General features: G+C 54.8%; 58 protein-coding genes and 2 tRNA genes (2 of these 60 running past the window's edge). 35 read left to right on the top strand and 25 right to left on the bottom strand.

Going from position 1 to position 56448, the window contains the following annotated elements; all coding sequences use genetic code 11:
* The 3 genes from ACXAF0_RS18485 to ACXAF0_RS18475 form a co-directional block, all read left to right on the top strand.
* Positions 1-492, top strand: partial view of an aminotransferase-like domain-containing protein gene (locus ACXAF0_RS18485; RefSeq protein WP_475347298.1) — the 3' end only. The gene continues 975 nt to the left of window position 1, outside the view; 492 of the gene's 1467 nt are visible here — the last part of the coding sequence; the start codon falls outside the window, past its left edge; its stop codon occupies positions 490-492.
* Positions 493-935: 443 nt separating this feature from the next.
* Positions 936-3320 (top strand): AAA family ATPase, encoded by a 2385-nt coding sequence (locus tag ACXAF0_RS18480; protein WP_475347297.1) that lies wholly within the window; start codon positions 936-938, stop codon positions 3318-3320.
* A gap of 2 nt (positions 3321-3322) precedes the next feature.
* A complete protein-coding gene (locus ACXAF0_RS18475; RefSeq protein WP_475347296.1) occupies positions 3323-4093 on the top strand; it encodes an SPOR domain-containing protein in 771 nt (256 codons plus the stop codon).
* An 8-nt stretch (positions 4094-4101) separates the two neighbouring features.
* On the opposite strand, the gene ACXAF0_RS18470 is transcribed toward ACXAF0_RS18475, so the two are convergent.
* Positions 4102-4410 carry a DUF5818 domain-containing protein gene (locus ACXAF0_RS18470; RefSeq protein WP_475347295.1) on the bottom strand — a complete coding sequence of 103 codons (309 nt, stop codon included), beginning with the start codon at positions 4408-4410 and terminating at the stop codon, positions 4102-4104.
* A 146-nt stretch (positions 4411-4556) separates the two neighbouring features.
* Between ACXAF0_RS18470 and ACXAF0_RS18465 the strand changes: the two genes are divergently transcribed.
* The 4 genes from ACXAF0_RS18465 (at position 4557) to ACXAF0_RS18450 (ending at position 10572) form a co-directional block, all read left to right on the top strand.
* Positions 4557-5261, top strand: coding sequence for a GGDEF domain-containing protein (locus tag ACXAF0_RS18465; RefSeq protein ID WP_475347294.1), 705 nt, complete (start codon positions 4557-4559; stop codon positions 5259-5261).
* A gap of 284 nt (positions 5262-5545) precedes the next feature.
* On the top strand, positions 5546-7423 hold the full coding sequence (locus ACXAF0_RS18460; protein WP_475347293.1) for an EAL domain-containing protein: 1878 nt from the start codon (positions 5546-5548) through the stop codon (positions 7421-7423).
* Complete coding sequence (locus ACXAF0_RS18455) at positions 7420-9156, top strand: bifunctional diguanylate cyclase/phosphodiesterase (protein ID WP_475347292.1); 1737 nt, start codon at positions 7420-7422, stop codon at positions 9154-9156. Before ACXAF0_RS18460 ends, ACXAF0_RS18455 begins: the two co-directional genes overlap by 4 nt.
* Positions 9157-9168: 12 nt before the next feature.
* Positions 9169-10572 carry a DUF2336 domain-containing protein gene (locus tag ACXAF0_RS18450; RefSeq protein WP_475347291.1) on the top strand — a complete coding sequence of 468 codons (1404 nt, stop codon included), beginning with the start codon at positions 9169-9171 and terminating at the stop codon, positions 10570-10572.
* Between the two features lie 27 nt (positions 10573-10599).
* Here ACXAF0_RS18450 and ACXAF0_RS18445 read toward each other — a convergent pair whose 3' ends face one another.
* Together ACXAF0_RS18445 and ACXAF0_RS18440 are read right to left on the bottom strand one after the other, a co-directional pair.
* The gene (locus ACXAF0_RS18445) at positions 10600-11085 is read right to left on the bottom strand and encodes a GNAT family N-acetyltransferase (RefSeq protein WP_475347290.1); all 486 of its coding nucleotides are present in this window, start codon (positions 11083-11085) and stop codon (positions 10600-10602) included.
* Positions 11086-11124: 39 nt separating this feature from the next.
* The gene (locus ACXAF0_RS18440; RefSeq protein WP_475347289.1) at positions 11125-11376 is read right to left on the bottom strand and encodes a sulfurtransferase TusA family protein; all 252 of its coding nucleotides are present in this window, start codon (positions 11374-11376) and stop codon (positions 11125-11127) included.
* A gap of 120 nt (positions 11377-11496) precedes the next feature.
* Here ACXAF0_RS18440 and ACXAF0_RS18435 point away from each other — a divergent pair, with 120 nt between their 5' ends.
* The 3 genes from ACXAF0_RS18435 to ACXAF0_RS18425 all read left to right on the top strand — a co-directional run bounded on the left by ACXAF0_RS18435 (position 11497) and on the right by ACXAF0_RS18425 (position 13920).
* Positions 11497-12420: a sulfite exporter TauE/SafE family protein gene (locus ACXAF0_RS18435; RefSeq protein WP_475347288.1), complete on the top strand. Its 924-nt coding sequence runs from the start codon at positions 11497-11499 to the stop codon at positions 12418-12420.
* The gene (locus ACXAF0_RS18430; protein ID WP_475347287.1) at positions 12420-13187 is read left to right on the top strand and encodes a TIGR02186 family protein; all 768 of its coding nucleotides are present in this window, start codon (positions 12420-12422) and stop codon (positions 13185-13187) included. The genes ACXAF0_RS18435 and ACXAF0_RS18430 overlap by 1 nt, the downstream gene beginning before the upstream one ends.
* Before the next feature lie 229 nt (positions 13188-13416).
* Positions 13417-13920: a universal stress protein gene (locus ACXAF0_RS18425; protein ID WP_475347286.1), complete on the top strand. Its 504-nt coding sequence runs from the start codon at positions 13417-13419 to the stop codon at positions 13918-13920.
* 12 nt (positions 13921-13932) lie between these two features.
* On the opposite strand, the gene ACXAF0_RS18420 is transcribed toward ACXAF0_RS18425, so the two are convergent.
* Positions 13933-16350, bottom strand: coding sequence for a tetratricopeptide repeat protein (locus ACXAF0_RS18420; protein ID WP_475347303.1), 2418 nt, complete (start codon positions 16348-16350; stop codon positions 13933-13935).
* 295 nt (positions 16351-16645) lie between these two features.
* Positions 16646-17728 (bottom strand): saccharopine dehydrogenase family protein, encoded by a 1083-nt coding sequence (locus tag ACXAF0_RS18415; RefSeq protein ID WP_475347285.1) that lies wholly within the window; start codon positions 17726-17728, stop codon positions 16646-16648.
* Between the two features lie 164 nt (positions 17729-17892).
* Between ACXAF0_RS18415 and ACXAF0_RS18410 the strand changes: the two genes are divergently transcribed.
* Positions 17893-18330: an Lrp/AsnC family transcriptional regulator gene (locus ACXAF0_RS18410; protein ID WP_475347284.1), complete on the top strand. Its 438-nt coding sequence runs from the start codon at positions 17893-17895 to the stop codon at positions 18328-18330.
* Between the two features lie 46 nt (positions 18331-18376).
* A complete protein-coding gene (locus ACXAF0_RS18405) occupies positions 18377-20221 on the top strand; it encodes an adenylate/guanylate cyclase domain-containing protein (protein ID WP_475347283.1) in 1845 nt (614 codons plus the stop codon).
* Positions 20222-20330: 109 nt separating this feature from the next.
* On the opposite strand, the gene ykgO is transcribed toward ACXAF0_RS18405, so the two are convergent.
* Positions 20331-20456, bottom strand: coding sequence for a type B 50S ribosomal protein L36 (ykgO, locus tag ACXAF0_RS18400; protein ID WP_007090004.1), 126 nt, complete (start codon positions 20454-20456; stop codon positions 20331-20333).
* A gap of 148 nt (positions 20457-20604) precedes the next feature.
* Entirely contained in the window at positions 20605-21618 is a 1014-nt protein-coding gene (locus tag ACXAF0_RS18395; RefSeq protein ID WP_475347282.1) for a methyltransferase domain-containing protein, read from the bottom strand.
* 227 nt (positions 21619-21845) lie between these two features.
* On the opposite strand from ACXAF0_RS18395, the gene ACXAF0_RS18390 reads away from it, so the two are divergent.
* Positions 21846-23216, top strand: a complete 1371-nt coding sequence (locus ACXAF0_RS18390) for a DnaJ domain-containing protein (RefSeq protein ID WP_475347281.1) — start codon at positions 21846-21848, stop codon at positions 23214-23216.
* Between the two features lie 48 nt (positions 23217-23264).
* Here ACXAF0_RS18390 and ACXAF0_RS18385 read toward each other — a convergent pair whose 3' ends face one another.
* The 3 genes from ACXAF0_RS18385 to ACXAF0_RS18375 all read right to left on the bottom strand — a co-directional run bounded on the left by ACXAF0_RS18385 (position 23265) and on the right by ACXAF0_RS18375 (position 27143).
* Positions 23265-24725, bottom strand: coding sequence for an aminoacyl-histidine dipeptidase (locus ACXAF0_RS18385; RefSeq protein ID WP_475347280.1), 1461 nt, complete (start codon positions 24723-24725; stop codon positions 23265-23267).
* A 188-nt stretch (positions 24726-24913) separates the two neighbouring features.
* Entirely contained in the window at positions 24914-25423 is a 510-nt protein-coding gene (locus tag ACXAF0_RS18380; protein ID WP_475347279.1) for an N-acetyltransferase family protein, read from the bottom strand.
* Positions 25424-25505: 82 nt separating this feature from the next.
* Positions 25506-27143 (bottom strand): sensor domain-containing diguanylate cyclase, encoded by a 1638-nt coding sequence (locus ACXAF0_RS18375; protein WP_475347278.1) that lies wholly within the window; start codon positions 27141-27143, stop codon positions 25506-25508.
* A 291-nt stretch (positions 27144-27434) separates the two neighbouring features.
* On the opposite strand from ACXAF0_RS18375, the gene ACXAF0_RS18370 reads away from it, so the two are divergent.
* Together ACXAF0_RS18370 and ACXAF0_RS18365 are read left to right on the top strand one after the other, a co-directional pair.
* Positions 27435-28046, top strand: a complete 612-nt coding sequence (locus tag ACXAF0_RS18370) for an NUDIX domain-containing protein (RefSeq protein ID WP_475347277.1) — start codon at positions 27435-27437, stop codon at positions 28044-28046.
* 138 nt (positions 28047-28184) lie between these two features.
* A complete protein-coding gene (locus ACXAF0_RS18365) occupies positions 28185-29183 on the top strand; it encodes a cysteine synthase A (protein WP_475347276.1) in 999 nt (332 codons plus the stop codon).
* A gap of 65 nt (positions 29184-29248) precedes the next feature.
* Here ACXAF0_RS18365 and ACXAF0_RS18360 read toward each other — a convergent pair whose 3' ends face one another.
* Positions 29249-30616, bottom strand: coding sequence for an MFS transporter (locus ACXAF0_RS18360; RefSeq protein ID WP_475347275.1), 1368 nt, complete (start codon positions 30614-30616; stop codon positions 29249-29251).
* A 111-nt stretch (positions 30617-30727) separates the two neighbouring features.
* On the opposite strand from ACXAF0_RS18360, the gene ACXAF0_RS18355 reads away from it, so the two are divergent.
* From ACXAF0_RS18355 to ACXAF0_RS18340, 4 genes are all read left to right on the top strand, one after another.
* Positions 30728-31618, top strand: coding sequence for a LysR family transcriptional regulator (locus ACXAF0_RS18355; RefSeq protein ID WP_475347274.1), 891 nt, complete (start codon positions 30728-30730; stop codon positions 31616-31618).
* A gap of 129 nt (positions 31619-31747) precedes the next feature.
* Positions 31748-32767 (top strand): LLM class flavin-dependent oxidoreductase, encoded by a 1020-nt coding sequence (locus ACXAF0_RS18350; protein ID WP_475347273.1) that lies wholly within the window; start codon positions 31748-31750, stop codon positions 32765-32767.
* A gap of 182 nt (positions 32768-32949) precedes the next feature.
* Positions 32950-34524 (top strand): L-lactate permease, encoded by a 1575-nt coding sequence (locus ACXAF0_RS18345; RefSeq protein WP_475347272.1) that lies wholly within the window; start codon positions 32950-32952, stop codon positions 34522-34524.
* Between the two features lies 1 nt (position 34525).
* Positions 34526-34684: a hypothetical protein gene (locus tag ACXAF0_RS18340; RefSeq protein ID WP_475347271.1), complete on the top strand. Its 159-nt coding sequence runs from the start codon at positions 34526-34528 to the stop codon at positions 34682-34684.
* A gap of 57 nt (positions 34685-34741) precedes the next feature.
* On the opposite strand, the gene ACXAF0_RS18335 is transcribed toward ACXAF0_RS18340, so the two are convergent.
* A complete protein-coding gene (locus ACXAF0_RS18335) occupies positions 34742-35374 on the bottom strand; it encodes a LysE family translocator (protein WP_475347270.1) in 633 nt (210 codons plus the stop codon).
* Between the two features lie 355 nt (positions 35375-35729).
* Here ACXAF0_RS18335 and ACXAF0_RS18330 point away from each other — a divergent pair, with 355 nt between their 5' ends.
* Together ACXAF0_RS18330 and ACXAF0_RS18325 are read left to right on the top strand one after the other, a co-directional pair.
* Positions 35730-37370 (top strand): inverse autotransporter beta domain-containing protein, encoded by a 1641-nt coding sequence (locus tag ACXAF0_RS18330; protein WP_475347269.1) that lies wholly within the window; start codon positions 35730-35732, stop codon positions 37368-37370.
* Positions 37371-37441: 71 nt separating this feature from the next.
* The gene (locus ACXAF0_RS18325) at positions 37442-38605 is read left to right on the top strand and encodes a PA0069 family radical SAM protein (protein WP_475347268.1); all 1164 of its coding nucleotides are present in this window, start codon (positions 37442-37444) and stop codon (positions 38603-38605) included.
* A gap of 48 nt (positions 38606-38653) precedes the next feature.
* Here the strand turns inward: ACXAF0_RS18325 and ACXAF0_RS18320 are convergent, their stop codons facing one another.
* From ACXAF0_RS18320 to ACXAF0_RS18310, 3 genes are all read right to left on the bottom strand, one after another.
* Positions 38654-38932, bottom strand: a complete 279-nt coding sequence (locus tag ACXAF0_RS18320; protein WP_475347267.1) for a tyrosyl-tRNA synthetase — start codon at positions 38930-38932, stop codon at positions 38654-38656.
* A gap of 298 nt (positions 38933-39230) precedes the next feature.
* The gene (locus ACXAF0_RS18315; protein WP_475347266.1) at positions 39231-39758 is read right to left on the bottom strand and encodes a hypothetical protein; all 528 of its coding nucleotides are present in this window, start codon (positions 39756-39758) and stop codon (positions 39231-39233) included.
* 86 nt (positions 39759-39844) lie between these two features.
* Positions 39845-40504: a hypothetical protein gene (locus tag ACXAF0_RS18310; protein ID WP_475347265.1), complete on the bottom strand. Its 660-nt coding sequence runs from the start codon at positions 40502-40504 to the stop codon at positions 39845-39847.
* 258 nt (positions 40505-40762) lie between these two features.
* Between ACXAF0_RS18310 and ACXAF0_RS18305 the strand changes: the two genes are divergently transcribed.
* From ACXAF0_RS18305 to rpmF, 6 genes are all read left to right on the top strand, one after another.
* A complete protein-coding gene (locus tag ACXAF0_RS18305) occupies positions 40763-41473 on the top strand; it encodes an alanyl-tRNA editing protein (protein ID WP_475347264.1) in 711 nt (236 codons plus the stop codon).
* Positions 41474-41488: 15 nt separating this feature from the next.
* Positions 41489-41827, top strand: coding sequence for a hypothetical protein (locus ACXAF0_RS18300; RefSeq protein WP_475347263.1), 339 nt, complete (start codon positions 41489-41491; stop codon positions 41825-41827).
* Positions 41828-41976: 149 nt separating this feature from the next.
* A complete protein-coding gene (gene sseA / locus ACXAF0_RS18295) occupies positions 41977-42834 on the top strand; it encodes a 3-mercaptopyruvate sulfurtransferase (protein WP_475347262.1) in 858 nt (285 codons plus the stop codon).
* A 41-nt stretch (positions 42835-42875) separates the two neighbouring features.
* Positions 42876-43394 carry a GNAT family N-acetyltransferase gene (locus ACXAF0_RS18290; protein ID WP_475347261.1) on the top strand — a complete coding sequence of 173 codons (519 nt, stop codon included), beginning with the start codon at positions 42876-42878 and terminating at the stop codon, positions 43392-43394.
* On the top strand, positions 43391-44077 hold the full coding sequence (locus ACXAF0_RS18285; protein ID WP_475347260.1) for a GNAT family N-acetyltransferase: 687 nt from the start codon (positions 43391-43393) through the stop codon (positions 44075-44077). The genes ACXAF0_RS18290 and ACXAF0_RS18285 overlap by 4 nt, the downstream gene beginning before the upstream one ends.
* A gap of 41 nt (positions 44078-44118) precedes the next feature.
* Positions 44119-44298: a 50S ribosomal protein L32 gene (gene rpmF / locus ACXAF0_RS18280; protein ID WP_062951864.1), complete on the top strand. Its 180-nt coding sequence runs from the start codon at positions 44119-44121 to the stop codon at positions 44296-44298.
* Between the two features lie 158 nt (positions 44299-44456).
* Here rpmF and ACXAF0_RS18275 read toward each other — a convergent pair whose 3' ends face one another.
* Entirely contained in the window at positions 44457-45413 is a 957-nt protein-coding gene (locus tag ACXAF0_RS18275; protein ID WP_475347259.1) for a threonine ammonia-lyase, read from the bottom strand.
* Positions 45414-45581: 168 nt separating this feature from the next.
* Here ACXAF0_RS18275 and metC point away from each other — a divergent pair, with 168 nt between their 5' ends.
* On the top strand, positions 45582-46766 hold the full coding sequence (gene metC, locus ACXAF0_RS18270; RefSeq protein ID WP_475347258.1) for a cystathionine beta-lyase: 1185 nt from the start codon (positions 45582-45584) through the stop codon (positions 46764-46766).
* Positions 46767-46845: 79 nt separating this feature from the next.
* Here the strand turns inward: metC and ACXAF0_RS18265 are convergent, their stop codons facing one another.
* The 4 genes from ACXAF0_RS18265 to ACXAF0_RS18250 all read right to left on the bottom strand — a co-directional run bounded on the left by ACXAF0_RS18265 (position 46846) and on the right by ACXAF0_RS18250 (position 49531).
* The gene (locus tag ACXAF0_RS18265) at positions 46846-47331 is read right to left on the bottom strand and encodes a DUF3429 domain-containing protein (protein ID WP_475347257.1); all 486 of its coding nucleotides are present in this window, start codon (positions 47329-47331) and stop codon (positions 46846-46848) included.
* Between the two features lie 109 nt (positions 47332-47440).
* Positions 47441-48250, bottom strand: a complete 810-nt coding sequence (locus ACXAF0_RS18260) for a metal ABC transporter permease (RefSeq protein WP_475347256.1) — start codon at positions 48248-48250, stop codon at positions 47441-47443.
* Positions 48250-49074, bottom strand: coding sequence for a zinc ABC transporter ATP-binding protein ZnuC (gene znuC, locus ACXAF0_RS18255; RefSeq protein ID WP_475347255.1), 825 nt, complete (start codon positions 49072-49074; stop codon positions 48250-48252). The genes ACXAF0_RS18260 and znuC overlap by 1 nt, the downstream gene beginning before the upstream one ends.
* Entirely contained in the window at positions 49055-49531 is a 477-nt protein-coding gene (locus ACXAF0_RS18250) for a Fur family transcriptional regulator (RefSeq protein WP_475347254.1), read from the bottom strand. The genes znuC and ACXAF0_RS18250 overlap by 20 nt, the downstream gene beginning before the upstream one ends.
* A gap of 151 nt (positions 49532-49682) precedes the next feature.
* On the opposite strand from ACXAF0_RS18250, the gene hisI reads away from it, so the two are divergent.
* From hisI to ACXAF0_RS18215, 7 genes are all read left to right on the top strand, one after another.
* A complete protein-coding gene (gene hisI / locus ACXAF0_RS18245; protein WP_475347253.1) occupies positions 49683-50081 on the top strand; it encodes a phosphoribosyl-AMP cyclohydrolase in 399 nt (132 codons plus the stop codon).
* A gap of 43 nt (positions 50082-50124) precedes the next feature.
* Positions 50125-51270, top strand: coding sequence for a CobW family GTP-binding protein (locus tag ACXAF0_RS18240; RefSeq protein WP_475347252.1), 1146 nt, complete (start codon positions 50125-50127; stop codon positions 51268-51270).
* Positions 51271-51607: 337 nt separating this feature from the next.
* Positions 51608-52438, top strand: coding sequence for an aldo/keto reductase (locus tag ACXAF0_RS18235; RefSeq protein ID WP_475347251.1), 831 nt, complete (start codon positions 51608-51610; stop codon positions 52436-52438).
* Between the two features lie 207 nt (positions 52439-52645).
* Complete coding sequence (locus tag ACXAF0_RS18230; protein WP_475347250.1) at positions 52646-53299, top strand: YitT family protein; 654 nt, start codon at positions 52646-52648, stop codon at positions 53297-53299.
* Positions 53300-53398: 99 nt separating this feature from the next.
* Entirely contained in the window at positions 53399-53677 is a 279-nt protein-coding gene (locus ACXAF0_RS18225) for a type II toxin-antitoxin system RelE/ParE family toxin (RefSeq protein ID WP_475347249.1), read from the top strand.
* On the top strand, positions 53677-54000 hold the full coding sequence (locus ACXAF0_RS18220; RefSeq protein ID WP_475347248.1) for a HigA family addiction module antitoxin: 324 nt from the start codon (positions 53677-53679) through the stop codon (positions 53998-54000). The genes ACXAF0_RS18225 and ACXAF0_RS18220 overlap by 1 nt, the downstream gene beginning before the upstream one ends.
* Positions 54001-54104: 104 nt before the next feature.
* Entirely contained in the window at positions 54105-54740 is a 636-nt protein-coding gene (locus ACXAF0_RS18215) for a hypothetical protein (protein ID WP_475347247.1), read from the top strand.
* 84 nt (positions 54741-54824) lie between these two features.
* Here the strand turns inward: ACXAF0_RS18215 and ACXAF0_RS18210 are convergent.
* From ACXAF0_RS18210 to ACXAF0_RS18190, 5 genes are all read right to left on the bottom strand, one after another.
* A tRNA-Arg gene (locus tag ACXAF0_RS18210) sits at positions 54825-54901 on the bottom strand.
* A 144-nt stretch (positions 54902-55045) separates the two neighbouring features.
* Positions 55046-55339, bottom strand: coding sequence for an ETC complex I subunit (locus tag ACXAF0_RS18205; RefSeq protein ID WP_475347246.1), 294 nt, complete (start codon positions 55337-55339; stop codon positions 55046-55048).
* A gap of 144 nt (positions 55340-55483) precedes the next feature.
* A tRNA-Pro gene (locus tag ACXAF0_RS18200) sits at positions 55484-55560 on the bottom strand.
* Between the two features lie 172 nt (positions 55561-55732).
* Positions 55733-56179: a DUF192 domain-containing protein gene (locus ACXAF0_RS18195; RefSeq protein WP_475347245.1), complete on the bottom strand. Its 447-nt coding sequence runs from the start codon at positions 56177-56179 to the stop codon at positions 55733-55735.
* Positions 56176-56448: the final stretch of an acetoin utilization protein AcuC gene (locus ACXAF0_RS18190; RefSeq protein WP_475347244.1), read on the bottom strand. Its footprint extends 984 nt past the window's final position; the window shows 273 of its 1257 coding nt (coding positions 985-1257); the start codon falls outside the window, past its right edge — the gene reads right to left on this strand; its stop codon occupies positions 56176-56178. Before ACXAF0_RS18190 ends, ACXAF0_RS18195 begins: the two co-directional genes overlap by 4 nt.

Here is a 56448-nt window from a genome sequence, read left to right as displayed (position 1 = left end):
GGTGTTTCCAAAAGCATCGGTGGCGGATTGCGCGTTGGCTATATCCATGCGCCGGGTGAAATGATTGGCAAACTGGCCAGCGCGATCCGGTCAACCTGCTGGATGGTCTCGACCATCAATCTCGAACTTGTCACCCGCATGATCATGGATGGCAGCCTTGCACAGTTCGAAAGCTGGCATCGTGAAGCAGCCGCCCAGCGCCTGGCCATCATTCTTGGCACGCTCAAGGGCTATGACATCCGCTTCCACCCGACCAACTACCATATCTGGCTGGAACTGCCCGAACATATCGATACTGGTGAATTGGTCATGAATGCCGCCAATCACGGCGTCCTTCTGACAGCAGCCCAGCAATTCTCGGTCGGGCCAGTGCCACGCGGCCTCAGGCTAGCCTTTGGTGCGGAACGATCCCCCGAACGGTTGCGCCGTGGCGTTCAAACGGTTGACCGGTTACTTCAAAGCAGTGATTTCGGCAACACCTCCGTAATCTAGCGCCCCCTTTTCGCGACCCTGAGACCACTTGAAAATTTCGGTCAAGATACGGTTCTTGCTGGCATTTCAATTATTTCCGCACGCAACGCTTGACCCCGTAAATGGGTTGCTTCCAAGATATGTAAGGGTCAGGGCCTACTAGTTTGATTTGAATGGCAGAGCTTATATTTGTGAAATCCGAGGAAAGTCCCGCAGGGCGGGTCGGCATCCCGCACAAGGGATTTGACGCGGGAGTTCGCAAATATAAGCTCTGTCCTTCGGATCGTTCAGATTTGCACGGGCTGCTTTGTCGCAAAACCTTGAAAGATATCTATCTTCCTGCAGTTTCGCTTCGCGCATCCGCACAAATCTGAAAGACCATTCGAACCAAATTAGTAGGCCCTGACCCTGAGGGGCCATTTTCCCGGCTTGATATCATATCTTGGGCAGCAGAAAGTCAGCAGATGCCAGTTTCCCGCCTTGACGCAGAAGATTGCGGTTTCCCGCATTTCCGTATTCGCAGCCCACACAAAGACCAACAGCCGAAAATTTTTGATTTTTCATCGCATTATCGCGCGGCAGAGGCTTTAAAATTCGGACTTTCGATGTCCGAACCCGGCTTCAACATCTTTGTTCTTGGCTTGGATCGTGCCGGTCGTATGACGGCGACACTCGATTACCTCAACAAGGCCATGGAAGAACGTGAAGCCCCGGATGACTGGGTCTATCTGAACAATTTCTCGCGGACCAATCGCCCACGTCCTTACGCCCTTCCCGCCGGTCAGGGACAAAAACTTCTGACCACGATGGAAACACTGATTTCGCATCTGCGAGAAGCTTTTTCCTCGGCCTTTAACGCACCGGCCCATCTGACCGAAACCCAGACACAAACCGAAGAAGCCCGTGCCCAGTTGCGTGAAAAGTTCGATGCGCTGCGCGAATATGCGCGCGAACGCGGGCTTGATGTTCAGGAAAACGAAAAAGGCGTGATGATCGTCGCCCTGAACGAGGACGGCGAACCGGTCTCGCTTGATGAAATCCCCAAGGATCGCCGTCACGAAGCCGAAGACGCCTTTGAAGATGTCGCCGAGGAAGCTCGCAAGACGCTGCTGTCGACGCGCGACCTTGAAGAACAGATCGCCGATACGCTCGATAGTCTTCGCCGCGGGGCGGCCAAGGTTGTTTTGAAACCGCGCATCAAGAAGCTTCGTGACAAATTCACAAGCCCTGGCCTCAAGGCCTGGTTTGAGGCGCTTGAGAAGGACATTCTCGATAATGTCGACGCGTTCGAAGAAGCCAGTGACCAACCCGCCATTGAAAGCGGCGATGGCAAGATCCCCGAAACCGTCGATGATCGCTATGCCGTCAATCTGCTGATTGACCATTCGCGCGATGACCATCCCGATGTCGTCCTTGAACCAAGCCCAAGCTACGACAACCTGTTTGGGCAAATTCAATACCGTCCGATTGGCGGCGGCATGCATCCGCATTTCAGCCTGATCAAACCGGGCGCGCTGCATCGTGCCAATGGCGGCGTTCTGGTATTGCGCGCAGAAAGCCTGCTGGAGCATGAAGAATGCTGGGGCTTTTTGAAAGCAGCGCTACGTGACCGCGAAATTCGCATCGAGGAAACCCACAAGGGCGGTGCGCCAACTGCGGGCGCCCCGGAACCACGCCCGATCCCGCTCGATCTTAAGGTCGTGATCGTTGGCGCCCCGAAATTCTATTACACCTTCTTCTCGCTGGATGTGGATTTCCGCAACCACTTCCGGGTTAAGGCCGATATCGATGCCGATATGCCGGCCGCCGGGCGCAATATTTCGATCTATACCGGGCTTCTGCGTGCTTCCGCCCTGTCACGCTCCGGCATTCCGGTCGACAATGGCGCAATCCGTCAGCTGCTTGGACAAGCCGCCCGTTGGGCTGGCGAACGTGACAAACTGACAGCCCAGATCGAACGGGTCGAAGATGTCGCGATTGAGGCTGGCGCCCTTAGCAAGGCCGAAGGCCGGGAAAACATCCGCGCGGCGGACGTCAGGCGCGCGATTGAAGAACGCCGCCACCGCAATTCACGCCTTGAAGACAAGTCGCATGAACGCGTCCAACGACGTGAAATCCTGATCGACAGCTTTGGCAGCATCGTTGGCCAGGTCAATGCGCTCACGGTTCTTGATTACGGCGACCACGCCTTTGGCCTTCCCGCCCGTGTATCGGCACGATCCTATGTCGGAAGTCTTGGGGTGCTTAACATCGAACGCATGGTCGATATGTCCGGCCCGTTGCAGCAAAAATCGGTGATGATCATTGAAGGCTTTCTGAAGTCACGCTTTGCGCAGGACTTCCCGCTATCCTTTGCCTGCAACGTCACGTTTGAGCAGAACTATGGCGGGATCGAAGGGGATTCGGCCTCTATGGCGGAACTTTGTGCCATTATTTCCGCAGTTTCAAACATCCCGATGCGTCAAAATGTGGGCGTAACAGGTTCCATGAACCAGTTCGGTCAGGCCCAACCGGTTGGTGGCATTTCGCACAAGATCGAAGGTTTTTATCGCATCTGTGCCGATCAGGGCTTTACCGGTGATCAGGGTGTGATCATCCCGTCTGCCAACGCGGAAAATGTCGTGCTCCGCGAAGAAGTTGTTCAGGCCATTCGTCAGGGCAAGTTCAACATCTGGACCGTGGAGCATATCAATGATGCGATTGAACTTCTGACCGGGATGGCGACCGGCGATCGATCAGATGGCCAATATGCGCCAGACACCGTCTATGGCAAAGCCATGGAACGTCTGCGCAGCAACGATCAGATATTGCGCGAACGTCACGCCTATGGCCCGCGCACGGAGATGTAGGAATGCAAAAGCCACCCCACAAATGCCTGAACGCTGTGACCCGCGTGTCACAGCAATTCGGTATTGGTAAAACGTGGGGTGGTCCGCATTTTGTGATCGCACTTGGCATGTCGGTATTGATCAGCAACGCCGTCATGCCGCCCGCAATCGCACAAACCACCGCGCAAGAAGCCGGGAAAACAGGTATTGAAATGATCCCGACGGATTTGCCTGCGCATGCCTCAAGCGTTCCGGAGGATAATGGACCTGTAAGCCTTCTTCCCGGAACAATCCCGGCCGAAGCAGTCATTGAACAAGATATCGAAATCCCGTCTTTGGCGGATCAGTATCAGCGGACAATCAATGGCAAGCCCCCTATCCGCCCGACCCGAAAACAAGTAGCACCACAAACGGTGGTTTCACAGAATCCTGTACCTGCATTATCCGAAAAAACACCTCAACCTGCGGAGACACCCAAGCGTCAGGAAGCCTCGCAACCTGTCAGCTCGAGACCGGTCGAAACTGCAGCACCAATCGGCAATGGCGGTCGGCACTTCATTCAGCTGGGTGCATTTCGTGACACGTTTACCGCGGAAACCTATTGGGCCAGCTTTAGCATTCGATATCCCGAATTGACCAAATCCCACGAAAAACAGATCGTTCCCGCCGACCTTGGCAGTCAGGGGATATATCACCGACTGCAACTTGTCGGCTTTGCAGACTCCGAGTCCGCACAAAAACAATGCCGCCAACTCAAAGCTGACGGCACCGATTGTTTTGCCACGCATCGTTAGTTTGTTGATTATCCGCCAGGCGCCAGCAGGACGATCTTGTCAACGATCAGAGTCGTTGCCTCTGTGCAGGTCGTCATCAGGGCCAGATGCCCGGTAACGCGCACCTTGTCCCCCGGACGGAAACGGCTTGCCTTGTTGGCCAGCGCATAAAGTGTTCCGTCCTCGGCACGGAACGTCACGCATTCCTCCCCGTGGTCAGTGATTTCGCCACCGACGGTAAAGTTTTCCTTTTGCAGGAACGAGCAACCTGCCAACGCCAGAGCCACGCCCGCGATTGCGATTTTCCGCGTTAATCCGGCCCCAAAAAGGTTTTTCATCCGTCGTGCTCCTTTGCGTGATCGACAGTATTTCGTCACAAATACGCTTCATGCGCGTTAAGGTTCTTGTAACGCCATGGAAGATAGAATGGTTCCATCCCTTTTAAGGGGTTCGTCGTTCATTGTCATTGACAACAAGACAGCCAATGGAAAAGTCGCAAATCGATTTATTGATGGAACTTGCTGCTGATGTTGAGCATCAGACAGCAATCAATACGCGTGCGACTGAAGAATCCGACGATAGCGAACAACGCAACGCGCTTTCTACCCTGGTTGATCTTGCCCGTGACATGCAAACCCGCCTTGATCAGCAACAAAACCGGATCAGACAGCTTGAACTCATGGTCGAAACCGATGAGTTGACCGGGCTGTATAACCGGCGCGGATTCATGCGCCGCATGCGCGAGGCAATCGCGCGCGCTGCCCGCACCTCTGAGACCGGGATTCTGGTCATTGCCGACCTTGATGGTTTCAAGGAAATCAATGACGTAAATGGCCATGCCGCCGGCGATGCCGTTCTGCGCCACTTTGGTCAGAACCTGCGCACCCATACGCGTTCCGATGACTTTGTTGCACGCTTTGGCGGTGACGAGTTTGCCATCCTGATGACTGGCAGCAATCCTGCCGCGGCGACAAAACGTATCGCACAGCTTCAAAAAGCAACAGCCCGCTTCCCACTGATCTGGCAAGGCAAGGCACTTGCGATCAAGGCAAGCTTTGGTCACGCATCCTATGACGCCAAATGCGATATTGCCGATTTGATCCGCGCAGCTGATGAAGCAATGTACGACCAAAAGCACAGCCGGCGCGACGCGGGCGAGCTTAAAAAAGCCGGCCATAACGCAGCCTGATTAACCAATCCTGCCACCGACTTCCCGTTCACGCTTTCTCGCTCAGTTTCACATCGCATTGAATAGTGCGCTGGCAGATGTACTTAAAACCCCGATTTTACTGTGCGTTTCAGCAACAAAAACGTTTGTATTTAAAGTCACGAACCTTCATTCCAAAGTCGGAATGTTTTTTTTGCCATATCAAGTGCAAATCCTTCATTTCCTTTGTAAGATCGCTATTTAGTAGAGACAGATATAGCTGCGGCATAAAAAATAATCAGGCGGCTTACCATGACGGTTCAGAAATGACAGACAATACCGGCTCCTCGGCGGAAACGAATGACCAAGACCTTCTGGCAGCGATGGCTTTCTGCTGGGCCGATATGCTTCTTGAGGTCGACGAGAATGGCTATATCCTGTTTGTCGCAGGTGCCACGGAAAGCCTTCTCGGCTGCACGCCCGATCGCCTGATCGGCGAGGCCTTTGAAAAAATTGTCGTCAAATCCGAACGCCCTTTATTGCGCGCCTACCTTCATGGTGGCAGCGGTCTGAAACGTCTCGAAGAACTCGATCTTGATTTTCAGCTTTGCGAATCTGACGGACAACCGGTTCAGGAAGCTGTTCCCCTGTCACTGAGCGGCTATATGATCGCCGACCCGTCAAGCCGCTATTATATCGCGGCCCGCCATCGCGCCATTCGCCCGCGCGCAAGATCGGGGATTGATCGCATCATTTTGCAGAACGCGGTCATCCGTCAGAACATGAACGCAGAAACAAGCCAGACCAGTGCAGCTGGCGATATTTCAACCATGAGCTATCATAGCGAGGCGCTGGTCGTGCTTGAAAATCTGGCCGCTTCACGCTCCCAGGCTGAAACAGCTGCCACCAACGAGCTCGCCCGATTGATTGGCATTGGCGCCAAACAGTTCAGTGCTTCCGTCATCAAGGATCAACAAACCGAAGAAAAACCAGCCATAATTCATCCAGTTGATGAACCGATGATCGAACTGGAACGGCGGATCGTGGCCTATGCCAGTGCACTGCGCGCCGATCTTGACGACATCGATGCCGGTAATGATACGGCGGCTGTTGAAAATATCGACGGACTGATATCACTCACCAATGGCCCTCATGGCAAAGGTCAAAGTGCCAAAAAACCCAAAGCCAATGACCTGTTTGGCAATGACTATGAAAGTGCGCGCAACATCCATCATTTCGACACCGAGAATGATGAAAATGACCGCGAAACCAACCTGACCCGCGCAGTTGCCTATGCGCTTAACCGCATGCAGCGCAAAGCGCAGAACGACGTTTCCGCCGCCCGCCTATCGGCAAGCCTGCCACACCTGATTAACGAAACACTGAAATCCGTAAGAGCCTTCCGCGAAATTGTTGAAAACGGCTCCTTTGCCGTTGCCCTGCAACCGATTGTCCATCTGGGCAGTCGGAAAATGCACCATTTCGAGGCGTTGGCGCGCTTTAACATCGGGGACAGTCCGCTTGCCGTTGACCAGATCATTCATTTCGCCGAGGGAACCGGTTTGATTACCGAGTTCGACCTCGCAATGTGCAGCAAGGTTCTCGATCATTTGCGCGACAATCCCGATAGCATTCCCTATCCGGTTGCCGTAAACCTGTCTGGTCATTCGCTTGAACAGGCTGGCTTTATGCCTGCCCTGATCGAATTGCTGGATGGCTATGACATCGCATCGAAACATGTCCTGTTTGAAGTCACGGAAACCTCGCGCATTCGCGGTCTGGCCGATGTGAATAACGGCCTGCAAATGCTGCGCGAACGCGGTCATGAAATCTGTCTGGATGACTTTGGCGCAGGTGCGGCCAACTTTGAATATCTGAGCGCCCTTGATGTCGACATTATCAAGTTTGACGGCGGGGCCATGTGCACCGCCCTTGCCAATCCAAAGGGCCGCGCGTTTCTTAAGGCAACCGCCCTGCTCTGCCGCGATCTTGGCATTTGCACCATTGCCGAGATGATCCATGATCAGGCCAGTTATGAACTCGTGCGTGATCTTGGTATTGATTATGGGCAAGGGTACCACCTGGGTCCGCCGATCACGATTGGCAGTGACGACGACTATCACAAAACCAACATCACAAGTCCGACCAGCAGTGCACAAACAGACGACCAGAGCGCGTCGACCACAACAGGAGGACGCGCATGACTTCCCGTCATCCGGTTGATCCCCGAAACCAGACCAATAACGCCACCGACGAACTGACAGATTACGACGCGGATGTCTTTACCCTTGACCCCAAGGTCATGGCCGAGGCCGAAGCCCCCGTCATCGTGATGGATGCACAGGGCGTGCCCCTGTTTGCCAACAAGAATGCGGTTGGTTTTGCCAATGGTATTCGTGACGGACTGTTCCCGGAAATCTATCAACTGATCCGCCGCACGCTGACGACACCGGGCGGCGTCGTTGAGATGATGACCTTTGAAGTGCAGCGCGGTACAGCAACGCTTGAACTGACCGCACTTCCGACCACGAAAAATCAGGTCATGATCCTGCCGCGCGATGTCAGCATGGATCGTAACTTGCGAGAAGCATTGATTGACTCACGCCAGCGCTATCGCGACATCGTCGAAGTATCCTCGGCCTTTGCGTGGGAGACCGACGAGAGCGGAAAGTTCATCTTTGTCTCTCCGCGCGGGGCGCTTGGCTATCGCGCCGATGACATCGTCGGTCGGTTCCCGGGGCACTTCCTGCTCGATACCGCCGATCAGGACAGTGAACACGTGTTCCGCAGCCAAAAGGCTGTGCGCGATGTCCCAATCTGGTTCCGTCGTTCAAACGGGCGTGACGCGTGCTTGTCGGTATCCTCGACACCGGTTTATTCCCGCGAGGGGATCTGGGTCGGCACACGTGGCCTCGCTCATGACATTACCGAGCAGCGCCGCCGCGAAAGCGAAGTCGCCACGGCCCGAAACCGTGACCGCCTGATGACCTATATCGTGCGCACCATGCGAGACGAAATTGATCCGCTTTTGGTTCTTAAAGGCGCGTCAGAGGCCAGCACGCGTGCTCTGGTCTGTTCGTACTCCATCATTTTCAAGCGCAATGACGAAACCGGTGAAATGGAATTGGCCGCCGGTGACGAAGACAAGGCTGCCAACGACATTGCGAATAAAGCGCTCAAACACCTGCAAAACGCCAACGAAACTTTTGACGCGCAGATCGGAAAATTCCGGATCGTTGCATTGAGCTGCCATTATCATCAGCGTAACAACGGGGCAGTGATCTTCATGTTTGATGCCGATCACCCGGAACCGACCGATGGTGAACGCGCCATCATGACCGAGGTCGCCGATCAGGTCGGTATCGCCATCGAACAGGCCATCCAGCATGAGCGCATCCTGACACTTTCGCGTACAGATGGCATGACCGGGCTTCTGAACCGTCGCGCGTTTTTTGAAGAACTCAAACGTCGTCACAGTCGCCTGCGCCGTGAAAATGCGCCAGCCGCCTTGATGTATGTCGATATGGACAACTTCAAACTGGTCAATGATATCCACGGCCATCAGGCTGGTGATGACGCCATCCTCGCCCTGACAAAAGTGCTGCTCGATAATGTGCGCCCGGCCGATCTTGTGGCCCGTCTTGGCGGTGATGAGTTCGTTTTGTGGTTGGAAGGTGCTGATATTGATGCCGCATCGGCGCGCGCCAAGACCCTGATGAAAGAAAGTGCTGTTCTTGGTAAGTATTCCGGTGACGCCGATCATCCATTGGGGATATCTGTTGGCATCGCCGTTCACGAAGCAGATTCACAAGAAACGCTTGAACAACTTGTGCAACGCGCAGATCAGACCATGTATCAGGTCAAGAAGCTCGGCAAAGGCCGTTTTGGTATCGCTGCCGCACCCGGATCAAAAGATTCGGCAAAAATCGAAGATTAGGAGGAATGCCCGATGAAGGGATTTTTGCAGCGGGTATTTACCAAGCGTAGCGAAACGCCAATCACCTATCACGAAGCCAAGGAAATGGCGGCAAGCCCGGATGCTGATGTGCGCGGAAAGCTGGCACAGCGCCATGATACGCGCCCCGAAATCCTTTATTTCCTGGCATCTGACCAAGACTCGTCTGTCCGCCGACATATTGCTGCGAACGAAGCAACGCCGGTTCAGGCCGACGTTCTTCTGACCGACGATAATGATGACAGCGTGCGTGGCAGCCTGGCCGAGAAAATTGCCCAACTATCTGCCGGTCTGAGCCCCAATGAAACCGACAAACTGCGTCGGATGACCTATGAGGCGCTTGATAAGCTTGCGCGCGACCAGGCCGTTCATGTCCGTCAGGTTATTTCCGAAACGCTTAAGGATATCGCAGACGCGCCGCAGCCAATCATTCAGCAACTGGCGCGCGATGCCGAAAGTGTCGTCTGTGGCCCTGTCCTGCAATATTCTCCGGTTCTGACCGAAGACGACCTTCTTGAGATCATTGAAGGCAGTTCTGGTCGTGGCGCGCTCAGCTTTGTCTCGCGCCGCAGAAACGTTGGCGAAAAACTTGCCGATGCCATTGCCGCAAGCAGTGACAAGGATGCAATTTCCCATCTGTTGGGGAACAAGTCCGCCCAGATCCGCGAAGAAACGCTTGATCAGTTGATCGACCGCGCCCCGGACTATCCGGAATGGCACGAACCCCTTGTTGAACGCCCAAGCCTGACACCGACTGCGGCCGGGAAGCTCGCACGCTTTGTTGCCGAAAACCTGATCAGTGTTCTGGAACGGCGCAAGGACCTTAAGAAAGATCAGCTCGAAGCTGTCCGTGAAGTGGTTCAGCGACGCATCGCGTCCGGTGAATTTGAAAAGCGCGATGAAGTCGCCACCGATGCGAAGAAAATCAAAGCTGACAAGGACAAGACCAAAGCAAAAGACAAAGCAGAACCCAAGTCCGACAAAACGTCGGACAAAAAAGGTGTCGTCGCCGATGACGACGAAGAGGAAGAAGAACCAGCCTTTGAAAAAGCGCTGGCCATGCATGCCAAGAAAAAGCTGACCGACAAGGAAGTCGCAAAGGCATTGGCGGCCAATGATATCAAATTCGCCCGTGCGTCACTTGCCGTTCTGGCAGGAATTTCACCCGAAGCGGTGACAAAGGTGCTGAACACCCACTCGGCCAAAGGCGTTGTATCGCTGGCCTGGAAAGCCGGCCTGCCCGCCGATCTTGCGGTTAAAATTCAGGTCAAGCTTGGCCATGTCCCGCCAAGTCAGACCCTTAATCCGCGGAGCGGCAATCAATATCCGCTGAGCGAAGATGACATGAACTGGCAGCTTGAGTTCTTTACCGGCATGGCGACCAGCGGCGTGCGTTAATCGCCGCTGGTGCTTGCTTGTGAAGCCCTAATCGGCCGGGCGTTCCATACTGATGTGGGGAATGCCGTCTTCTTCATATTCGTCGCCAAATTGCACGAATCCGAGGCTCTCGTAGAAATCACGAAGATATAACTGACCGTTCAGGTAAATCGGCTTCCCGGCGAAATCGCGTATACAAACATCAATCGCGCGCAGCATCACTTCGCGACCAATTCCCTGACCACGCAGTCGTTCGCTTGTCACCACACGCCCGATCGCCGGCCGATCACCTTGTTCTGCGTGATCGGGATCAATGCCCGGCGCAACAATGCGGGCCGCCGCCAAAACATCATCACCATCATACGCAACGACATGCCGACACTGTGGATCAAGGCCATCAATGTCGGGAAAGATGCAGGTCTGTTCGATGATGAAAATCTGCTGACGCAGCTTTAAAAGGCTGTGTACGTGACGCGAGGACAGATCATCAAAATCACAATCCAACCAGGTCAGATCAGATGCAGTGAGTGCCATTGGTGGTACTTTCATTGTGGGGCGGTAGGAGATTTGATCTCAGGCACCGGATTTTTCGATGTGATAGATAAACACATCCCCGTCCTGCTCGGACGAAATCAGACGGTTGCCCGTCATCTCACAAAAGGATTTCATATCCGCAACAGAGCCGGGATCAGTTGCCATTACCCTAAGAACCCCGCCGCTTTTAACATCGCGCAGCGCCTTTTTTGCCTTAAGAACCGGCATCGGACACATCAGACCGCGCGCGTCGAGAATTGCATCATGGGGACCACTTGAAGATGACGACATGAGAAACCTTATAAAAAATACGAAACCGGTCCGATATAGCGCCATTTGGCGATTGTTGCATTTGCACAATATGTTAGACTGAAGAACAACAATCAATCAAACGCTGTTAGCCTGCCCGCGATGCAAATCTATCTCCCGATTGCCGAGATATCGGTAAATATATTCCTCATCCTGGGACTGGGCGGCGGGGTCGGCTTTTTGTCTGGCCTTTTTGGCGTTGGTGGCGGGTTTCTGATTACCCCGCTCTTGATCTTTTATGGCATTCCACCGGCTGTTTCTGTGGCAACTGCTGCCAACCAGATTGTGGCATCGTCTGTATCAGGCGTGTTTGCCCACTGGAAACGCGGCAATGTTGACCTCAAAATGGGGCTTGTCCTGCTGGCCGGTGGTATTCTCGGTTCGACCGCAGGTGTCTGGGTCTTTGCCTGGTTACGGTCGCTCGGTCAGATCGACCTTGTCATTTCGCTTTGCTATGTGATTTTCCTTGGCATCATCGGCGGCATGATGCTGTTCGAGGCGACACGAGCGATTTTCCGCACCCGGCGCCGCGGCGGTCAGGTTCGCCGCTCCAAAAAGCACCAGCATAGCTTTATCCACGGCCTGCCCTTCAAGATGCGCTTTTATCGCTCGGGGCTTTATATCAGTGCGCTTCTGCCACTCGCCGTGGGATTCTTTGTGGGTATGCTGACCGCCCTGATGGGCGTTGGCGGCGGTTTCGTAATGGTCCCGGCGATGATTTATCTGCTGGGCATGCCGACCGGTGTAGTGATCGGCACATCGCTGTTTCAGATTATCTTTGTCACCGCCAACGTGACCTTCCTGCAATCGGTGCAAACCCAGACCGTGGATGTCGCACTTGCCATCCTGCTTTTGATTGGTGGCGTCATCGGTGCGCAGTTCGGCGCCCAGTTTGGCGCACGCCTTAAGGCAGAGCACCTTCGCGCCCTTCTTGGCCTTCTCGTTCTTTCAGTCTGTTTGAAACTGCTGTTTGATCTGGTGATCACGCCGGGGGATCTCTATTCCATCATGCCGGGGGATCTGTAATGACAGTTTCTTCGCGCTTGCTGGTGGCGATTATGGCGCTTGGCCTGCTGCCCGTTTTGACAATGGGCACTGCGGTCAAAAAGGCCTCTGCCGATCCGCTTGTTGTTGATCTTTCCAACCACCTTGTCGCCATCACGACCGGTTTTACCGGAACCAACGTGCTTTTATTTGGCGCAGTCGAGGACGAAGGCGATGTGATCGTCACCGTGCGCGGCCCGGATCAGGACATGGTGGTGCGCAAGAAAGAACGCAAAGTCGGCATATGGGTAAACAGTCAAAGTGCGCGCTATAAAAACGTGCCGGCCTACTATGCCAGCGCGTCAAACCGCCCGATGGACATCATCGCGCCGCCAGAGGTTTTGCTTGATTACCGTATCGGCCTGCAAAACCTGCGCTTTGTTCCCGAAAGCGAAATAAGCGATGAAAACAAGCCGATCTATCGCGAAGCCCTGGTTCGCAATATGCAGAATTCCGGTCTGTTTGGCGAACGTCCGGCAAAAATCAGCTTCCTGTCCAATCAGCTGTTTCGAACCGACATCCATTTTCCGGCCAACACCCCGACCGGAACCTACACCATCAATGTCTATCTGATGCGCGATGGCCGCGTTGCCAGCGTCAAGACAACACCGCTGGTTGTATCAAAAACCGGCGTCAGCGCCGAGGTCTATGAGTTTGCCCATCGCTACTCGGCACTCTATGGCATTATCGCCGTCATTATTGCGGTTGTCTCCGGCTGGATCGCCAGCGTCGCATTCCGCAAAAGCTAACAGCGCTCTGCCCCGCTCACGGTATGGCTGCGCTTTACCGACCCTTGTGATTTCGCAGATGCAGCATTACGTCCAACAAAGCTGCAACGCATAAATCTTTGTCGTATCAGCCAAAAATCACTTGGAAAGCGGCGATGACTTGCGGCACAATTTAACAGTCCGCTCGTAACAACAGTCCCACATCTGTTCAGTGTCGCAGCGGTTGAGTGCAACTGTTCAGAGAACCCATATGCCTTCATTTGATGCCGATCAGGAACTTCGTGCGACCTCAAACAGGACTTTTCTTGTTGTCGTGGATGACAGCGATGAAATGACCAAGGCATTGCGTTATGCCTGCCGTCGTGCGCAGCATACCGGCGGCCGCGTAGCCCTTCTTAGCGTTATTGAACCCGCCGAATTCCAGCACTGGATGGCGGTTGGCGACCTGATGAAGGAAGAAGCCCGGGACGAGGCGGAATCACGTGTCAACGAGCTTGCCGCCTATGTTCATGAACAAACCGGCAGCATGCCGCTTCTGTTCATCCGCGAAGGCCGGCTTAAGGACGAGTTGCTTAACCTTCTTGATGAAGAAGAACAGATTTCCATTCTCGTTCTGGCAGCCGGCACCACGAGTGACGGCCCCGGCCCACTGATTACAGCTCTGACCAAAAGCGACACGGTCGGTCAGCTGCGTCTGCCCCTGACCATTGTGCCAGCGGCCCTTTCCGAAGCTGACATCGACGTGCTCAGCTAACTTACGGTGAAATCAGACTTGTCCTTGAAGGGCCGCACCTTGTGGCACGGAAACGCAGCTATCAAGAAACTGCATATAGGCGTCAAAGGATGACTTCTGGCCAAACAGAATGTGCGAGCGGCTCTTGATGGCGTGTGACACGACAGAGCGACGGCGTTTATCCGTCGCCAAAGTCAAAGCCGTATCCACGAAATCGGCAGAATGATACGCCACACAGTCAAAGACCGATATCTGACGATAACAGGTATGGCTGCGTCGTGACCGGGCAGCATTGCCCGGCAATGTCACCAGCGGCACGCCAAGGCCCAGACAATCAAAGGCCAGCATCGCATCATTCCAGGCCGGGCTTTCAAGCACGACATCAACCGCACAAAGAAGCGACAGCAAATCGGCACGATTGCGCACATCGACAAACCGCATCCGCCCGGCAACATCAGCGTGATTGATGGCAAAGCGACGCCCCCACGCGGCGTCCCAGCTGTCACGTTCGGGTGCAATCAACAGAAGTTCTGCCGTTTCATCAAGACGCAGGATTTCCGCAATCAGCGGATCGAACTCGGCCGTCAGCACATCGAGCGGCTGAGGACACAAATAGGTATTACGGTCCTGTGCCAACCGCCAGCGCCGCTGCAAATCGGTTGTCGACATCTCAACCGGTTCTGGCGGACTGGCATTTACAAACAGGCCCGGAAGGCGCACCAGTTTTTCACTGAACCGCTTTTCCCCGCCGGCCGTTTCCCAGTCCTCAGCGATCAGATGATAATCGATGTTTGAAAGACCGCTCGTCGCAGCAATCCCGCCACCCGAAATCTGAAGCGGCGCCAGACGCCAGCTTGCCAACAACATGGTATAGGCGTCCGCCTGCGGGTCGACATAATGCAATACATCAAGCCCAAGACCCGATATCACCCGTGCCGAATGCAGGGGATCAAGCGGCAATGGCACAACAAGGTCGCCATGCTCATCAATACGCGCGGTAATATCATCTTCACCGGTTGGCGGGCGGATGATGGTGACATCGAACCGGTCACGGTCAATCGCCTCGGCCAGACCGGCAATCCAGCGCCCGATACCATTGTCCCACATATTGGCAGACACAATGCCAATGCGGATTTTGGTACCCGTGCGCGCAGGAGACGAACTGACTTCCGGCACGTCGTAGCCTGACACCAATCGTTCCCAATAATGTCCAACCGCCCGAAGTTGCTTATCGCCTTCCGGGCGCAAGGCCGCGCGCCAGACGGGCGGGAACCGCGTCAGGACAATGGGATCAATCCGGTCAGAGCCGACAAATTCAAGATCGGGCTCAAGCGCATCTTCATCAAGCGTATCATCAAGAAGATCACGCACAACTTCATCATTTTGCGCGGCAAGATCAGTCGGCACGGGTGCAAACAACAAACGGCGTGCTGTGCGGAACAAGGCGGTGTTTTCACCAGCTGCGATTTTGCGATCTATGCCGTTTTGCAAGACGGACTGGGCGGAACCGGTATCGCCTTCTTCGGCCAGTTCAACAGCCAGGCGGAATACGGCATCATCCCCACCACCTGCCCCGATGGCAGCGCCAAACCGTTCAACCGCCTCGCTATGACGGCCAACAAGGCTGAGTGCTTCACCCATCATCAGCAGCAATTGCGGATCTTCAGGATTATGGGCCAAAAGTGGTTCAAGCGCCCCGATTGCTTCTGTCCCCTGCCCGACACGCAGGTTAAGCAACGCAAGCGTTCTGCGTGCTTTGGCATCATCGGGATCAAGGGCAAGAACCTGACGCAGGCAATGCTGCGCCCCGGCAAACTGACCAAGCCGGAAAAGTGCATCGCCATAGGCGGTCAAGGCCCGCGGATTGCCGGGCTCCAGCGACAATGCACGGCGCAAGGGTTCGCTTGCTGAAACAGTGCGTCCCTGATCCAGCCGGATTTGACCAATCAGCACCAGCGCATTGACGATGTCATCGTGCATTTTGAGCGCGGTCAAGCAGGATTTTTCTGCCCCGTCCACATCGCCCATCGCATATTGGCAGGCAGCATAATTGGCATGAATTTCCGCAACATCCGGCGCCAGTTCGAGGGCGCGTTCATAATTCTCGCGTGCTGCATCAAGTTCATCAAGCTGGCGATAGGTGTTGGCGATATTGCAATAAAGGGCTGGCGCATCCGGGCACAAGCGAATGGCACGCTTGAACGCCCCAACGGCATCACGGAGCTTACCAATCGCCTTAAGGGCCTGTGCATGGTCATGCTGGATTTCCGCACTATTGGCATCGGCGATCGCGGCTCTGCCCATGCGTTCCGCGGCAAGCGTCTGGTTCCCGTGGCGCATGGCAACAAGGCCGGCCAAATGCATGGCCTCTGCGGCCTGCGGGAATGAACGGATCATTCGCTGACAGGACCCTTCTGCCTCTGCGTAGCGACCTGCCTCATACAGGTTCAATGCAGAACGGTAGATGTCGGCAAAATCAGACAAGGAATACCTATTACCCAAGAGAAACCGGATTTCGTTTCACCATAAGGTCGAAGCGTTAACAAACCACATCTTTGCCATAAATTTTCCAACTATTCCATGCTTGGAAAAATAGTGCAGATTTGCCGTTCTGGCCGCCGAACTTCACTCAATCGATCAGGTCAAATTTCGCCGCATAAAACACTGAAAATAAAAAGAACCCTCCAAAATCACTTCCGAAGGGTTCTTTGTCCCAAAAGGGTTATGGGCCCGCCGATCGACGTGTTTAGTTGGCGTGTCCGAAATATCGCCCGAACCGATTTGCCAGAAAATCTTCGAGTGTGACCTCTTCCTGGCGCACATAACCGGATGACGGCAATTTGCCGGTCAGAACCATATCCATCACAGCACACAATCCGGCCGATGTCGTAATCTGGATCGCCGACCAGTCCTTACCGCCCACATGCGTACCATGCACCTTGCGAATGAAGCTTTCTTCGCGCAGTTCGCCGCGCTGGGTTCCAACCGCATCGGCAAAGATCACGATCACGTCCTGCTTGGTAATTGGCAGGGCATTTTCAAAGATTTCCTTCATCATGTCGGGGCGTTCGCCCAGACGAAGGTCCTCGATCAGGATTTTCAGGATTTCCTGATGCCCCGGATACCGCACAGTCTTGTAATCAAGATTATCGACCTTGCCCTCAAGCATATCGCACAATGCGCCGACACCACCCGACGTATTGAAGGCCTCATACTCGGTGCCGTCGATGGTAAAGCGCTCATAGCCTTCAAGCGGCAGCACTTCGACACGTTTGCCGTTCAGGATCGCTTCACACGGGTTGAGATACTCGTTGATTAGGCCATCGGTTGACCAGGTCAGGTTATATTTCAAACGGTTGGTCGGGTTTTGCGGCAAAGCGCCAACCCGCAAACGAAGCTTGTCCACACGATCAAAGCGTTTGAACAGATCGTGGGCCGCAATTGAAATAAACCCGGGCGCCAAGCCACATTGCGGAACAAAGGCGCCTGCTGCCCCCTTGGAAATCTCGCGAATGGCGCGCGTGGTTTCGACGTCTTCGGTAACATCAAAATAAGATGCGCCGACCGACCGCGCGACGCGCGCAATCGCCACATTCAAAAAGAACGGACAGGTCGACAGGATTGCGTCATGTCCCTTGGCGACTTCGGTCAATGCCGCCTCGTCGGTGACGTCGACCTTTACCAGTGTTGCCGCATCATCCTGGCCGCATATTTCAAGCATATCACCACTGGCATCCGCCAGTGTTACCGCATAATCGCCACTTTCATTGAGCATTACCGCAGCGATACGACCGATTTTCCCGGCCCCGAGGATCAAAATCTTTTTCATGTTCTCTAACTCCCGAACGAACAGACATCATCACCGTTAATGCTGCGCCTGCCCTGATCATGTTTTGTTTTTGCCTAATCATGCTCGACCGCTAGACGAACGCTTTCAACCCGGCGATACTGTCAAAACAAAACAAAGACCCGTCATTTTAATGGGTAAAACCGATGAAACGTCATATCGATGAAGTTGATCGTCGCCTGATCGCCCGCCTGCAGGAAAATGCCCGCATTCCGACCGCGGCCCTCGCGCGTGACGTTGGCCTGTCGCGCAGCGCGGTTCAGGAACGCCTGGAACGGCTTGAAAAGGCCGAAATCATAAAGGGTTATACCGTTCAGCTTGGCGACCACGCAAAGCCCGTATTGCTTGCCGAAGTCATGATACAGCTTGAACAGAAACAGTCCGCGGGCGTGGTCGGCGCGCTTCAGAAAATCCCGCATTGCATTCGATGCCTGGCGGTTTCTGGCGAATATGACCTGATTGCCGAAGTCGCGGCCAACACGCCCGAAGAACTTGACGGGGTACTGGACCGGATCGGCGGGATGCCGGGAATAAAACGCACCTCAAGTTCGATCATCCTTTCAACCAAGTTCGATCGCCGCTAAGATCAGCACGGGTTTGGGGAAAACCTCTTTTCGGGAAGAAAACCGAGTGAAATCAAAACGCAGATATTCTGTCCTGTCTGTACTGCTTGCCGGTTTTATCGCCACCAGTGTCTTTGGCGTCGGACTATCCCTTTATGTCGGCCTTGGAACGGCCTATGAGAACACCCGCAATTTGTGGGTGATGCTGGCCGATATTGATCTGACATCGGTGCAACGCACCATGCATGAACGCATGAGCGAGGTTGATCAACGCTCCGACTGGGTCGCCGAACAGGTGGCCAGCGGCGCCCTTGATCCAAGCTTCCAATATGGCTGGACCAATGCCATGCGCGCCCTTGCGGCAGCCGACATGGGCGTCATGGCCTATGGACTGGTCACCGGTGAACGCCAATTTATCGGCTTTAACCCGGAAGATATGAGCGAAATCAGGCGCACCCTGCCCGAAGACGACATGCTGTTTTCCGAACTTGCCCATGTTCGCGGCCCCGTTACAAACCGGACGGGATATCCGCGTTGGGACCCGTTCTTTAAGCGCACTGTGCTGACAAGCTGGATCCCGCTATTCTATGACGGCCACTATCTGGGCACCTTCACCCAGTATCTGTCACTGTCGAACCTGTCGGACAGTCTGATCCGCGGGCGCGAAGATTTGCCCGGCACGCCCTTTATCCTGATTGGTGGCAATCGCGTCATGGCCCACCCGGAACTCAGAAACTGGGGTGAGAAAACCGCAAGCGTTGGGGATAACGGCGCGGAAATTGCGCGCAGCCCGATCCCCCTGCCCACCATCAATGATATCGGCGATCCGGTTCTGGCCAATCTTGGCAAGTCCGAAAATATCCCGCTTGATCCCGATGACGAACGCCACAACAGCGGCATCAGCCTGTCGGGGCTTGATCACAATGACCGGTATCATCTGATCGTCACGCGTCAGATCTTCACCGCCCCGATTTCACCGGTCGTCATCGGCATGTATTTCGACGAGGAACTGTTTGACGATGAATGGGACCGGCTGGTTCTGGCATCCATCCTTGGTGGCGGCGTCTTTGTCCTGTCGGTCATTGTTGCGATTATCCTGTCGCGGCACTTCACCAAACCGATCCGCCGGTTTGCCAGTGCGGCGCGCGCCTTTGAAGACGAAGACATCGCGTCTTCCGATATCCCCCAGCTCAAGGGCAGCCGCATTCGCGAATATGACGATGCCGCACGATCATTCAATCACATGATGATGGCCGTTCACGACCGCGAACGCATCACCAGCCTGTTTGGTAAGTTTGTCCCACAATCGATTGCCAAGAAGCTTCTGGCATCGGGCAATGATTCCGGTGTGCTGCCGCCGCAAACTTCCGAAGCCACTGTGCTGTTTATCGACATTGTCGGCTTTACATCCATGTGTGAAAGCCTTGATCCCAAACAGATCATTGCAATGCTCAATGACTATTTCGATTGCGCAACCCAGATCATCGAAAGCAATGGCGGGATCATCACCCAGTTTCAGGGGGATGCGATCCTGGCGGTCTATAATGTGTTTGATGACCTGCAACACCATGCGGACGCGGCTGTTGACAGCGCCATCGCCCTCCAAAAGGAAGTTGAGAAACGCACCTTCGAAGGGTTGGAGTTAAAAGTCCGCTGTGGGGTCAATACCGGCTCGATGGTGGCCGGGAATGTCGGTGCGAAGGCCCGGCTGTCCTTTACTGTTCACGGCGACGCGGTCAATACCGCATCCCGGCTTGAACAGGAAAACAAGGTTCTGGGGACACAGATCCTGATTTCGGAAACCACCCGAAATCTGTTGGCCAATCCGGAACGTGTCAGCAAGGCCGGCGATGTCCTTTTGCGCGGCCGCCACAGCAAGACCGAACTGTTTACAACGCAGACCGGCAGCTAAGCACAAACAGAAGGCACTGACCTGAAAGGTCAGGAAGCCAAAAAACAAAACGCCGCATTGGATGGACCGATGCGGCGTTTTGTAAAACCTTAGAACAAGGTACCGGGAATTAACCCTGGCGTGCCTTGAAACGCGGGTTCTTTTTATTGATCACGTATACGCGGCCACGGCGGCGCACGATACGGCAGCCTTTTTCCCGCAGCTTCGCGGATTTCAATGAGTTCCGGATCTTCATAATCTTAAACCTTAGAAACTTGGCCCCTTCGAGGAAGCCGGAAAATAGAAGTACGACATGCCCCTGTCAACACCTAAAACAGGTTGCGGCGACAGAAAGTGGAACAAATCCACCCCAAGTCGCCAGCAGCAGTCTAAAACCTGAGCGATCAGTTGATCGTTGCGTAGAACCGATAAAAGGCCAGGCCGCCATTTTCAAGCATTTTTACGCGATTCATCCACATTTCCATCTCTGGCTCGAGATAATCCATCATATCGGGGTCCACACCGGAACTCTGGATATCGGAAAGCATGGTCATCCAGGCCAGTTTGATGTGTTTGAGGTGCGTTTCCGACTCATCCTTGGCAATACGGATATCGAATTTCAGCTGCCCCAGACGGGATTTGTATTCCTGTGCAGTCCACGGAAACAGTTCTTCGTCTTCAAGCTTTGCCCAGTCTTCCAACTCTTTGGCATCAAGATCGCGCGTCAGGACATAATCGGTAATCAGAAGCTGCCCATGTTCGCGCAAGGTATCAGCCAAAGCGGCAAGAAAACTTTCCTTTTCCGGGATTTTATATAGCTCGCCGTACGAATAAACGACGTTGAAATATCCCTTGCGCAGATCGGGCTGCAACGGATCGAATGTCTGCACCGGGACTTTCTTTTGAACGCCAGCATGAACAGATCGATCCATCCCCAGAAGGGCCAACTCCCCGTCCGGCTCAAGGGCCGTCACCCAGACCCCCAATCGATCGGCAAGCACACGCGCCACACCACCCAGTTTTGCACCGATTTCAAGACAGCTCAGCGTCTCGTCAAGGGCAAGCGGCTTGGCCAGTTCCAGCGCATATTCATGCCCGCCGGGCATCATGATGCCATGATCAAACAACTTGTCGTACAGCCGGATGCGATCCGGTGGCCAGCGCCCGATTTCTTCATCAAGATCAAGCTCACCAAGCTCCGGCTCCACCGGGCGGGCAAGCCAGACACGCATCTTGCGCAGCCAATCGGCATACGCATCGATTTCAAGCTGCAACAGGTAGTATTCGACCGGGTCGTCATAACCTTCCCACTTGGCCCGCAAACGCGTCCCGAGACCAAGATGGTGCCCCGGCGGCATTTCGAACTCTGGCGCCTCCCCTTCGGCCGCGCCTGCAGACATTGCGTCCGCGTCGGACATATCATCATCCGCTTTGGACTTGCGTTGCCAAAATTTCAGTTTCAAGGCGACTACCTGTTTGTTCGCATTCGGGGTTCAAGTGATTCTTGAAAATATGGCAATTAGTCAAAAGTGACAACGTGTTAAGATTTCAACCCTATGATTGCACCGCGAAATGCTATCGATAAAATTGTAATTTGCTGAATTCCCGCGCCGGGAAGCATGTCTGACAGGAACTTTCATTCATCATGAACACTGACCACCTCGGCATCTATTATCGCATGCTGAATATTGCGCCCGGCGCGAGCGCGAAGGAAATCAAGCTGGCCTATCGCAAGCTGGCCTTTGAATTTCATCCGGACCGCAACACCGACCCGGACTCGGAAGACAAGTTCAAAGACATTACCGAAGCCTATGAAATCCTGATTGGCGAACGCAAACCGCCAAAGCCGTCAGCGGGTGCCGCGGGGGCGAAAAAGCCCGGCGGAACTACAAATACCCGCCCAAACGGCCAATCCACTTCCGGCGCCTATGGCCCGAATGCGGCTGGTGCGCAAAATGCCAACCAACAGAAACAGGGCTTTGCCGGCGCCGGACGCAAACAGGAAAAAGCGCGCGAAACGACAGAAGAAAAAGTCGCCCGCGCCAATCAGGCTTACCGCGAGCAACAAGCCAAAACAAACGCACGCAAAAGCAACATTCACCCCGGCGCCCGACGACATAAAAGCAAACGAACAGAACCCAACGCACAAGGCTTCATTCAGTGTGCTGTCACCGGCGTGGTATCGGCCCAGCCGCGTCAGGTCGAATTTACCGTTGTTCGTGGCTTTCTGAATTCCTGTTCGATTGAAACCATTACCGCCAACCTTGCCCCCAAGGGCGCGAAACGCATGGCCCTTCGCGCCAGTTTCAAAACGTGGCTGCGCGGATTCTGGGGCTGGAAAAGCTTCTTGCCCGCGTGGAAGGCCATTCTGGGTAATATGCGGGGTGGCACCTTCCCACCCGAAGGCAATGCCAAGATGTTGTTCACCCAGGCCAACGCGTTTGAACGGTCGGGCAACAAGCCGCTTGCGCGCGCTGTCTTGATGCAGGCGCTTGATTTTATCGGTGCCAACCGGTCTGCCCTTGCCGAACAGGTCCGCGCAAGCCAGCGCCGCCTTGATGACGGTCAACCAGCGCGCCGCGTACGCGATGAATGGAAACGCGCAGGCATGATGGATGCGCTTTTGCATCTAAGCCCGCTTTTTGTTCTGATCTTTGCCGCTCTGATCGCCTTTGGTCCGGGTCAGGGCTTTGTTACCCGTGACATCCCAGAACTGGTCGCGCGTCAGGGCACTGAAATCACGCGACAGGTCAAGGACCTGATGGCCGAAGACCGTGATCCTTATTATGTCGACCGCGAACTTTTAAACTTGCGCGATGGGCCAAGTGTTAATGACACCATCATCCGCCGCCTCACCCGTTTTGAAACCGTCTATGCCGCCGGTGACAGTCAGGGTTTCTGGATCGAGATTGAAACCAGTATTGGCGAAACCGGGTTTGTAAATCTGGATGCCTTGGTACCGGGCAATGGCGCGGATGCCCGGGATGCATGGTGTGCCGAAAACAAATGCGACTGACCGGTTTCCCGATCAGCCGCATCCAATTCATCAAGTCTTTTAGCGACCTTATCCCTTGGCGGGGATCGCCTTAAGCGCGGCCAGAAGATAATCCCAGAAGCGGGCAACACTTGGTACATGCACACATTCATCCGGGCTATGGGCGCGTTTGATGGTCGGACCGAACGATACCATGTCCCAGTGCGGGTATTTCGAACCCAGCACACCGCATTCAAGACCGGCGTGGATAACGCGAATTTCTGGCTCCTTGCCAAACATGTCCTTGTGAACGGACTTCATCAGGCTGACGACTTCGCTGTTGGCATCGGGTTTCCAGCCCGGATAAGCATCACCCCAGGCTACGCTCGCACCGATATTTTCAAACACGGCCGTTGCAACTTCGCGCATGGCATCGCGGGCGGAATTGATCGAGCTTCGGGCCGACAGCGTGACGTTGGCTTTGCCCTCGGCAAGCTTGACGATGGCAAGATTGATCGAGGTTTCAACAACCCCTTCAACTGACGTGCTCATCGCCTGAACACCGTTCGGCGCACCAACGCAGGCATTGTTAAATGCAGCAGAATCTTTGGCACTCATGGCCTTGGCAGGCAGATCTGCCTGGGTTGCGCGGATCGCGAAGTTCGGCTCAATCGCCCCGATTTCGTCTTTGACGTCACTTGCAAGCGCGCTGAGTGCGGCGTCGAAATCGGAAAGCTTGCCTTCCGGCAGAACGATGGTAGCAAAGGACTCACGCGGGATCGCGTTGCGCGCGGTACCGGAATTGATCGTAACGATGCGGGCATCAAAATCGCGGATTGCCGTGCGCAGGAAACGCGCCATCAGCTTGTTGGCATTGCCAAGACCAAGAATAATGTCGATGCCCGAATGGCCGCCTTTCAAACCGGTCAGCGCTATATCGCGCGCCACCAGATCGCCGCCAACGGCTTCTTCGCTATATTCATAGGTCGCGACCAGATCGCCACCACCGGCGCATCCGACACACAGCTCGTACTCGTCTTCGGTATCAAGATTAAGCAGAATCTCGCCCTTCAGGCGGCCCGGCTCAAGATTCATGGCACCGGTCAGGCCACGTTCTTCGTCAACCGTGAACAGAAGTTCCAGCGGACCGTGCTCAAGACCGTCTTCGGTCATGAAAGCCATCATTGCGGCAGCGCCAATACCGTTATCGGCGCCAAGCGTTGTGTTATCCGCCGTAATCCACTCCCCATCCATCAGCATCTGGATCGGATCAGTATCGAAATTGTGGGTCGATCCGGAATTGGCCTGGGTCACCATGTCGACATGGGCCTGCAGAATAACCATCTTGCGGTTTTCAAAGCCCGCGGTTGCAGGGATGGAGATCACAAGGTTGCCACCGCTGTCACGGAAATGCGCGGCTCCTTTGTCATCGGCCATCTTTTCCAGAAGCTTCAGAACAGCTTCTTCCTTGTTGGACGGACGCGGGGTATCGCAAAGCTTTTGGAAATTGTCCCAGATTGCGACAGGCGCAATTTTACGGATCTCGTTCACGGTGGCGCTCCTGGCAAATTTTCGTCTACGGGTTCTCACTTACCCAGATCTGTTGATTACCCTATTGCCGCACGAATTTAAAGCATGCCCAAGGTGATTTTACCCAAGCCAGATACAAATTCGAAAAAACACCGGTTCTGTTGCAATTAGCGCGATCAATATAGCGATCTGCGCAACATGATTTTACATTAATCAACGCCGACCACCTGACTGCGGCGTTGCAGTAGCATCACGTCACGCCAAAGGCCGGCCATCGGCCCATAGCCCATACGCCCCAATCCACGCTTTCGCCCAACCGTTTCAAAACCCAACGCGTGATGCAGGGCCAGACTGGCCTCATTTTCCGGAAAGATACCGGCCTCAAGCGACCAGATACCGTGTTCTTCGCTGGCTTTAATCAGTGCAGCAAGAAGCGCCTTGCCAATTCCCTGCCCTTGGCACGCCGGGTCGACATAAACCGATATCTCGGCAATACCGCGATAGACACATCGATTGGAAACACCCGATAACCCGGCCCAGCCGACAACCGTATCTTCGTCATCACAAGCAACAAGTCGGCATTCCGTCAAATGCCCCTGATCCCAACTTTCCCAGGTACCGGGATCTTCCTGAAAAGTGGCGTGGCCGGATTTGATAGCCTGGCCATAAATCTCAACAACACGATCAGCATCTGACGGGGTCATGGGACGGATATTCATCAACGCCTCGCTAAGCACATCGCCACAGCACAGTGGCGGCGGTTTGAAACTGTGATGGAGATTTTAATCCAGAAACAGCCCATCAGCTATCGGATTCCTGGCCTGGGAAACGGAAGATCAGTTGATCACGCCCGGCATCTTTGGCCGCATACATCGCGTCATCGGCAATCTTCATGGCCTCTGACAGTTCCACGAATTTTTGGCGCCCCTCGCCACCGACCGTCGCGCCGAAGCTTGCCGTCACATGCACGCAGGCCCCGTCAGTGCAGTTCTTATCAATCGGCATCTGGATATCGCGGATCATGTTCGACAGCCGTTCACCGATGCGCTTGGTGACGGCCGCGGTCGCGGATGGCAACAGAACAGCAAACTCTTCCCCGCCCAAACGCACGACAAGGTCATCATCACGCAGGGCCTGACGCAGGGTATCGGCGACCTTTTCAAGAACCCGGTCCCCCACCGCATGTCCATGGGTGTCGTTGACCTTCTTGAAGTAATCAAGATCAAGAACAATCAGACCAAAGACCCAGCTTTTGTTCTTCAGATGGCGGATTTCGCGCAGCCTGCTAACCGCACTTTCAAAGCCGCGCCGGTTAAGAGCACGTGTTAACGCATCGGTCGATGCCAGCGTATCAAGCATCTGCTCCTTGCGTTTATGATCGGTAATGTCTGTGGCAGACACCATGATACCGCCATCATCCATCATATTCATGCGGATATCGGCCAGGCGCCCCGAAGGTGTTTGCATCTCGTCAATATTGGCGTGGCCGTGACCGTTGCGCATCATTTCTGCACAGCATTCACGCAGGGCCGCGATATCAAATTCCGGCTCGCTGCCGTCTGATTTCTCATCGCCAAACAGGCGGGAAAATTCGTGATTGGAATGAATGACATCAAGCTTGTCATCAAGCATCGCAACAGCCGATGGCACCATCCGTATGACTTCGGTCACCGCCTGCTCAAGGCTTGCTTTGGCGCGCACCAGTTGCTGATGCATTTCGACTTCGTCGCGCACATCATGCGCGGTTGTCAAAATGGCGGGCTTGCCGTCATGCCACAAAATGCGTTCATCGGTCAGATCGCGCCAGACGAAGCTGCCATCATCAAGCACGTCACGCACGCGATGGCGGTCACCGCGCCGTTCACCATTCAGGATGGCTGCCACATGCTTGATGGCACGCGGGCGATTTTCCTCGGGGATGAAGCGCAGAATCTGGGGGTTTTCCATGAATGTGCTGGCATTTTCCGCCCCCATCAGGCGGGCAAAGCTTTCATTCACATAAAGGGCTGTCATGTGGCGATGAACCATCACACCGATAAAGGACCGCCCCAACATATGATCGACCTGCATCGCAGTCGTGCCATTGTCGATCATCTGTGCAGTAGTCAGGACGGCATTTCCGCCTTCCCATTCCACAGTCTCGTCACTGATTTCCATCCAGACCGGGGTACCGTCGGTACGAATGTTATAAACCTTCTTCCAACCGTGGAAGCCGCTGCTTTTCTGGAAACTGTCGGAAAGCGTATCCGCCTCGTGATGGAAGCTTGGCGGAATGTACTGGTGCATGTCCGGGTTGCTCATGAAATCCGAGACATCGCGTCGGCCCAGCATTTTCGCATAGGCATCATTGACATACACAGCTTCAAGATCCTTGTGTACAACAACACCTACGCGTGACCGCCCATACAGACGTGCGATTTCCGTTGGCTCGAACCGCATCAACGTCCTGTATCCCCCAAGACACCTAAACCCTGAATTAAAGCACAGTTATTTGCGACTTGTTTCTGTGCATGCCATATCCAAAAGGTTACACCACTTCTGGTATAATTGGAACCAAGGGATGCCGCCCCTACCCCAATGAAGGAGACCGCCCCCCAGAACTCTTATCCTCTCAACCGACAATAGATGCAGCCGCACATACATAAGCATACCAACATATTAAGAACAATGACAAATCAACAGAATGACTCCACAAACAGCACATCGGCCGGGAGAAATGCTGTGCGCCCTATGGAATTCAAAATAATCGACAGCAAACGCACCTGGGACGGCTATTGCAAGATTGACGTTTATCGCCTGCAACATGACAAGTTTGACGGGGCCCAAAGTCCGATTCTGGAACGTGAAATCCTTGAACGCGGCCATGCTGTCGCGGTCCTGCCCTATGACCCGGTCCGTGATGAAGTCGTCCTGATTGAACAGTTCCGACCCGGCACCATATCGGTAAATGCCAGCAATCCTGATATGCCTGTCTGGCTGACCGAGATCGTGGCAGGGATCATCGAAGACGGCGAAAGCGCAGAAGATGTCGCGCGGCGCGAAACCATCGAAGAAGCGGGATGCGAGATCCGGGGCGATCTTGACCTTATTTCGCATTACTACGTCACGCCGGGCTGTTCGAGCGAGACCGTTACGTTATATTGCGGCCAGGTCGATGCCAGCAATGTTGGCGGATTGCATGGACTGGCCGAGGAAGGCGAAGATATTCGCGTATTTACCGTTCCGGCCGAGGAATGCTTTGCCATGTTGCAAAATGGACAACTCTGCAATGCAATGACGACGATCGCGGTCCAGTGGCTAATGCTTAACCGGGACCGCTTGCGGCAGAATTCCGGGGTTTGAGTGCGTGGGTTGCTTGAAGGGAAAGCACCATAATCACACAATATTTACGTGGTACATTTTAAACTGCCTTGACTTTTGTGTGCAAAAAGACCAATCAACAATCAATCTAATTTGAAACCACCATGTTTGGAGTCTGTCATGGACATTCGCAATGGCACCATCGAAGCCATTGGCCGCACCCCGCTTGTGAAGCTTAAAAAGGTTTCCGAGCTGACGGGCTGCACCATTCTTGGCAAGGCGGAATACGCAAACCCAGGTGGGTCGGTCAAGGACCGGGCTGCTCTTGCCATCATTCGCGACGCCGAGGCGCGCGGCCTTCTGAAACCGGGCGGCGTTATCGTCGAAGGTACGGCTGGCAATACCGGTATTGGTCTTGCCACTGTTGGCAATGCTTTGGGCTATCGCACCGTGATCGTCATCCCCGAAACCCAGAGCCAGGAAAAGAAAGACCTGCTGCGTCTTCTGGGCGCCGATCTGCGCGAAGTGCCTGCCGTCCCCTATCGCGATGAAAACAACTATGTGCATGTTTCGCGCCGTCTGGCCGAACAACTTGCACAGTCCGAACCCAATGGCGCCATCTGGGCCAACCAGTTTGACAATGTCGCCAACCGTCAGGGCCATATTGACACCACAGCCCCGGAAATCTGGGAACAGACTGATGGTAAGATTGACGGCTTTATCTGTGCTGTTGGCACCGGCGGTACGCTGGCCGGTGTTTCCATGGGCCTTAAGGAACGCAATAAAAACATCCAGATCGGCCTTGCCGATCCGATGGGGGCTGCCCTTTACAGCCACTACAAATTCGGGGAGCTGAAATCAGAAGGCAGCTCGATCTCCGAAGGCATTGGTCAGGGTCGCATCACCGCCAACCTGGAAGGTGTCGAGATCGATCACCCGTTCCAGATCTCGGACGAGGAAATGCTGCCGATCGTCTTTGATCTGCTAAAGGAAGAAGGCCTGTGCATGGGCGGTTCGACCGGGATCAACGTTGCTGGTGCGGTGCGTCTTGCCCGCGAACTGGGCCCGGGTAAAACCATCGTCACCGTTCTCTGCGACCTTGGCACCCGCTATCAGAGCAAGCTCTGGAACCCTGCGTTCCTTAAGGAAAAAGGTCTGCCGAGCCCCGATTGGCTCTGATATAGGCCTCAATACCATTTGAAATGACAAACCCCCGCCGGTTATTGGCGGGGGTTCTGTTTTTATCAGGTCATTCGGGCCACCCCGGATTGTGATCGGCGGGTGACTTTTGCTGCACGCCCCCAAAGATACAGCCCGCAGAATAGCGCACAAAGCAACAACACCCCGGCAAAACCCGCCACAGCATTCCAGCCCCCCTGATCCCAGAACCAGCCACCAGCCGACCCCATAATGCTTGAGCCGAGATAATAGGCCAACAGATAAAGCGAAGACGCATGGCCCTTTGCCGTTTCGGCAAGTCGCCCCACCCAACCACTGGCAATCGAGTGTGCGATGAAAAATCCGCTGGTCAAAATGACGATCCCGCCAATGATCACCGGCAGGCTGTCAAATACAGTCAACCCGACACCAAGGGCAGCCAATATCAATCCCGCGACAAGCACCGGACCACGCCCGATCTTGTCTGATAATGCGCCCGCAATGGATGACGTCACCGAACCGCACAGATAGACAACAAAGATCAGGCCGATCTGGCTTTGAGACAAGCTGTAAGGCGCGTCCGAAAGTCGAAATCCGACATAATTAAACACCGTTACAAAACAGCCCATGGCAAAGGCACCGATCAGGAATACAAACGGCAAGCCCGCATGTTTTAAATGCCCGCCCCAGGCCCGAAGGTGATAACCCACCTGAAAACCGGGACGCCGCCGAAAATTACGCGATGCCGGTAACAGAACCGCAAAACCAAGGGCCGCAGCAAGGCCAAGCGCCCCCATCGCGCCAAGCGCAATGTGCCAGCCAAACAGATCGGTCAAAAAACCGATCACGACACGCCCGCTTAGACCGCCAATCGCCGTACCACTGATATAAATCCCCATCGCCATGCCAAGGCCCTTGGGATCTATTTCTTCGGCAAGATAGGCCATGGCAACGGCCGGCACCCCGCCCAACACCAGCCCTTCAAGCGCGCGAACAACAAGGAACGCGTGCCAGTCAGATAAAAACGGCGCGATCAGGTTCAGGACCGATGCCACACAAATGGACACCAGCATCAATTGTTTGCGTCCGATCGCCTCGGATACTGCCCCGGCCAACAAAATAGCCAAGGCAAGAAACCCGGTCGTCAGCGACAGCGCAAGCGAGCTTTCCGCCGGCCCTACCCTGAAATGTTCGGCCAGTTCGGGCAAAAGCGGCTGCACACAGTAAATCAGCGAAAAGGTCGCGTAGCCTGCCAGAAACAGTGCAATGCTGATACGGCGAAACGCCCCCGTCCCCGGCATGATCCCGACAGGACCATCGGTCTCGGTAACGTTGGTGGACGCGAGTGGGCTGTGCGACCGCGCTTCATGCGACGCATCAGATATCACCGTATCAGCGGCACCTTCAGATATTTCGGACTGTGCTTCCGGGCCATTTTCCCGAGAAACAGGCATTTGCGACCTCGTTTTGAATAATTCGTGGGGTGACGCTTATGATTGCACTCTCGCTCCCATCTGTCCAATATATGGAAGTGTCTTTTGTAATATTTTTTGGATATACCAAATATGGAATTGCGCCACATCCGCTACTTCCTTGCCGTCGCCCGCGAAGGGAACTTTACCCGTGCGGCCGCGCGTATCGGCATTGGGCAACCTCCGCTTAGTCAACAAATCCGCGATCTGGAACATGAAATCGGCACCGCCCTTTTCCACCGCGTGCCGCATGGCGCCGAACTGACCGAGGCCGGAACGGCATTTCTTGAGGTCGTCGCCCAATTCCCCGATCTGGCCGACCGCGCCATTCGCGCCGCCCAACGCGCCGGGCGCGGCGAAGTTGGATCCATCCGGGTCGGTTTCACCGCATCTGCGGCCTTTAGCCCGTCTGTCCCGCGCGTATTTCGTGATTTTCGCCGCAGTTATCCCGGCGTTGAGATGACCCTTGAAGAAGCCAACTCTGCCCAGCTGGTCGCTGGCCTTATTGACGAACGCCTTGATGCGGTCTTTCTGCGTCAGGACGCCATTGCCGGCGATGGCATTCGCCTGCATGTGATTTCAAGCGAACCGATGGTCCTTGTCCTGCCATCAGGCCATCCGGCGGCCAAGCGCGAAAAGGTTGCCTTGTCCGAACTTCGTGACGAGGCCCTGATCCTGACCCCGCGCGCTGTCGGCCCGACCCATTACGACAAGGTCGTCACCGCCTGTCGCGATGCCGGGTTCGAACCACAAATGGGCCAGATCGCCCCGCAACTGGGATCGGTGATCAATTTCGTTGCCGCCGAGCTTGGCTTTTCACTGGTTCCCAAACCGATGACGCAGCTACAAGCCAAGGGTGTTGCCTATCGCGAGATTGAGGGCGAAGTGCCGATTGCGCAGCTCTCGCTTGCCTATCGAAGCAACGATATCTCGACCGCATTGCGCAATTTCGTCAGCCGCACTCTGAGCGCCCATCAGACCTGACGCCGCCAACCAATCTGCCTTCGGGGCTGGCATGGGGAAAATTTCGCGCTAGATTAATGCCAACCGTGAAATCAGGCGCGCCGCAAAAACCCATTTCTGCGATGCCCGCGCCAAACCGAAAGTCTGGCTATGCTACGATATTCCCTTCTTGATCTTTGCCCCTTGAATGCGGGCGAACATCCCTCTGACGCGCTGCGAAATACTCTGGCGCTTGCGCAACATGCCGAAAAGCTTGGCTATCACCGCTACTGGCTGGCCGAACATCACAATATGCCGGGCATCGCCAGTGCCGCGACCTCTGTTGTCATGGCGCATGTGGCCGCCGGCACAAAAACCATCCGCGTCGGTTCGGGCGGTGTGATGCTGCCCAACCATACGCCGCTTGTGATCGCCGAACAGTTTGGCACTCTTGAGGCACTTCACCCCGGCCGTATTGATCTGGGCATCGGCCGTGCACCGGGTACGGATCAACGCACCGCCGCCGCCCTGCGCCGTGATATGCATGGCTCCGAAGAACGCTTTATTCAGGACGTCTTGCAGGTTCAGGCTTTCCTGGCCCCGCTTGAAGGCAATCCGCCAATCCGTGCCGTCCCCGGTTATGGGTCACAGGTCCCGATGTGGCTTCTTGGCAGCAGCCTGTTTTCTGCTGATCTGGCAGCACGCCTTGGTCTGCCCTTTGCCTTTGCCTCGCACTTTGCGCCCGACATGCTGATGGATGCGCTAACCCTTTATCGCAACCGGTTCGAGCCAAGCGAACAGCTTGATAAACCCTATGCGATTGCCGCCATGGGCTTCTTTGCCGCGGATACAGACGAGGAAGGCGAATATCTGGCCACCTCGATGCAGCAGCAATTCCTTAACCTGCGGCGCGGCACACCGGGCCAGCTGCCCAAACCGGTCGAGGATATGAACGAGGTCTGGAACCGCGTTGAAAAGGCCGGGGTCGATCACGCCATGCGCTATGCCGCCATCGGTGGTCGCGACACGGTGCGCAAGAAGCTGCGTGAGTTCGCCTACATGACCAATGCCGACGAAATCATGGTAACCGCCAACATCTATGATCAGACCGCACGTCTGAAATCCTTTGAAATTGCCGCCGATCTGTTTGGGGAAATGAACGAAAAGTCTGACAATAAAGACTGCGCCTAAGCCCCACAGACAGCCGATTTTTTCGCAAATGCCGGGTTCTTCGTGAATCCTGCATTTGCATTTCATCATACGAAATACCAAATCACACCACTTGCGCTTGCATCATAGCTCGGACAATATGCGCCACCCATTGAGTCCTTCAACGATAGCCCCGTGTTTCAAATGGTTATGGTGCGCCCTTCATGACCGACTTCCTGCTGGCAGCCCTGCCAATTGCGACCATTCTGTTTCTGATGATCAAGGCCAACTGGGGTGCTGCGCGCGCTGGTGCAGCCGCCTGGTTTGTCACGGTCATCCTTGCTGTCTTCTTCTTTGGCGCACCGACCGACATGCTGATCATTGCCCAGGCCAAGGGCGTGATGCTCGCACTTTATATTCTGTATATCGTATGGGCGGCCCTGATCCTTTATTTCGCGGCCGAAGAAGCCGGCGCGATCAAGACCATCGGGCGTGCCATTCGCTCGCTGACCGATGATCGGCCGCTACAACTTCTGATATTGGGTTATGTCTTTGCAAGCTTCCTTCAGGGCGTTGCCGGCTTTGGCGTTCCGATTGCCGTTGTCGCCCCGCTTCTGCTGGGTATGGGCTTTTCGCCGGTGCTTGCCGTTGCCGCCCCGATGATTGGCCATAGCTGGTCGGTTCTGTTTGGCAACATGGCGACGTCGTTCGAAGCACTGATTGGTGTCACCGGCATTCCCGGCACGGAACTTACGCATTATTCCGCAATTCTTCTCGGCCTGTCGGGCTTTATGTGCGGCGCGGCGGCTCTTTGGCTGGATGGCGGCTTCCGTACCATTCGCCGGCGGATCGTGCCGCTGATCCTGATTTCCGGCGTGATGGGTGTCGTGCAGTATTTCATGGCCAATTACGGTGTCTGGACGCTAGGCGGCCTGACCGCCGGGATCGCCGGACTTGTGACATCCATCATCGTAACCCGGTTCTGGAAGCCCCATCCCGATGATGTCGCCGAGCAGGTTGTTGATGATCATCACCACATGCCCTTGGTCGAGGCACTGACACCCTATTTGGTGTTTATCGTTCTGGTCACACTGGCGACCTTTGTCCCGGCTGTTGAAATGCTTCTGGGCAAAATCCGCTTCACGCTCGATTTCCCGGAAACAGCCACCGCAACCGGTTGGGTGATTGAGGCCGAAAGTGCCAAGGCCATTGCCATCTTTGGCCATCCGGGCGCGCTTTTGCTTTATACTGCCGCCATCAGCTTCACCTTCTTTAAGCTGCGCGGCCACTACGATAACGGGATTGGCAAACGCATCTGGCAACGCACGCTTAAAAGCGGCCTGCCGACCAGCATTGGCATGGTGCCGGTGATCGGCCTTGCCATCATCATGGATCACGCGGGTATGACCTATGCCCTGGCCGAAGGCGGTGCTGCGATCTTTTCCGGTGCCTTTGCCATCGCCTATCCGGTGATTTCACCGGCCATTGGTGCGCTTGGCGCCTTCATGACCGGCAGCACGAACAATTCCAACGTGGTATTTGGCATGTTCCAGCGCCACACCGCCGAACTTTCCGGTCTGTCGACCGCCCTTGTTCTGGCGGCACAGGCAACCGGGGCTTCGCTTGGCAGTATGCTGGCCCCGTCAAAAATCCTGGTGGGGTGTTCGACGGTGGGTCTGTCGGGCAAGGAAGGACCGGTTCTGTCGGTCGTTCTTAAAACCGGTGTCATGTTGACCGCACTATGTGGCTTCATGGCGCTGGGCATTCTTCTGATCACGACGATGAACGGGGGCGCATAAGATGAAACAGAAACTGTTCAATCCGGTCCTTCTCGTCCTGACCTCGATTATTCTGCCAATTGCCGCCTTTGAAGCACTGGTCACAGACAACATCGCGGTAAGCGACATCCTGTTTGCCCTGTTTTGCGCGATCATGGCGCTGATTGTCGTGCGCAAATAAAAAGTGCCCGCCGACCAAATTGGCGGCCGGCACTTTTTAAAAACCGAGCCAGAAACCTTACGGGCGGAGCGCTGCCAGTTTGACGCCAAAGGCAATGAAGACCACACCGGTCGTGGCCTTGAGCGTGCGCTGAAAACGACCACTGCCGGCAAAGCGGGTCAGTCGTGCCAGTAACATAATCATGGCCGCAAACCAGATGGCGTTGATCGCTGCATGCAGGCACACCAACATAAAGGCGGATGTCACCGCCCCCTCTCCCACCGGGATGAATTGCGGAAACGCTGCCAGATAGAAGATCGAGACCTTCGGGTTCAGCGCATTGGTCAGAAACCCCTCGCCATAGGCCTTGATCAGGGTGCGTTTGCGCTTTGCCGGTGAAACTTCGGCAACTGTTTTCACCCCGCGCCAGGCGTCGCGCAATGCCTTAAACCCGACCCAGCACAGATAAGCCGCCCCCAAAAACTTCACGATCATGAAGGCCTGTGCGGATTGCACGAGGATGACCGAAATACCGAGGATCGACAAAGTCCCATGCAGGTAAAAGGCCGTCACAAATCCGGCCACATTGGCCATCCCGGCCATACGTCCCGATGTCGGCACCGTCTTAGCGACCAGAACACCATTGGGCCCCGGCGACATGACAAGCAGTGACGCAACCAGCGCAAAACTCAGAACCTGTGACCAATCCATGGGGCGATCCTTTGCAAATGACCAAATGGTGCGCATTGACTGATGACGTTTCGCACCTTGCCTTGACTATATCCCGCCTTGATCAACCAACAAGAAAATCATTGTGACCATACATTTTCCCTGACCGGTCCGGCGAGCCTGCCGGGATCAGGAAAATGATAAGTTCTTGGAAAATGATAAAGAATAGAAGTGGCCGCCCGGATCAGGCGGCACTACGGTCGCTGCAATAAAAGTCAATATGGCAAAAGCCATGCGACGACGGGGCACGAAACTCCCCACGAGCAAATTCTTCTGAAGTCTTGGCAATGTGCCTGCACCCGCAGGCGCAATGTGAGCCCTGCTGACTAGGTTAAACATGCACGTTACCCGATCCATCCGTTCCATCGCCCTTTGCGCCCCCTTCCTACTTGTCTCCACGCTTGGTAACGCCGAAACGCCGCTTACGGGACCGAAATGGGGTTCCCATATTGACCTTGAAGGCAAAGGCGGCACGGATCGCAACCTTGGCGAAACCGATCTTTTCATTCCGCTTTGGCAGGATGAGGACACATTGACCTTCACCAGCCTTCGCGCCCGGATGGATGACAATAACAGCCACGAAGGAAATTTCGGGCTGGGCATTCGTCAAATGCTTGATACGGGATGGAACATTGGCGGCTATGGGTATTTTGACCGGCGCCACAGCCCCTATGGCAACAAATTCAACCAATTGACCTTCGGCGCAGAAGCCCTGTCGCTTGATTGGGATTTTCGCGCCAATGCCTATGTCCCGATTGGCACGACACAATACATGGAAGACAGTCTGAGTACTGTTGATGTGAGCGGCACCACCTTGATGTACAATCAAGGTGAAGAACGCGCATTACGCGGCTTTGACGGGGAGATTGGTTGGCGCATTCCGTTATTTGAGGCTGATGCCGGACAGCAACTCCGTGCCTATGCCGGTGGTTATCGCTTTACGGAAGACGGTGTTGATACGGTACAGGGTCCGCGTGGGCGACTGGACCTGACCTTTGATGAAGTTCCTTTTTTATGGGAAGGATCGCGCTTCTCGCTAGGGGCTGAAATCCAGCATGATAGTCCACGTGGCACTCAAGGGTTTGCCAGCTTCCGCCTTCGTATCCCCTTGCAAGGTTTTGGCGATGCCCCGAAACCACGCCTGACAGCGATGGAACGACGCATGACCGATCCGATCATCCGCGACATTGACGTGGTCAGTCAGGCCGGACAGTTCTCTAAAGCAAGCGCAATCACCCAAACAGCGGACGGCGAAACGATCACGCTGTTAAACAGCAATTCAACGTCGGCGGGCGATTTTGCCACCGCCATCGCCAATGCAGGCGCCAATTCCACCGTCGTGCTGAGCGGGAACTACACAAATGTCAGTTCCATCACCACTGTTCAGAATGGGCAAACAATTGTCGGCGGCGGGGCACTCGACATCAAAACACCGACAGGGCGTTCGGTTACGGTCACCATTCCTGATTCATCAATCTCGGGCCCGGGTAACAGCGGCGGTGGCAGTGGCGCCAGCCGCTTCTTTGACATGGCCGATAACAGCAGCCTGATTGGTGTGACGGCAAACCTTACCCGGTCATCAAGCTCAGCCATCGTGAGAATCGCCAACAAGAAGAATGTCACAATTCGCGACAACAAACTGACAACGACCGTCAGCAGCTCAACCGCATCCACTTTTGATATCGAAGACGGTGAAAATATTACAATTGAAAATAATGACATATCCATAATTGCCAATGGTAGCACTTCTCATTTCCTGGCGATCCGTGGCACCAACTCAAACATCAGCGTCAACGACAACATGATTTCCACAACAGGGACGGCCGCCACCAAACGTTACATTTTGCTCGCTGGAAGCGTAAATATATCCAACCTGTCTGGTTCAGGTAATACGTCCAACATCACGACGTGTTACATCGGTGGCAGCCTTGGCACCGTTACAGGAACAATCACGACAAGCGGCACCAATTGCCCCTGAGCTGATACCTCGCAAATTTATGCCATCGCCTACGACTTGAATGTTCTTCTTTTGTTCATTATTGTGTCCGCATGAAGAACAACATTGCACAGACACCCGATCCAACCCCTCCCGCCATTTTTGATGATGGATGGTCAAACGCAGGATGTGATTCGAGCATCTTGCCCGCCCGCGGACAAAAGGGGCGCGGTGCCGTGTCCAATGTTGATGGTCGGTTTGAAAGGCATATTCATCAAGCTGTCGATGATGGCTGGATATCAAACCTGATGGACGATTTGGATACACCGCGCACCAAAACGACGCTCGGCATTGATGGTGCGCGTTCTCTCATCACCCGCAATCAAAGCCCCGATGTCCCGTTTGATCGATCCATCAACCCCTATCGCGGCTGTGAGCATGGCTGTGTCTATTGCTTTGCCCGCCCGACCCATGCCTATCTGGGCCTGTCCCCCGGTCTTGATTTTGAAACCAGATTGTTCTGGAAGCCGGAAGCCGCCCGGCTTTTGCGCAAGCAGCTGTCGTCAAAGGCCTATCAACCGGCCCCGATTGTGATTGGCACAAGTACCGATCCCTATCAGCCGGTTGACCGCGACAAGCAACTGACGCGATCCATCATCGAAGTCCTGTCAGACTGTCAGCATCCCTTTTCGCTGATCACCAAAAGCGCGCTGGTCACCCGTGACATCGACCTGATTGCGCCGATGGCGGCCCAAAACCGGGCATCTGTTGCCGTTTCGGTCACAAGCCTTGATCATCGACTGTCAAACCTTCTTGAACCACGGGCCTCTGCGCCGCATCGAAGGCTTGAGGCGATCCGAAAGCTTTCAGATGCCGACATCCCTGTCACCGTCCTGTGTGCGCCGATCATCCCCGGTCTCAACGACATGGAAATCGAAAAGATCGTCGCCGCCTGCAAGGAAGCCGGGGCGCAATCCATCAGTCACATCGTCCTGCGACTGCCGCTTGAAATCGCCGACCTGTTCGAAGAATGGCTTGAAGCCCATTACCCGGACCGCAAATCCAAGGTAATGTCGCTGATCCGACAGATGCGCGATGGTCAAACCTATCAATCGGAATTTGGCACCCGCATGCGCGGCACCGGTCCGATTGCCGATCTGATCGCCAAACGTTTCGAGACTGCGCGCAAAAAGCATGACTTGGTCAACAGATCGCTCAACCTTGATTGCAGCGGTTTCAAACGCCCCAGCGCGAACGGGCAAATGTCGCTGTTCTGATAAAACCTGCAACATCGCGCGATACCCTCGACTGATATGTCATGGCAATCAATCTGCACGCCGGATCAGCATCGTGCTTTGACCACCAACCGTAAGGCGCAGCACTTCGCCATCATCAAAGGCGTAGCTCAGGATATGGTGATCTGGATCGGTGATCGGCCTGCCTTCGATCCTGACGGCACCGCTTGCCACAAGTTCACTTGCGGCCATACTGGTATCAGCAAATCCCGCCATCAGAATAAGCGGCACCACACCGATCCCGTCTTTCAGGGCATCGGGCGTGAAATCAAGTGTCGGCATGCGATCGGCAATAGAGATATGGGTCATTTTCCGGTTTCCTTGTTGGTGAAGCCACCTCGGGCAAACCGGTTCATGGAAAAAACAAAGGCCGCCCTGGGGCAGCCGGTCTTGGTTTATTTTACAAACATCAACAGGCGCCGCGCTATGTGCACGACGTAAAATAGGCGTTCTGATGTGTAACAATGTTTTCCATGCTTTTATGCATATGGCGCTTTTTTGGTTTGGTCAAGCCGCTTGTTACACCCGCCCTAACAAAGCAAAACACCCGCCAGAAAACCGGCGGGTGCGATCACAGTTCAATATCTGAGCCGATCAGCGAAATAGCTTAGCTGACCACGCGATAACGTGCATGGGCGGCCGGTTCGCTGATAATAGCCGGATCAATCATGGCATCAATCGCTTCCTGTGCCTCGCTGGCAGCGACACCTTCGCGGTCCTTGGCAGTCACATTGCCATCTTCCGAAAGCGCTCTGGCGCGCGCACTTTCAAAGAAGCGCAGACCACGTTTTTCCATGACATAAAGGGTTTCACCACCCCATTCCCCGGCCCAGACAAGCCCCGAAAGACCTTCCATTTCGCGTTCAATCCGGGTCGGTGAAATCGGCATGCCAAGGCAGGTGGTCAGAAGGAAGGAAAGCTCGGCTGCGGTAACACCATCTTCGTAGCATTCATCGGCCAGAACCGACATCACGGCCATTGTCACGACCCGAAGCGACACCTTGTCGGTCTCAAGCCCCGGAAAACGGTTTTGTTGAAGTTCGACGATGTCATTGGCGATACGGTCAACATCCCCCCGGATGACATAACGCCCGCGCCACACCCGACAGCTGCTTCTGACTTCCCACTCGCTCATGATACTGGTCCCACCCGTTTTGTTTGTCCCTGCAAAAAAGATACAACAATCATACATTTCGTCAATATCTTTTTCGACTATTTGTATTATTTTCTACACTCCTCACGAAACCACTGGAAGCCATCGCTTGCGACGGTATATCCGTCTTCGTTTTCGACCTCTTCCAGATAGCCCCGCGCCACCGCAGCATGGAAATCGCGACTGAAATTACGCGGCATCCGCAGATGATCCTGACGACGCAACAAACGGCGCACATCCCCGCGCGTGACAAAACTTCTGCCATCGCGATATTGCAGCCAGATCGCCGCCAGCAAAATCGTCTCGGCAAACCCCCGCGGCTGCAAACGCGCTACCAGATCGCCAAAACTGCCAACAAATCCGGTGATAAACATGCCAGGATCGACGGCGTCCGAAAGCACAGTCCCACTGGCATTATCCGATACAGACTGCCCCGCACCCATCATAGGCTCACCGCCCGCACCATCAGCAATACCGTCATCTCCCAACCGCCCGGCACCATCATGTGCCTGCACGGAAGGATCAGCACGTTCGGCACCACGTCCTCCACCAGAATGGCCTTGCGCAGCACTCTGTATTGCACCCGTCATCATACCTGCCCCTGCGGGCGCCTGCCCGAACAGGGCGGCCATCACCACAGGTAAACGCGCCGGCGGGATCGCACATTCGAGATCCACCGGTCCGAAATCCCCCTCACCGGAAAGTTTGACATGAATAACGGCTGGCACGGCTGCTGTACTCCTGAATTACACGGCACCGATACCATACACTTCGTATCTATTTCAACATAAATCTAATATTTCTGTATAATTTCATACATTCCAACTTGAAGGACACCAGCAACTTTGTCCTCGACAACGGCCTGGCACCCGCCGCACCATGAACCAAACAAACCGGCCCCTGCACACATGCCAGCCCCCATCAAGGCATTCGCGCAATGGTCGGAGAAATCAAGAACGTCACCACACGGGAAGGAAGAGAGAAACATGACACGTCTTTTGTTTCGTGAAGACGCCTATGCACAGAATTGCACGGCCACTGTCACCAGCATTTCAGATCGCGGCATCGAGCTTGATCAGACGGTGTTCTATGCCACGGCCGGCGGACAGTCGGGCGATATCGGCACACTAACACTTGCCGATGGCACGGCCTTGCCGGTCGCGACCACAGTCAAGGACCGCGAAACCGGACGCATCCTGCATATCATTGCCGATGACCATCCCCTGCCAGCAGCCGGTGACGCCGTCACGGCCGAGCTTGATTGGGACAACCGTCACAAGCTGATGCGTTTTCACACCTGCCTGCACCTTCTTTGCGCCGTGATTGAGGGCGATGTGACTGGCGGCAACATTGCCGCGCACAAGGCGCGCCTTGATTTCAACCTGCCCGATGCGACGCTGGATAAGGATGAGATCACCGAAAAGCTTAACGAGCTGATCGCGCGCAATGCCGATGTCTATGACGGTGAAATTACGGTCGCAGAGCTTAAAGCCAATCCTGAACTGGTGCGCACCATGTCCGTACAGCCGCCGATGGACGGCCATTCGATCCGGACCGTGACCATCGAAGGCATTGATTTCCAACCGTGCGGCGGCACGCATGTGCGTAAAACCGGCGAAATCGGCAAGGTCGCGGTATCCAAGATCGAAAAGAAGGGCCGCCAGAACCGCCGGATCAATGTCGTCTTCGCCGACTAGAGTAGGACCGTTTGCATGGAACAACCATCACTAGAATTTACACACTTCAGAGGCATTTCACCAGAAGAAGGCTTGCTTCTTGAGTTTGACGTCATGGACCCGAATTTGGGCTTTGGCAGCACTGATGCACTCCAGACAGACCACAAACAAACAACGGTTCTAGTGGTAGTTAGTCCGAATGCACTATGCGAACTATCATTAGAGCGTCTATTGGCGAAGCAACCCGACGAGGCGACCTACCAGCTTTTAAAAGAACCGTTACTCCGCGCTATCTATAACAATCACTGGAACATGGAGGCTGGAACGCCTCTGCAAACAAAGATCATAATCACCAGAAATGACGTTACAGGTTAGAGAGTTGCACCCAGCAGGTTTCATCCGATCAGTTGCCTGCTTCAAGCTATGCCGTTACAAATTTAGACTGAAACTCAGGACCAATTTAAAATGATCCCGGAGCCAACCGGAATCTTGCAATACCCACCATTGCCAATCGGAGCTTGTCCATGACCAACCCACTTTCCGACGCCCTTGTTTCCACAGAGTGGCTTGCGGATCACCTTGATGCACCGGACGTGCGCGTCGTCGATGCCAGCTGGTACATGCCAGCCGAAAACAAGAATGCCCGTGACTTCTATGACGCAGAACATATTCCGGGCGCGGTTTTCTTTGATATCGATGACATCGCCGCCGACGATAGCGCGCCGCTGCCGCATATGATGCCAGATGCAATCAAGTTTTCCGCCAAGGTCCGCAAGCTCGGCCTTGGTGATGGTGTGCGTGTGGTGGTTTACGGCCAGCAGGGCTCCGCCCTTGCTGCGTGTCGCGCATGGTGGATGCTGCGTCATTTTGGTCATCACGATGTGGTTGTGCTTGATGGTGGCCTGCCGAAATGGCTTGCCGAGGGACGCCCGGTGACCGATGCGCCGACCCCGCCGCGCGAACGCCACTTCACCGCGCGCGCCAACAGCTTCCTGCTGCGCGAATTTGATCAGGTTCTCTCGAACGTCAAAACCAGGCGCGAACAACTGGTCGATGCCCGCGCAGGCGAACGTTTCCGCGGTGAGGTCGATGACCCCTGGGGCAAATCGGGCCACGTTCCGGGCGCCTATAACCTGCCCTTTACCGAACTTCTGAACGCTGATGGCACCTTCAAGTCCGCCGCCGAGATCAAGGCGGCATTTGATGAGGCCGGTGTGGACCTTAGCAAACCGGTGGTCGCGAGCTGCGGCTCTGGCGTGACCGCGTGCGTTCTTGCCATGGGCGCTTATATTTCCGGCTACAAACAGGTCGCGGTCTATGACGGCTCCTGGGCGGAATGGGCCACCACCGAAGACAGCCCGGTTGATACCGGCCCGGCCTAAGCCCGGTCTGATCGCGCAAGATACTTGATATGAAAAACCCGATGCCTGCCCCATCCCCTTTTGGTCAGGAACTGGCCAATCAAACCGCCGATGGCGCGGGCATCAACCTTGAGCAGCTTAAGGCACCCACAGCCGAAGATATCGCCGCAATCACCCGGCTTTGGATCGCAACCGACCTGATCCCCGCCATTCGCGATGCCAGGCAGGATATCGAAAACTGCATTTCGGCCGATAATGGCAGCCTGATCGTCGCCCGCATGCCGGGTGATCAACAAATCTTTGCCACCATGATGACCGGCCATGACACTGTTTTTGGCTGGATTCATTATCTCGCCATTGCCGAACACGCCCAAGGGTCCGGCATTGGCAGCGAACTAGTGGCATTGGCCGAAGATATCCTGCGCCTTTCAGGGCTCAGTGAGATCCGGGTTACCATTGAAAATGCTGCAGCGGGTGATTTTTACGCCAAACTCGGCTATGACTTTATTGGAAGCGTCACCGATCAGGATCAACCTGATTCGCCCCAAAACAAAATAATGCGCAAGAGTTTAGTCCAATGACCCCATCCAATCCGCGCAAGCTGGAAGTTGTTGTCAGCTTCCTTGAAATGCAAAGCCCGCCTGATCGCGCGCCGGCCATCGTCCCGCCGGGCAAGGTCGCGATCATCCGTGCCGAAGAACCGACCCTGTCGTTTTATCGCTACCTTTATAATACGGTCGGCGAACCGTGGCTGTGGTGGCAACGCCGCCTGATGAGTGACGAAGAACTGGCACCGGTCCTGGCCAAGCCTGAAACACATGTTTATGTGCTCTATGTTGCCGGTGTCCCGGCCGGCTTTGCCGAGCTTGATCTGTCAGATCTTGAAACCGATAACGTCATTGACCTGCATTATATGGGCCTGATGCCGGAATTCATCGGCAAGGGCTATGGCAAATATCTGCTGGATTGGGCGATTGATACCGCCTGGAGCTTCAAGCCCGCCCGTCTGACGGTCAATACCTGCACGCTTGATCATCCAAGTGCACTTGGGGCTTATCAAAAGGCAGGTTTTGCGATATACGACCAGCGAACCGATATTGTTGACGATCCGCGTGATACCGGGCTGATCCCGCACATTGATCATCATGTTGATCATGATGGTCATCCTGCAAGCGATGCGCCCGAACGTAAAAGTGACAGTGAAAATGCAAATAATGCAGATTCCGACACTTTGATCGTTGACTTTCCCGACCGCGCACGGTAACAAGCGCGCCTGAGTTTACCCAAGCCAGAGGATGATGACCCATGGCAGTGCCAAAGAAAAAAGTGACCAAGTCCCGTCAGGGCATGCGTCGCTCGCATGACAAGCTCGCCAAGGGCTCGTACCGCGAAGACAAAGAGACCGGCGAACTGCATCGCCCGCACCACATTGACCTGAACACCGGTATGTACCGTGGTCGTCAGGTGGTCGAGCCGAAGATGTAATTCCGCACCGGAGAGCTTTTTGCTCTTTGGCGGTTTGCGACGCTATATATTTCCGCGCCAGTCCTATTGGACTGGCGTCTGGTTTAAAAAGGGATGAAACCGTTTGGTTTCATCCCTTTTTATTTATCGCTGTTATTTCCCCCCGCCTGGCGCTGGGCTTATTCAAATCCATCCGCGCCGGTCCCGCACACGATCACACCAACCCGCCCTGAGGCCTCATCACCTAAACGGTCATTCATGACCGCTGCAATGCCGGCTGCTGCCGACAGCTCAACCGACAGACCAAACTCTTTCCAAAGCCATTTGGCGGCCTTTTGCATTTCCTCGTCACTGACAAGTGCAATGCGATCGACATTCTTGGCAATCAGATCGACATTGAGTGCGGATGACTGACGCGGTGCCAGACTGGTGGCCGCCGTATTCACACTGGGCAAGGTGACAACTTCGTTCGCCTTAAGGCTTTCAAACAGGGTTGGCGCCCCGGTCGGCTCCACACCGATCACGCGGATTGAAGGGCGTAACAGACGGGCTGCTGTCGCCACACCGGCCACCAGTCCACCGCCGCCGATCGCGACAACCAGTGTATCAAGGTCGGGTTGCTGCTCCAAAAGCTCCAGCGCAATGGTGCCCTGCCCCGCGATCACCTTGGGATCGGCAAACGGATGGATATAGGCCATGCCGCTTTCTCGTGCGTGCTCCATCGCCGCCCGATTGGCGTCATCCCAGACCGCCCCGATCAAAGCGACATCAACACCCTGATCGCGCAGCTTTTTGACCTTGGGCTTTGGTGTGTTGGTCGGCAGAAAGATTTTTACCGGCACAGCAAGGGTGCGCGCAGCATGGATCACGCCCATGCCGTGATTGCCACCCGATGCGGTACAAAGCCCGGATGCGCGTTGCTCGGGCTCGAGCGCCAGTGCCGCATTCATTGCCCCACGTGCCTTGAACGATCCACTGACCTGCATGTTTTCAAGTTTAAGGAACATTTCGGGAATGCGATCACGGGCGGCAAATGCCGACTTGTCGCCAAAATTGCTGGCCGTAAAAACCGGCGTCTGACGGACATGATCGGAAATGGCACGACGTGCGTTACGAAAATCCTGAAGATCGATCACAAGGCCCCCTTGATGTTTTCTTGGTATTGGTTCGCGGTTATCGCCCGTAAGAAATAACCTGATAACCGGGTTTAACAATGGCTTTGTCGCAAAAAGCCTTGAATGCCTGCCGCCAAGGTGGTTTGTCTTTGAAGCACAAGACGTCGCGCCCAAGGAGTACCGCCAGACATGTCATCGCAAAGCCCCAAACATACCGAAACCAAACTGGTCCATGCCGGCCGCCGTTCCAGCCAGTATCACGGCGTGGTCAACCCGCCGGTCCTGCATGCCTCGACCATCCTGTTTGACAGCCTGGCAGAACTTGAAAAGGCCGGTGCGTCGGCCCCTGGCAAGGTCACCTATGGCCGCCATGGCACGCCGACGCGCTTCCTGCTTGAAGAAGCCGTTGCCGAACTTGAAGGCGGCTTTGGGACGCTTTGCGTTTCATCGGGCGTCTCGGCCATCACCAATGCGATCCTCGCCTTTGTAAAGCCGGGCGATCATATCCTGATCACCGACAGCACCTATTTCCCGACTCGCAACCTGTGCAATACCTTCCTCAAGAAGTTCGGGGTCGAGACGGAATACTATGATCCGGCGATTGGCGGCGACATTGCAGGCCTGATCCGTGACAACACCGCCCTTGTCTGGTGTGAAAGCCCGGGATCGCTGACCTTTGAAATGCAGGACATCCCGGCCATTGCCAAGGCGGCGCATGCGCGCGACGTCAAGGTCCTGCTTGATAATACCTGGGCATCGCCGATCCTGTGCCGCCCGTTTGAACTCGGTGTTGATGTCTCGGTTCAGGCTGGCACCAAATACATTGTCGGCCATTCCGATGTGATGCTGGGCACGATCACGACAGCGAGCGAGGAAGATCTTCTGACCATCAAAAAGCAGGTCCTGATTTCCGGCGATGCGGTTGGGCCAGATGATTGCTACCTCGCACAGCGTGGCCTGCGCACCCTTGCCGTGCGCCTTAAACAGCACCACGAAAGCGGGCTTAAGGTCGCGCAATGGCTGCAAACCCGCCCGGAAGTCAAACGCGTCCTGCATCCGGGGCTGCCCGATGATCCGGGCCATGCCATCTGGAAACGCGATTTCTCGGGTGCGTGTGGCCTGTTTTCCTTTGTCATGGAACCGGTCGAAAAGGCCCAGCTCGCCAATATGGTCGATCATATGGAGCTGTTTGGCATGGGCTTTAGCTGGGGCGGCTTTGAAAGCCTGATCCTGCCATCCGACCCGACCAAAATCCGCACCGCTACCAAATGGGAGGAAGACGGCCAACTGATCCGCCTGCATATCGGACTTGAAGATGCAGATGACCTGATCGCCGACCTGGAAGCCGGGTTCGAGCGCCTGAAAACGCTCTGAGGACTTAAGAAATCAGCTTGGAACAAAAAAATGGCGCCGAATATGCGGCGCCATTTTTCATACGGTGTCTATGGGTTTATCACAGCCACGCCAAAAGCAACGACAGCACCACAAGCGCGGTCAATGCCACGCGGAGGTTGGCGTACCATATTGGGAAATAGCGGCCTTTGACCGCGCGCAGGTCAAGCAACAGCATCACGGCAAAGCTCGCCGCCAAAACGGGCAAGCCGACAGTGATCGGGACCAGAAGTGAAAGCCATCCGACGAGAGACGGGATCACGCTGATGCCAAGGGACTGCCAGTATCCATCGCCAATCCCCTGCCCATCCTCAAAGTCCGGCGCAAGTGCACGGCCCCAGCGTATTCCACCAAGGAAAGAAAGGATTACCGCCCCATAGGCCAACAGAATGAAATGGGCAAGCGACTGATGGGCGCCAGAAACAAACAGGCTCGCGCCCGATAACCCGACAAACGGGATGGCGCCGCCCAAACCAAGCCACAAGGCCGCCACCGGGACACCGGCGAAAAACCCACGCTTTCCGGTAGCCACCTCATCTGAACTCATCTGAGACTCTGTTTTTCCAACCACAACACGCCCCTTTCCGAAAACAGTTTCCTGCTTTACGGAAATGTCAGGGGACCTGATCACTGCACGAAGCGCCCAAGCTCAGCTATTAACTTTGGGAGACAAGTTTCCGCACCAAAGGCGCAACACCCGCAGACAGGATAAAGATCGCCGCTGTGGAAATGACAATGCTTGGCCCGGCTGGCGTATCGAAGTGCCAGGACATGCTGATCCCTGCCAGCACAGATGCCACCCCAAAGAAAGCAGCCCCGATCGCCATTTGCTCGGGCGTGCGGGCAAAGAAGCGCGCACTGGCTGCCGGGATGATCAAAAGCGCGGTAATCAGAAGCACACCGACAATCTTGATCGCCATGCCGATCACAAGCGCCATCAGCAGCATGAAGATCAAACGCAACCGTTCGACCGGGATGCTTTCAGCTGCGGCAATTTCCGGGCTGACCGTCAGTGCGAGCAACGGGCGCCACATCCAGGTCAGGACACCAAGTGCGAACGTGCCGCCGATAGCCAAAAGCAAAATGTCCGTGGTGTTGACCGCCAGAATATCGCCAAACAGATAGGCCGTCAGGTCAATGGCAACCCCGTCGACAAAGGTCAGTGCCACAACACCCAGCGCAAGCGTTGAATGGGCCAGCATGCCAAGCACTGTGTCATTGCCAATCTTTGACTGGCGCTGCCCAAAGGCAAGAAGCAGCGCTGCCACAAGACAGGTGACAATCATGCCAATCCGGATGTCCAACCCGATCAGAAGGCCAAGCGTCACCCCCAAAAGGGCCGTATGCGCCAGCATGTCACCAAAGAATGCCATACGCCGCCAGACAATAAAGGCGCCGAACGGCCCGCACACGATCGCGAGCAAAACACCGCCCAAAACGGCACGGAAAAGGAAATCATCCAACATTAATTCGTTCCTGCCGCTTCTTTTGCGGTTGTGTCGGGGGCATGGGCGTGATCGTGGCTGTGTTCATGCGCACGATCATGGCCGCATCCGCCAACAACATGCCCCGACAAATCGTGTTCGTGATCATGCCGATGATGATAGATACCAATTGCATCCGCCTCGCGCGAACCGAACAGGGATCGGTATTCCGGATGCTGGCGCACGGTTTCGGGTTGTCCATGGCAACAGACATGGCGATTGAAACACACCACCTGATCGGTCTTGGCCATCACCAGATGCAGATCGTGCGAAATCATCAGCACCGCACAATCAAGTTCACGGCGGATATCATCAATCAGACGATACAGCTCCGCCTGGCCGGAGACATCCACACCCTGCGTCGGCTCATCAAGCACCAGCAGGTCCGGGCGCAACAAAAGGGTACGGGCCAGCATCACACGCTGCGTCTCGCCACCGGAAAGCTGGCTCATTTGCGCGTCCATCACATGCCCTGCCCCGACCTGGCCCAGAACAGCTTCGCATTCGGCCTTGCTTGCCGAACGGGTCAGGGTCAGAAACCGCTTCACAGTCATCGGCAGAACCTGATCAATCGCAAGTTTTTGCGGCACATAGCCAATCGATAGCCCGCGCTTGCGCATAACCTCGCCGCTGTCAGCTTTCTGCAAGCCCAGAAGCGTTTTGACCAGTGTTGATTTACCCGCGCCATTCGGCCCGATCAGGGTGATGATCTCGCCCGGATGAATAGCAAGCGAGACCTGATCCAAAACCCGCTCATTGCCAAAGGACAGGGTCAGATCACGGCCTTCAATGAGTGGCGCAGTCATGGCACAGCCCCTTGATCTCGACCGTGGTCGCCTGAATGGTAAAGCCGACACTGCGCGCCGCCTTACGCACGGCGTTGCTCATATCCTCGTTCACTGCCTCGGCCACGCGGCCGCAATCGGTGCAGATGAAATACTGGCCGAGATGTTCGCAATCGGGCCGGTCACAGCCGAAATAGGCATTAAGCGACTCAATGCGGTGCACCAGACCAAGCTCAGTCAAGAATTCCAGCGCACGATAAACGGTCGGTGGCTGAACCCGTTGCCCTTCGGCGGTCAGCGCATCGAGTAGCTCATAGGCCGTCACCGCCTTGTGCGATTGCCAGATCAGGGTAAAGACCTTGCGGCGCATATCGGTAAAGCGGGCATTTTCGCTGTCACAGACTTTCTCTGCCTGCGCAAGTGCGCTATGCACACATCTGTCGTGATCGTGGCCCTTTTTCGGGAAAAGATCGGTCATAGCTGAATATCTCGCAATGACGGCCATCTGATTTCGGCAGTTTAGGCTGCATCGATTTCAAAAAGCCGTGGCATCTGATGAAATGTTATAATATATCATTTTCTGACGCGCCGAGCGTCAAAAGTCAACCACCATCGACCGGAGCTTTCCCATGACGGGCTCAAATGCATTGATTGCCGACAAACTGAAATTCAACGAAAACGGCCTGATCCCGGCAATCGCCCAGCAGCATGACACGGGTGAAATCCTGATGATGGCGTGGATGAACCGCGATGCGGTGCTTGAGACGCTTGAAACCGGCCGGGTGTGCTATTTCTCGCGCTCACGCGGGAAAATCTGGCGCAAGGGTGAAAGCTCTGGTCAGGTGCAGAAACTTGTCGATTTCCGCTATGACTGCGACATGGACACCATTCTGGTCGAAGTTGATCAGATCGGGGTCGCCTGCCACACCGGGCGGCGCAACTGTTTCTATTTCGCCGCACGTGACGGCGAGGAAGTCGTGATTTCCGAACCGGAAGTCTCGACCGAAGAGCTTTACGGCAAGAAATAAGCCCCGGTTTTCTCGCCCCACCTAATACAAGACCTGATTGATCATGGCCCTTTCCAACGAACAGTTTGACCGCATCGCTACCACCGTCATTACCGGCTTTCTGGGCAGCGGCAAGACCACGCTGCTCAATGCCCTGCTGACCCAAGATGGCATGGATAAAACCGCGGTCTTGATCAACGAGTTCGGGGAGATCGGGCTCGATCACCTTCTGGTGCGCGAAGTTTCCGAAGATGTGGTGTTGCTGAACTCGGGCTGCATTTGCTGCTCGGTGCGTGGTGATCTGATTTCGGGTTTGCGCGATCTGTTTGTCAAACGCACACGCGGTGAAATCCCGGCATTTGATCGGGTGATCATTGAAACGACCGGCCTTGCCGACCCGGCCCCGATCCTGCACACGCTGATGACCGACCCGCTTCTGACCACCAAGTTCCGCCTGGATAGCGTGGTGACCACGGTCGATGCGGTTCATGGCACGGGGCAGCTTGATACCCATCCCGAAAGCGTCAAACAGGCCGCGGTTGCCGACCGCATCCTGATGACCAAGGCCGATCTGGCCGATGACGCCGCGCGGACCGCTCTTGAAAGCCGCTTGCGCGCGCTTAATCCGGCCGCCCCGATCTATCCGGTGGTCAATGGCGACATTGCGGTCGACAAGCTTTTCAATGCCGGGCTCTATGATCCGACGACCAAAAGCATGGATGTGCAGAAATGGCTGCGCGATGAAGCCTATGACCAGCATGGCGACGATCATCATCATGACGGTCATGAACACGACCACAATCATGCGCACGACCATTCCCATGACCATGATCACACGCACCATCATGATCATAGCCATGACGTAAACCGCCATGATGATCACATCCGATCCTTCTGCATTACCTTTGATGAACCGATCCATTGGGATGCGTTTGTCACCTGGGCCGAGATTTTCACCCAGATGCGTGGCGAAAGCCTTTTGCGGGTCAAGGGCATCCTTAATCTGGTTGGCGAAGATGCGCCGGTCGCCATTCACGCCGTGCAGCATGTGTTTCACCCGCCGGCATCCCTGCCCGCCTGGCCAAGTGATGATCATCGATCCAAGATCGTTTTCATCACCAAGGATCTAGGCCCGCAGGTGATCCGTGAGTCGCTCTATCATTTGAATGCCGCGGTCAGCGAAACCAGCGACGACAGCCCAGCCAAATAATAATCCACTGCGTTTGAGCCACATCAAGGATTGGCCCCGTTGATTGGGGCAATGTCGTCCTTGGCTTGATACAGCCTCACTCTAAGTCCTGAACTTCGGGCGACCCATTACCCATGGTCGCCCTTTTTCTTTGCCTGATTTCTGCCCGGCAGGCCGGGTTTTCGCGCCCAATCCCCCCATTGTTCGGCTTTTACCATCCTGATGTACAGGTTGCGCTTTGCAACAGGCGCACTAAATCTGGCGCAAATCGGGCGAACTGACACCGGATCGTCATTTGCACATGACACCGGGACGCCGCACAATCACAACAATCAAACTTCACAGGGGGTAAACCAGCATGATTTACCGGAACTGGCAGGGTATTGAAATTCCCGCCCTTGGCTTTGGGACCTATGAGCTCAATAACGACGAAGCCGCGACCATGATCGCCGAGGCCGCCAAAATCGGCTATCGTCATTTCGATACCGCTCAGATGTATCACAACGAAGAAGGCGTCGGGCGTGGCCTTAAGGCATCCGGCCTTGCGCGCGACGACTATTTCGTCACCACCAAAATCTGGTACGACAAATTCCAAAGCGGTGATCTCCAGACATCCGTCATGGAAAGCTTGCGCAAGCTTGATCTTGAACATGTCGACCTGCTGCTTTTGCACTGGCCGACCGATGACGTGCCACTGGAAGAAACCATGGCAGCCCTGAACGAGGTCAAAAACCTCGGCATGACACGCCTGATCGGGATTTCAAACTTCCCGACCGCCCTGATCGAACAGGCCGTGTCGCTGACCAATATTCCGCTCACGGTCAATCAGGTCGAATACCACCCCTATCTAGATCAGACCAAGGTGCTCCAAAGCGTGCGCAGCCATGACATGTTGCTCACCGCCTATTGCCCGATTGCGCGCGGTAACGTCATGAAGGACCCGACGCTTAAGGCCATTGGCGAGAAATATGGAAAATCTGCTGTTCAGGTGACGCTGCGCTGGTTGATGCAACAGGACAGCGTCATGGCCATTCCAAAATCGGGATCACCGAAAAATGCGGCGGCCAATTTTGATATCTTTGATTTCGAACTGTCCGAAAGCGATATGGCCGCGATCCATGATCTCGCCAAACCGGATGGTCGCCTGATTGATCCATCCTTTGCCCCGAAATGGGATCAGGCTGCCTGACCCCGGCAAAGCACACCATTTCAAACACGCATAAAATTACCAAGACCGGCCCCGTTTGGGTCGGTCTTTTGCGTTTGGGGATACACGCACGTTAAAAACACGCGATTTTCGCCCGCTTCTTGCGCACAGCTTGTTTCGCACCTGCGAAGGGCGTATTTTTAATGAGGGTCAGGGCCTATCAATCAACCAACTGGCAGCATTTCGCTTATGAGCACCGAAAACACAACCGAACCAGCAACCACCACCAGCACCCCCAAAAAGGACGATATCGCCCATCGCCCGTATGAGGATGTTCTGGCCTTGTTGCTTGGCACCATGGTGGTGTCGCTCGGTGTTACGCTTTACAGCGAAAGCATCCTTGTCACCGGCAGTACCGCAGGCGCGGCCCTTCTGATCGAACATGCCACCGGCCTGTCCTTTGGCGTGATCTTCTTTGTGATCAACCTGCCATTCTATTGGCTTGCGTTCAAACGCATGGGCAAGGCCTTTACCATCAAAACCTTCGTCGCCGTTGCTCTGGTCTCGGCCTTCTCGAAACTGACCCCGACGCTGGTGACGTTCGACACCCTCAACCCGATCTATGCCGCGGTTGCCGGTGGTGCATTGATGGGGATTGGCCTGCTCATGCTGTTTCGCCATCGCGCCGGCCTTGGCGGGGTCAATATCCTCGCCCTGTATCTGCAGGAAAATTTCAACATCCGCGCCGGTTACTTCCAACTCGCCGTTGATATGGTCATCCTCGTCTGCGCCTTCCTGACCCTGCCCTTTGACAAGGTCCTGCTCTCAATCCTCGGCGCCGTCGTCCTCAATCTGATCATCGCGCTCAATCACCGTCCGGGGCGGTATTTCTCGGCGCGGTAATTAAGTCTCTTTGCCATATCGGTAAATCAAACTGGACAGAACCGGCATTCTGGATTACCATTTTGGTAATCTTATAGTGCTTCCTGCAAAGGAACTGATTTGCCAATCAAGGATATTAAACACAAAGGATTGCGTGAACTGTTTGAAAACGGTCAGTCGCGGCATGTCGACAAGCGCTTTCAGAAGAATGCACTTTTGATCCTTGATCATCTTGATGCGATTTCAGGTTTGGCAGACTGCATGGGCGTCAGGAAATTTCATCCCCTGATTGGCAACCGGGCCGGACAATACGCCATGAGCGTTTCGGGAAACTGGCGCATAACCTTTACATTGGATGGCAAGGATATCGTGATCCTTGATCTGGAGGATTATCACTGATGGATACGAACCACCCTGTTCGCCGTAATCGCAGGCCAACCGCCCCCGGCGTGATCTTGCGCGAACACTACCTTGCGCCACGTAAAATCCTGCAAAAGGATTTCGCCCGGGATATCGAGATCAGCGAAAAACATCTCAGCCGCATGATCAACGGACATGTGCGGATTGATGCTTCTCTGGCAGCCCGCATTGCCAAAATATTGGGAACAACGACTGCCTTCTGGGTCAACCTGCAAGCAGCCGTCGACGCGTGGGATGGCGAACAAGCCGAAGCAAACTGGCAACCTCAAACAACATATCCGCCAGAGCGGGCTGCAAGTTGAGAGGAAAATAAACCTGTCTCCTTTTATTCGTTCCCCTTTTACTCCTAACCGTAAGGGATACAGAGTATTGACCGTGCCGCACACGTAGATGCATGATCAATACAATGAAAAACTTACCTAAACTTGCGAGCTTGTCTTTTGGTGCAGCCCTTCTGGTTATCACGGTTGCAATATGGGCAGATACGCTATGCTTAAACAGCGGAACAGGTTTTTGCCGCGTCTGGCGATCTATCCAATGGGAAAGTATAGTTGCCGGTGCACTTGGCCTGATGGGGGGCCTATTCGTCATTTACGGCACTCAACGGCAGATACAAGCTCAACGCGAGGACATGGTCAACGTCAAAATGCAAGACGTACTAGGTATTTATGAACGCATTCAGGAAAATATTGCCGACATTCAAGCATTCATAGAAGCTCGAACTGACGAACACAAAAATGGCTCGGAAATCGATTTAAACGATGTGATCGCGCAATGGAATAATATTCGGAAATGTCTCGACCACGAGACATTATATCACCGAGTACAATCTGACCCCAGCTCCCCTCCAAAACTTAAAAGCGCCTGCAGCGATGCCCGCAACGCCCTGATAAACATGAGCCAAATACTCATATCGGATGAGCAATCTGTATGGCGTAAAACAACACAAATTTGTTACTTCTTCAATCAACTGTCACAAAAACTGATCGATGCCTTCAAGACAGAAATTGACGCCTATCGCGAACAGTTGATGCGGGCATAGTGCTCAAATTTACATTTCTCTGTTCGGACCAGCTCACTGAGCGAAGTTCACACATCACTCTACGAAAATAGCTATGCAAGAAAATGGCGATCCCTGCAGGACTCGAACCTGCAACCTACAGATTAGAAGTCTGTTGCTCTATCCAGTTGAGCTAAGGGACCGCTGGGTGGGGTGGTTTGCTTACCCCCGGGACATGGCCTTGGACGCCTGCCCGATTGATCACAGGGTTTAACGTCCCCTGTCAGACGAAACGGGGCGGAAATCCGCCCCGAGAACTTGGTCAGATGCCAGTGGCAACGTTCAGATCAGACAACGCGTTTGAACGCGAAGTTATCGGCATATGCCTTGAGCTGAAGTTTGCGCGGTTTCGGCATCTCGATGTCAGCGGTCAGCTTGTGCTTGGCAGCAAAGGCCTGCGCTTCTTCGAGGGTTTCGAAATACATGCGGACCTGGCCACGGGTGTCGGTGGATCCGATCCAGCCCATCAGCTGATCGGCAACCTTTTTCGCACCCGGTTCAAATTCCATGACCCAGTGCTTGGTCGCAGCCTGACCGGACTGCATGGCGTTCTTGGCAGGTTTGTAAACACGGACCTTCATCGGGACCCTCGTCTTGACCTTCGGGATAAGATGGTGATGGCAGTTTAACGGGCCTCTCTAACCCCTGCTATCTATTCATCTTTTACACCTTTTATCGCTGCTTGGAAATCCCGTTGGGCATCCGAAAACGATAAAAGGGGAAAATGGTCGGGAAGGCGAGATTCGAACTCGCGACCCCCTGCTCCCAAAGCAGGTACGCTACCAGACTGCGCTACTCCCCGACGCGGATGTGGATTTAGCACCATCTTGCTGGGCGGGCAAGACCGCATTACGCGTTTTTATGGAAAAAATGGCGCAACAAGTTTCGCAAAAACCAAAGGCCGCAGATATCACCTGCGGCCTTGCTATTGCTGATTGATCATTTGGCGATAGGTGTTACGCCGCCTGCCCGGCTTAACGCGGCAGGCCTTCGACCTTTTCACCGACCTCAAAGCCCATCCGGTCCGAAGACCCGCCATTCAGTTCAAGCACAAAACGCACCGGCCTTGGCGACGGAATGATGGTTTCTGACTGCGGGACCGTGCGCTTTTCAATGCCGACAATCGTGCCCTTGGCGTCAATGAACAGCATATCAAGCGAGATAAAGGTGTTTTTCATCCACATCGAAATGTCGCGCGGGCTGCCGAAATCAAACAGCATGCCGGCATCGTTGGCCATTTCGGTGCGGAACATCAGGCCGCGTGACCTTTCTTCGGGTGTCACGGCCAGTTCGACATTGAACACTTCGCCATCAACAAGAAGACGCGACCGTTCAAATCCGGTTGCCTTTGCATTCAGCCCGGCAACAACCGCCGCGCTGACAAAGCACACAACCAAAGCCATCTGAAAGAACGACTTCATACCCCATATCCTCTTAGTCTTTTGACGCGCTCCCGGACCTCGTCCCGGATGGCGCCACCCCGCCATGGATCCGCAAGTGTGGTAAACAATTCACTCGCTGGCTGTCTGCCACGACTATGCGACCATTTTATGACACGCAGGATATTTTCCACTGTGATGGGTAGCACATCAGGTATTTCGATCCCGTTAATGCTTGCCCACACCCCGGACCAACAGCGTGCAACGCCATATGGACTATATCCTCCGCCTCCCAAAACAAGACTTCGGGG

Source organism: Thalassospira sp. ABD4_177 (assembly GCF_056160125.1).
The sequence above is the reverse complement of the archived record's forward strand: the minus strand, read 5'-3'. Positions and strand labels throughout refer to the sequence as shown.

What these genes read in the sequence shown, in the direction of transcription:
- ACXAF0_RS18380 (WP_475347279.1), bottom strand. Translation starts at nt 25,423, where the DNA reads ATGAATATCCGTCCCATGACCCCGTCAGATGCTGATCGTGTTGTTGAG.
- sseA (WP_475347262.1), top strand. Translation starts at nt 41,977, where the DNA reads ATGACCAACCCACTTTCCGACGCCCTTGTTTCCACAGAGTGGCTTGCG.
- ACXAF0_RS18305 (WP_475347264.1), top strand. Translation starts at nt 40,763, where the DNA reads ATGACACGTCTTTTGTTTCGTGAAGACGCCTATGCACAGAATTGCACG.
- ACXAF0_RS18215 (WP_475347247.1), top strand. Translation starts at nt 54,105, where the DNA reads ATGAAAAACTTACCTAAACTTGCGAGCTTGTCTTTTGGTGCAGCCCTT.
- ACXAF0_RS18440 (WP_475347289.1), bottom strand. Translation starts at nt 11,376, where the DNA reads ATGTCGTCATCTTCAAGTGGTCCCCATGATGCAATTCTCGACGCGCGC.
- ACXAF0_RS18460 (WP_475347293.1), top strand. Translation starts at nt 5,546, where the DNA reads ATGACAGACAATACCGGCTCCTCGGCGGAAACGAATGACCAAGACCTT.
- ACXAF0_RS18320 (WP_475347267.1), bottom strand. Translation starts at nt 38,932, where the DNA reads ATGACCCATATCTCTATTGCCGATCGCATGCCGACACTTGATTTCACG.
- ACXAF0_RS18285 (WP_475347260.1), top strand. Translation starts at nt 43,391, where the DNA reads ATGACCCCATCCAATCCGCGCAAGCTGGAAGTTGTTGTCAGCTTCCTT.
- ACXAF0_RS18465 (WP_475347294.1), top strand. Translation starts at nt 4,557, where the DNA reads ATGGAAAAGTCGCAAATCGATTTATTGATGGAACTTGCTGCTGATGTT.
- ACXAF0_RS18240 (WP_475347252.1), top strand. Translation starts at nt 50,125, where the DNA reads ATGGCCCTTTCCAACGAACAGTTTGACCGCATCGCTACCACCGTCATT.
- ACXAF0_RS18435 (WP_475347288.1), top strand. Translation starts at nt 11,497, where the DNA reads ATGCAAATCTATCTCCCGATTGCCGAGATATCGGTAAATATATTCCTC.
- ACXAF0_RS18395 (WP_475347282.1), bottom strand. Translation starts at nt 21,618, where the DNA reads ATGTCCGACGCGGACGCAATGTCTGCAGGCGCGGCCGAAGGGGAGGCG.
- ACXAF0_RS18230 (WP_475347250.1), top strand. Translation starts at nt 52,646, where the DNA reads ATGAGCACCGAAAACACAACCGAACCAGCAACCACCACCAGCACCCCC.
- ACXAF0_RS18330 (WP_475347269.1), top strand. Translation starts at nt 35,730, where the DNA reads ATGCACGTTACCCGATCCATCCGTTCCATCGCCCTTTGCGCCCCCTTC.
- ACXAF0_RS18265 (WP_475347257.1), bottom strand. Translation starts at nt 47,331, where the DNA reads ATGAGTTCAGATGAGGTGGCTACCGGAAAGCGTGGGTTTTTCGCCGGT.
- hisI (WP_475347253.1), top strand. Translation starts at nt 49,683, where the DNA reads ATGACGGGCTCAAATGCATTGATTGCCGACAAACTGAAATTCAACGAA.
- ykgO (WP_007090004.1), bottom strand. Translation starts at nt 20,456, where the DNA reads ATGAAGATCCGGAACTCATTGAAATCCGCGAAGCTGCGGGAAAAAGGC.
- ACXAF0_RS18410 (WP_475347284.1), top strand. Translation starts at nt 17,893, where the DNA reads ATGAAACGTCATATCGATGAAGTTGATCGTCGCCTGATCGCCCGCCTG.
- ACXAF0_RS18205 (WP_475347246.1), bottom strand. Translation starts at nt 55,339, where the DNA reads ATGAAGGTCCGTGTTTACAAACCTGCCAAGAACGCCATGCAGTCCGGT.
- ACXAF0_RS18415 (WP_475347285.1), bottom strand. Translation starts at nt 17,728, where the DNA reads ATGAAAAAGATTTTGATCCTCGGGGCCGGGAAAATCGGTCGTATCGCT.
- ACXAF0_RS18335 (WP_475347270.1), bottom strand. Translation starts at nt 35,374, where the DNA reads ATGGATTGGTCACAGGTTCTGAGTTTTGCGCTGGTTGCGTCACTGCTT.
- ACXAF0_RS18470 (WP_475347295.1), bottom strand. Translation starts at nt 4,410, where the DNA reads ATGAAAAACCTTTTTGGGGCCGGATTAACGCGGAAAATCGCAATCGCG.
- ACXAF0_RS18300 (WP_475347263.1), top strand. Translation starts at nt 41,489, where the DNA reads ATGGAACAACCATCACTAGAATTTACACACTTCAGAGGCATTTCACCA.
- ACXAF0_RS18455 (WP_475347292.1), top strand. Translation starts at nt 7,420, where the DNA reads ATGACTTCCCGTCATCCGGTTGATCCCCGAAACCAGACCAATAACGCC.
- ACXAF0_RS18345 (WP_475347272.1), top strand. Translation starts at nt 32,950, where the DNA reads ATGACCGACTTCCTGCTGGCAGCCCTGCCAATTGCGACCATTCTGTTT.
- ACXAF0_RS18365 (WP_475347276.1), top strand. Translation starts at nt 28,185, where the DNA reads ATGGACATTCGCAATGGCACCATCGAAGCCATTGGCCGCACCCCGCTT.
- ACXAF0_RS18450 (WP_475347291.1), top strand. Translation starts at nt 9,169, where the DNA reads ATGAAGGGATTTTTGCAGCGGGTATTTACCAAGCGTAGCGAAACGCCA.
- ACXAF0_RS18350 (WP_475347273.1), top strand. Translation starts at nt 31,748, where the DNA reads ATGCTACGATATTCCCTTCTTGATCTTTGCCCCTTGAATGCGGGCGAA.
- ACXAF0_RS18290 (WP_475347261.1), top strand. Translation starts at nt 42,876, where the DNA reads ATGCCTGCCCCATCCCCTTTTGGTCAGGAACTGGCCAATCAAACCGCC.
- metC (WP_475347258.1), top strand. Translation starts at nt 45,582, where the DNA reads ATGTCATCGCAAAGCCCCAAACATACCGAAACCAAACTGGTCCATGCC.
- ACXAF0_RS18370 (WP_475347277.1), top strand. Translation starts at nt 27,435, where the DNA reads ATGGAATTCAAAATAATCGACAGCAAACGCACCTGGGACGGCTATTGC.
- ACXAF0_RS18325 (WP_475347268.1), top strand. Translation starts at nt 37,442, where the DNA reads ATGAAGAACAACATTGCACAGACACCCGATCCAACCCCTCCCGCCATT.
- ACXAF0_RS18355 (WP_475347274.1), top strand. Translation starts at nt 30,728, where the DNA reads ATGGAATTGCGCCACATCCGCTACTTCCTTGCCGTCGCCCGCGAAGGG.
- ACXAF0_RS18390 (WP_475347281.1), top strand. Translation starts at nt 21,846, where the DNA reads ATGAACACTGACCACCTCGGCATCTATTATCGCATGCTGAATATTGCG.
- ACXAF0_RS18340 (WP_475347271.1), top strand. Translation starts at nt 34,526, where the DNA reads ATGAAACAGAAACTGTTCAATCCGGTCCTTCTCGTCCTGACCTCGATT.
- ACXAF0_RS18260 (WP_475347256.1), bottom strand. Translation starts at nt 48,250, where the DNA reads ATGTTGGATGATTTCCTTTTCCGTGCCGTTTTGGGCGGTGTTTTGCTC.
- ACXAF0_RS18220 (WP_475347248.1), top strand. Translation starts at nt 53,677, where the DNA reads ATGGATACGAACCACCCTGTTCGCCGTAATCGCAGGCCAACCGCCCCC.
- ACXAF0_RS18475 (WP_475347296.1), top strand. Translation starts at nt 3,323, where the DNA reads ATGCAAAAGCCACCCCACAAATGCCTGAACGCTGTGACCCGCGTGTCA.
- ACXAF0_RS18480 (WP_475347297.1), top strand. Translation starts at nt 936, where the DNA reads ATGCCAGTTTCCCGCCTTGACGCAGAAGATTGCGGTTTCCCGCATTTC.
- ACXAF0_RS18315 (WP_475347266.1), bottom strand. Translation starts at nt 39,758, where the DNA reads ATGAGCGAGTGGGAAGTCAGAAGCAGCTGTCGGGTGTGGCGCGGGCGT.
- ACXAF0_RS18235 (WP_475347251.1), top strand. Translation starts at nt 51,608, where the DNA reads ATGATTTACCGGAACTGGCAGGGTATTGAAATTCCCGCCCTTGGCTTT.
- ACXAF0_RS18360 (WP_475347275.1), bottom strand. Translation starts at nt 30,616, where the DNA reads ATGCCTGTTTCTCGGGAAAATGGCCCGGAAGCACAGTCCGAAATATCT.
- ACXAF0_RS18250 (WP_475347254.1), bottom strand. Translation starts at nt 49,531, where the DNA reads ATGACCGATCTTTTCCCGAAAAAGGGCCACGATCACGACAGATGTGTG.
- znuC (WP_475347255.1), bottom strand. Translation starts at nt 49,074, where the DNA reads ATGACTGCGCCACTCATTGAAGGCCGTGATCTGACCCTGTCCTTTGGC.
- ACXAF0_RS18375 (WP_475347278.1), bottom strand. Translation starts at nt 27,143, where the DNA reads ATGCGGTTCGAGCCAACGGAAATCGCACGTCTGTATGGGCGGTCACGC.
- ACXAF0_RS18425 (WP_475347286.1), top strand. Translation starts at nt 13,417, where the DNA reads ATGCCTTCATTTGATGCCGATCAGGAACTTCGTGCGACCTCAAACAGG.
- rpmF (WP_062951864.1), top strand. Translation starts at nt 44,119, where the DNA reads ATGGCAGTGCCAAAGAAAAAAGTGACCAAGTCCCGTCAGGGCATGCGT.
- ACXAF0_RS18195 (WP_475347245.1), bottom strand. Translation starts at nt 56,179, where the DNA reads ATGAAGTCGTTCTTTCAGATGGCTTTGGTTGTGTGCTTTGTCAGCGCG.
- ACXAF0_RS18430 (WP_475347287.1), top strand. Translation starts at nt 12,420, where the DNA reads ATGACAGTTTCTTCGCGCTTGCTGGTGGCGATTATGGCGCTTGGCCTG.
- ACXAF0_RS18445 (WP_475347290.1), bottom strand. Translation starts at nt 11,085, where the DNA reads ATGGCACTCACTGCATCTGATCTGACCTGGTTGGATTGTGATTTTGAT.